The sequence below is a fragment of the Pseudomonas sp. JAI115 genome, assembly GCF_014200835.1.
Lineage (GTDB): Bacteria > Pseudomonadota > Gammaproteobacteria > Pseudomonadales > Pseudomonadaceae > Aquipseudomonas > Aquipseudomonas putida_A.
In genome coordinates this window covers 391,730-449,400 of sequence record NZ_JACHCY010000002.1, presented here as the reverse complement: position 1 = coordinate 449,400, position 57,671 = coordinate 391,730, and the positions used below count along the sequence as shown (strand labels likewise).

Below are 57,671 nucleotides of genomic sequence, written 5' to 3'. Positions count from 1 at the left end.
CATGCTGATGCGGGTGTAACGGGCAAAACGCTCGTTGATCATCTCCAGAGTCGGCATGCGTCCACGGACGATGCGATCCTGGCTGGTCAGGTCGTAGCTTTTGACACTGCCGGGTTCGGCAGCGTTATCGGTCTGTACCAGACCATCGTCGACGCCATGCAACAGCGCGTCGATTTCATCCTGGGACAGCAGATCCTGCACGGCCATGTCGTGTTCCTACTGCAGTACGAAATTAGTGAAAAGCAACTGTTCGATCACCACTTTGCCCAGCTCTTTCTGCGCCACTTCCTGGACGCTGGCGGTAGCCTTCTGGCGCAACATCTCCTGCCCGACCGGGGTCGCCAGCGTGGCGAAATCCTGACCGGAGAAGAGCATCACCAGGTTGTTGCGGATCACCGGCATGTGCACTTTGAGCGCTTCCAGATCGGCCTGGTTACGCGCCAGCATGGTGATGCTCACCTGCATGTAGCGCTGACGGCCGTTCTGGTTGTAGTTGGCGACAAACGCCGGCGCCATCGGCTCGAAGATCGCCGGTTGCTTGCCGACCGGCGCAGCCTCGGCCGCTGCGGCAGGCTTGCTCTGAGCGCTGTGCATGAAGTACCAGGTCGCGCCCACGGACACACCGATCGCCAGCAGCAGAGCCACTACGATCAGGATGATCATCTTGAGTTTGCCTTTGGTCGCGGGGTCTTTTACAGCTGCTGCTTCGCTCTTCGCCATGCCAATAATCCGTCACTAATCGGGTTTTCACAGTCGCACGGCAAGGCAAGAGCAAGTGTTATGCCAGAAGTGTCGGAGGTAACGCTAAAGTCAAAAGCCACCCTCACCCCAGCCCTCTCCCGGAGGGAGAGGGGGCTGACCGAGGTGTCAGGCGTCAAACATCGACCTGAAAGACCGAGTCGATTATGGATTCACAGCGCAAGTATCCGGTCGGCGTACTTCGCGAGCATCCCCCAATCGGTCCCCTCTCCCTGTGGGAGAGGGCTAGGGTGAGGGGCTCTTGATTTTGCTCAGGCGTAATAGTCGACGGCGCTGCTGCCGATCACGCTGGTGGTTTGCGCAACGGCTTCAGCCACCGCTGCCGGCGCCAATTCTTCTTCCGCCGAATCCAGTCGACCACCCGCAGCGCTGGTGCGACCGCTCTGGCCTTGCTGCGCCTGTTCCTGACCCTGACCCTGCCAGCCACGGCTCTGATCGGAGACATTGACGTCGACCTGGCCCATGCCCTGCTGGGTGAACATGTCACGCAAGCGATGCATCTGACCGTCGAGCGCTTCGCGCACGCTTGGGTGCGCGCTCATGAAGGTCACCTGGGTCTGCTGATCCGGCACCATGTTGACCCGGATATCCAGACGCCCGAGTTCCGCCGGCTGCAATTGAATATCCGCCGCCTTCAGGTTGGCGCTGGACAGGTACATGACGCGGTTGACGATTTCTTCGGTCCAGCCGCTCTGATGCATGGCGATCGGTTGATTCACCGGCACCGCGTTCGCGGTTTTCGGAGTGGCCGCCTGAGTCAGCGCCGCCAGACGGTTGGCGAAATCATCGACACGGGTGTCGCTGGTAGCAGCCTTCAGATCTTTCAGGCCATCGTCGATCAGGCCGCTGAAGGCCTTTTCACCATTCTGACTGGTGCTGTCCTTGTCGGCCTGCACGTCGAGCATGCTCGCCATGCCGGCAGCGAAGTTCTGCGCCGCAGTCAATTCACCGTCGGCCTGAGCCTGGGCCGGCGTAGCTTTGGGTTGGGCCTGGCTGCTGGCGGAAATGTGCCCGCCCTGCTCCATCGCCATACGCAGCGCCGGCAACGAGTCGAGTGGATCGGCCGCCGGGTCGAACGCGCTATCGGTTGATGCCGCCGGATCTTTGACCACGGCTGGCGCCAAGGTGGCGGCCACGACCGGAGTTTCGGTTTTGGCCGGTTCCGGTGTTGCAGCGACTGGCGCTGCCACCACCGGCGCGGTCACCAGCGGCTGCACGGTTTGCGCCAGTGCCGGATCCAGCGCCGGATCCACCGGGGTGGTGTCGGCCACTGGCGTCTGCGCGCTGTCGGCAGCAGCATCGGCGGCGGCCTTGTCAGCGGCGGCCTGATCATCGGTGGTGGTCGACGCGGTCTTGTCGGCAGGCAAGGCATTGCCGCTATCGGCAACGGTCTGTTGCGTGGCGGCAGACTTATCCTTGGCGAAATCTTTCTTGTCGCTGTTGTCGGCAACCTTGTCGCGCGCCGGTTTCAACGAACTGTCAGCGTTCGCAAGAGTCTTTTTCGGGCCTTGATCGGCGAACACCTGAGCGAAGCTTGAGGCCTTGTCCCCGGTGTCTGCGGCCATGAACGGCGTTTTCGCGGCGGCGGCTTGCGCCTTGGCCTGGGCGGCAGATTGAAGAAGAACATTGGGGGTCGCAGGCATGACACGGTCTCCGCTGCACTGGGATCGTAGGTACAGTTGACGGGGATTATTGCAAGTGTCGGGCCAGTTTTGTCCGGCGCTTGCGAAAAGCGCCGGACGGCAGGGTTCAATGGGTCAGGGCGTGCTGGCGTTCGTCTTCGTAGACAGGACGGACTTCCGCGAATTCGCAACTGATGTCGGCCACCAGTTTGACGATTTCCGCAGGGCTTTTGCCTTTGGCATCCGCCTCCAGCTCCTGACAGAGCGTCGCCAACCGGACAGCCCCCATGTTGCTGGCGCTGCCCTTGAAACTATGGGCGACCTCGGCCAACACCTTGGCGTCGGCGGTCTTTTGCAATTGATGCAAGCGACTTTCAGAATCGGTCAGGAAGGTATCCAGCAAATCCGGATAGCTGTCTTCCATCACTTCGCGCAACGCATCGAGTACTTCGCGATCCACATGTTGGTCAGTCACTTGTTCACTCCTTGATCAAGAATCGGCGAATTATGCCTCAACCCTCCCAGAAAAACTCCACGCAAGCACTGCGACCTTCGTCCGACCAACTGGCGTTATGCCCTAACTGGCGGATCAGACTGACCCCGCGCCCCGACAGACGGACACCATCCAGCGGCCGCTCCATCACCCGCGCCACGTCAAAACCCTTGCCGCTGTCCTCGACGCGGATCACCAGACAACCCCCGGCACCTTGCGGCTTCACCTGCAGATGCACGCGCACATAACCGTCCTGCAGGGCTTCGAGCCGCTCGTTGCGCTGCTCATAGTAACGAGCGAAGCCACTGGCATCACGCTTCAGGCTGGAATCCAGGCCAAGAACACCGTGCTCCAGCGCGTTGGAGTACAGCTCGGCGAGCACGCTGTAGATCGCCCCGCCCTGGGTGCGCAAACCGTGCACTTCCTGCAACAACTGCAGCAGATACGGCAAAGGATTGAAGCGTTTGAGCGTCGCCCCGCGAAACTCGAAACCTACCGACCAATCCAGCGGACAGGATTGACCACTGTCGGAATACACCGGTGCCGACGGCATCACTTGCGCCGCCTCCAGCAAGCTGATCTCGACCATGCTCACATCGTCGCGGGGCTCGCCGCGAAAGGCGTGCAAAGCCTGCTCGATCTCGGCGAACAGGTTGTCCGGCTCGCGATTGGCGGCGAACAGTTGTTGCAAACGCTCGACACCGAACAAGCGATCGTCGGCGTCAGTGGTATCGATCACCCCGTCCGACAGCAGAAACACCCGGTCACCCACGGCCATGGCCTGTACTTCGGTGCGATCATCAAACGCTTGCGGACTGAGCACCCCCAGCGGCAAATGGCGCGCCGCCAACGGCACACGTTCGCCGGTGGCAATCCGATGCAGATAACCGTCAGGCATGCCGCCGTTCCACACCTCTACCGAACGCCGCTGAAAACTCAGACAAAGCATGGTCGCGCAGCAGAACATGTCCACCGGCAGAATGCGCTTGAGCTTGGCGTTCATCTCGCGCAGGGTTTCAGCCAGGCCGTAGCCCTTGGCGGTCATGCCGTAGAACACTTCGGCCAGCGGCATCGCTCCCACTGCTGCTGGCAGACCATGGCCGGTAAAATCACCGAGCAGCACATGCATGTCGCCGGCCGGGGTATAGGCCGCCAGCAGCAGGTCGCCGTTGAACAACGCATAGGGCGATTGCAGATAACGAATATTCGGTGCACTCAGGCAACCCGAATGCGCGACCTTGTCGAAAACGGCTTTGGCCACGCGCTGTTCGTTGAGCAGGTAATCGTGATGTCTGGCGATCAGGTCGCGCTGTTGCAGCACCGTGGCCTGCAAGCGGCGCAAGCGATCCATCGCCTTGATTTTGGCGGCGAGGATCACCTGGTTGTAGGGCTTCGCCAGAAAGTCGTCGCCCCCCGCCTCCAGACAACGGGCCAGCGCTTCACTTTCGGTCAGCGAAGTCAGAAAGATGATCGGCACCAGGGTTTCCCCCGCCAGCGCCTTGATCTGCCGCGCCGCTTCGAAGCCGTCCATCACCGGCATCATCGCGTCCATCAGCACCAGATGCGGTGGCTGACGCTTGAATACCTCGAGCGCTTCGGCGCCATTGGCGGCGGTCAGCACTTCATGGCCCTGACGGCGGACGATGGTCGACAACAGCAGCCGGTCGGCGGCACTGTCTTCGGCGATCAGGATCGTCAGCGGCTCTTGCGCCTGCATGGCCGTCAACTGATGTCGAACAGTTTGTCGAAGTTGGAGATGGCGAGGATCTTGCGCACGTCGGAGTTGCTGTTGATCACGCGTACATCCGAGTCGTCGCCGCCGGCGTGATCGCGCAACAGGAGCAGCATGCCCAGCGCGGAGCTGTCGAGGTAGGTGGCATCTTTCAGATCAACCACGATGGAGTCAGGTTTTCGGTTAAGCCGCTCATAGGACTCGCGAAATTCCTGATGGCGCCCAAAATCGAACCGCCCCCTGACCGAAATCGTCAGTTTTTGACCATCCGGAGAGACTTCTGTAACGACTGACATTGACTGGCTTCCTTGTCATTGACGAACGTGTACAAGGTTTAGCACCTGGACAGGGTTGGGGCAAGGCTCAGCGCAGAAGCAAATGTGGGAGCGGGCTTGCTCGCGAAAGCGGTGTGTCAGTCAACATTGCTGTCTATGACACACCGCCTTCGCGAGCAAGCCCGCTCCCACAGGGAGTTTTTGGGCAATTTGAAAAGGGTTGTGCCGCGGCAGGCGCTGCGACAACTCGTCCAGCAACTTCTGCTCGCACTTGTCTTCGAGGCCTTGCGCCTCTTCGCCGTAGCGCTGCACCCGTTTGCGAAGGAGAAGCTATGCCCTGCAGCCACTCCGCGACTGCCGCTCGTCGCCACTGTCAGATCTGACAGTAGACCGAGAAAATATGAATAGCCCTTAATCAAGCGGCAGCAATTTCGCTGCGCTCAGGTCAAAAGGACTGCATCATGGACTCGCCTAGTGCAATTTTCGAAAAACCGTCCCTGATTAGAACCCTGTCACCAACCATCATTACTCATGATGAACTCCTAGGGGGTGATTCCGGCGTGAAGGCGACCTACCCAGGTAAAACAGGCGACAAACTTTCGTTTTACCTGGTTGCCGACGACACCTATACCATTACAAAGGAGCAAATAAACCTTAGTGATCGGCCGGATTACGCTAAAACCTTCGATTACGCCTTGGATTGGGAGTTCATGGGCAAACAAATATGTGTGTTTTTCGAAGTGATCCGTGACTCCAAGCTCCTGGGTCGTTCCAAAGGCTTCAGCTTCACAATATTGGACAAATGACTCAGACCATCCTCTAGCACCACTGCTGCGGCACGTTAATACGGATCGCGCCGCGGCAAACGCTGCGACAATTCGTCCAGCAGCTTCTGCTCGCGCTTGTCTTCGAGGCGTTGCGCCTCTTCGCGGTAGCGCTGCACCAGTTTGCGCAAGCCTTCGACCTTGGCAAATGCCTGCTGCCAGGCATCGCGCGCCTTGATCAGGTTGTTCTGGTGCCAGACCAGACTCTGGCGCTGCTGGTCGATCGCGGTGTCCAGTTGCGCGAGGAAGCCGTGATAACCCAGCAGCCATTGCCCGGAAACTCCGTCGCTGCCGCGCACGATCCACTGTTCCTGATAATCCAGACGAAAGGCGTCGAGGTCGGCGAGTTTGCTTTCAGCGACTTTGACCTGGCCTTGAAAGTAACCCAGGCGTTGCACGGCGGTTTTCTCGGCCTGTTCGGCCATTTCCACCACCGGTGCCAGACGCGCAGCTCGGCTCACGGCCATGGCCGGTTACCCGCCCGCCGCAGGCGCGAACAGGGTTTCGAGGTAAGCCTGGCTCTCGCCCATGTTGATCTTGTCGTTCAGGCCCTGTCGCTGGTAGCGGGTCAGTTGCGGTTGCAGCGAGATCGCCAGATCGGTCTCGCGGTCGCCACCGGCGACGTAAGCGCCGACGCTGATCAGGTCGCGGCTCTGTTGATAGCGCGACCACAGCTGCTTGAAGTACTGCGCGCGCTGCATGTGCTCCGCCGAGACCACGGCCGGCATCACCCGGCTGATCGACGCTTCGATGTCGATGGCCGGGTAGTGCCCTTCCTCGGCCAGACGCCGGGACAACACGATGTGGCCGTCGAGCACGCCCCGCGCCGAGTCGGCAATCGGGTCCTGCTGGTCATCGCCTTCGGACAATACGGTGTAGAACGCGGTGATCGAACCACCGCCCTTCTCCGCGTTACCGGCGCGCTCCACCAGTTTCGGCAGTTTGGCGAACACCGAGGGCGGATAACCCTTGGTCGCTGGCGGCTCACCGATGGCCAAAGCGATTTCCCGCTGGGCCTGGGCGAAACGGGTCAGCGAATCCATCAGCAACAGGACGTTCTTGCCCTTGTCGCGGAAATACTCGGCGATGCGCGTGCAATACATCGCCGCGCGCAGACGCATCAGCGGCGCATCGTCCGCCGGCGAGGCGACGACCACCGAACGCTTGAGGCCTTCTTCACCGAGGATGTGCTCGATGAACTCTTTAACTTCTCGACCCCGCTCACCGATCAGACCAACGACGATGATGTCGGCCTCGGTGAAACGGGTCATCATGCCCAGCAGCACCGATTTACCGACACCGGTACCGGCGAACAGACCCAGACGCTGACCACGCCCGACCGTCAGCAGACCGTTGATACAACGGATGCCGACGTCCAGCGGTTCGTGAATCGGGTCACGGTTGAGCGGGTTGATTGTCGGGCCGTCCATCGGCACCCAGTCTTCGGCCTTCATCCCGCCCTTGCCGTCCAGCGCACGTCCGGCGCCGTCGAGTACGCGACCGAGCATGCTCATGCCCATCGGCAGGCGCCCGGTTTCGGCCAGCGGCACCACACGGGCGCCCGGGGCAATGCCGGCGACGCTGCCGACCGGCATCAGAAAGACTTTGCTGCCAGAGAAGCCCATGACTTCCGCTTCCACCTGGGACGGGTGATAGCTGTCGTCATTGATCACCAGGCAGCGCGTGCCCATGGCAGCGCGCAGGCCTTCGGCTTCGAGTGTGAGGCCGACCATACGCAGCAGGCGGCCTTCGAGAATCGGCGCGCCGGCGATTTCAGTGGCGTCGGCATAGGTGCTGAGGCGCTTGGCGAAACTGGTGCGTTCAAGGCGCATCGGGGGTGTCCGCGAGCGGCTCTTCGGGCGCAGCCGCCAGTTGGCTTTCTTCAGGAATGTCCAGGCTCAGGTCCGGCGCGGCCGGGTGCAGAGCCTGTTCGTGCAACTGGTCGAACAGTTTAGCCATGACCTGAGTCACGCGGGTCTCGATGCTGGCGTCGATGCGGCTGTGCTCGGTTTCAACCCGGCAACCGCCCGGCAGCAACGAGTCGTCTTCGACGATACGCCAGGATTCCTCATGACGCTCGCGCAAGGCCTTGGCCTGCTCGAAGTCCTGCGGATTGACGTACAGACGCACGTTTTCCACGCCCAACGGCAGCAGCTTGAGCGCATCACGCATGACGTGTTCGATCTGACTGGAATCGATGGCCAATTCGCGCTTGATCACCTGTCTGGTGATGTGTTGTACGAGGTCGACCAGCGACTTTTCGATCTGGGTGTCCTGCTCGGCAATCGGCTCGAACAGGTGGGTCATCAGTTGCTCGAGGCTGGCCAGTTTCGCCGCCAGCGCCACTTCGGCTTCCTGACGCACCTTGAGCGTGGCGCTGTGAAAACCTTCCTTCTCGCCGATGCCAAAGCCCTCGTTGTAAGCCTCCTGACGGATGCTTTCGAGTTCTTCCAGGGTCAGTGGCTGGACTTCTTCCAGCGGCACTTCTTCCATTTCCGGCGGTTCGGGCTCCGGTTCCGGTTCGGGTTCCGGTTTCGGCGGATCGAAGCTGGGCAGTGCCCAGGATTCGAAACCACGGACATCGCGGGCGCGGATCAGATCCGTCACTGACTCGTCATGCTTGTCCATGGGCTTAGATCATTTCCTCGCCGCCCTTGCCACCGAGCACGATTTCGCCGGCTTCGGCCATGCGACGGGCAATGGTGAGGATTTCTTTCTGTGCGGTTTCCACGTCGCTGACGCGCACCGGGCCTTTGGCCTCGAGGTCGTCGCGCAACAGTTCGGCCGCACGCTTGGACATGTTCTTGAAGATCTTTTCTTTGACGCCTTCGTCCGAGCCCTTGAGGGCCAGCACCAGCACGTCGGAGGACACTTCGCGCAACAGCGCCTGGATGCCGCGGTCGTCGACGTCGGCGAGGTTGTTGAACACGAACATGAGGTCTTCGATCTGACCGGACAGGTCTTCGTCGACTTCGCGGATCGAGTCCATGAGCTGGCCTTCGATCGAGCTGTCGAGGAAGTTCATGATGTCCGCCGCACGCTTGATGCCACCCAGGGTGGTGCGCGAGGCATTCGAGTTGCCGGAGAATTGCTTCTCGAGAATCTGGTTCAGCTCTTTCAGCGCTGCCGGTTGCACGGTGTTCAACGACGAGACGCGCAGGATGATGTCCAGACGCACCTTGTGGTCGAAGTTGCCCAGTACTTCACCGGCCTGATCCGGGTCGAGGTATGCCACCACGATCGCCTGGATCTGCGGGTGTTCGTAACGGATCACGTCGGCAACCGCGCGCGGCTCCATCCATTTCAGGCTGTCGAGGCCGCTGGTGTTGCCACCGAGCAGGATGCGGTCGATCAGGCCGTTGGCCTTGTCTTCGCCCAGCGCCTGGGTAAGCATCTTGCGCACGTAGTCGTCGGAGCCGACGCCGAGGCTGGTCTGATCGCCGACGATGTCGACGAACTCGCTCATGACCTGCTCGACCTGCTCGCGATGGACGTTGCCCATCTGCGCCATGGCTACACCGACCCGCTGAACCTCTTTCGGGCCCATGTGGCGCAGCACTTGCGCGGCATCGGTCGAACCCAGGGACAGCAGCAGAATCGCGGCTTTGTCGACCTTGTTCAGTTTGACGGTTGCGGCTCGGTTATCACTCATCTGCGTTAATCCACTCTTTCACGACCTGAGCCACGCGACCCGGATCCTCGGCCACCAAGCTCTTGATTGCATTCAGTTGTGCGTCGTAACCCTCACTCGGGCTCGGCAACAGAATGCTCTGCGGACCACCGAGGCTCACGCGGTCGTTGGCCAGGTCGCCGTCCAGGCCGCCCATGCCACCGAGCTCCACGTCGCTGCCCAGACCGGCCAGCTCCTTGCCTTTGCCGCCGCCGGTGATGTTGTTCAACACCGGACGCAGCACACCAAACACCAGCACCAGGATGAACAACACACCCAGCACTTGTTTGACGATGTCCCAGAACCATGGCTGGGAGTAGAACGGAATATCGGCAACCACTTCACCGCGTTCGGCGGAGAACGGCATGTTGATCACGCTGACGCTGTCGCCACGGCTGGCGTCGAAACCGACCGCGTCCTGCACCAGGCGGGTGAAGCGCGCCAGTTCATCGGCGCTCCACGGCGCGCGGGTGGTTTCACCGTTGGCCGCATTGACCTTGACCTGATCGTCGACCACCACCGACACCGACAGACGATTCAGGCGACCCTGCTGCTGTTTGGTGTGGCTGATGGAACGGTCGAGCTCGAAGTTCTTGGTGGATTGTTGACGCTTGTCCGCCGGGTACGGCGCGAGCATTGGCTGGCCGGTGGCCGGGTCCATGATCTGCTGACCGTTGGCATCGACCAGTGGCTGACCTGGCTGAATCATGCCGGTAGAGCCTTGCGCACCACCGGTGGTTTGCGGGGCCGAGGCCGGCGCTGGCGGCTGGTTGCTCAGGGCACCCGGCACACCTTGCGGGCCATTGCTGGCGGTGCGTTGTTCGTTGACCGACTGCTCGCTGCGCAATGCCGGCTGGTCCGGGTTGAACTGCTCGGCAGTTGATTCGACGGCACTGAAATCGATGTCGGCCGACACTTCAGCCTTGTAGCGATCGTTGCCCAGTACCGGCTGCAGAATGTTGTGCACGCGCTGAGTCAGCATGCTTTCCATGCGGCGGCTGTAATCGAACTGCTTGCCGGCCATGGTCATTTCGGAGTTTTCCGCCTGATCGGAGAGCAGGTTGCCCTTCTGATCGACGACGGTGATCTGCGATTTGCTCAATTCAGGCACGGAGGTCGCCACCAGGTTGATGATCGCCACCACCTGACCCGGCTCCAGCGAACGCCCGGAATACAACTCGACCAGTACCGAAGCGCTTGGCTTGCGTTCATCACGCACGAACACCGAACTTTTCGGAATCGCCAGGTGCACGCGGGCGCCCTTGACGTTGTTCAGGCTGGAGATGGTGCGCGCCAGTTCGCCCTCGAGGCCGCGACGGTAGCGAGTTGCTTCCATGAACTGGCTGGTGCCCAGACCCTGTTCCTTGTCGAGGATTTCGAAACCGATGTTGCCGTCGCTGGGAGTGACACCAGCGGCCGCGAGTTTCATCCGCGCACGGGACAGATCGTCAGCCTTGACCAGCAAGGCGCCGGAGTTCGGCTCGACGGTGTAAGGGATGTCGGCGGAGGCCAGGGTGTCCATGACCTGCTTGGCGTCCATGCCGGCAAGGCTGCCGTACAACGGACGGTAATCCGGCTGCTGCGACCACAGCACCACGGCAAAGCCAATCGCCACGCTCGCAGCCAGGCCGACCAACAGGCCCACCTGACGCAGCATGGTCATCTCGGAGAGGTTTTCCAGGAAGGACAGGCCGAACAGCGGCGGTTTGCCGTCTATCGGGGTGGCCTTGGCCGGAACGTTATCGGCGACTGCTTCTGCCATGACTCAATCTCGTCCTTAAACCGGCATCTGCATGATGTCTTGATAAGCCTGAACCAGTTTGTTGCGCACCTGGGTCAGAGCCTGGAACGACACGCTGGCTTTCTGCGAGGCGATCATCACGTCCGTCAGATCGACGCCGCTCTTGCCGATTTCAAATGCGTTGGCCAACTGAGTCGACGCCTGCTGGGTATCGCTGACTTTGTTGATGGCCTGACCGAGCATGTCGGAAAAGCTGCTGCCTGCCAGTTCAGGGACGGCGGCAGTCGATTTCGGCGTGGCCATGGCGTCCATTTTCATGGCCTTCATGTCCATCATCAACCGATTGAATTCAATACCTTGGCTCATGGTCTACTCTCTTGGGCGGCCCGCAATTTTTTGACACTCACTCGGCGGGTACACAGGTGTTAGCAACAAGGGTGCCAGCTCGGCTGGTCTTGTTTCATAAATGCCGCTGTGGTCTGTGCGCTATGTCGGGATCACCGCAAAACGACTGTGGGAGGGGGCTTGCTCCCGAAGGCGGCGTGTCATTCAACAATGATGTGACAGACCTGACCTCTTCGGGAGCAAGCCCCCTCCCACCGTTATTCGCGTCAACTTTCAGGTGGCGAACAGATAACCTTCGACGTCCATCCCGGCATCACGCATCTGCGCCAATTTGTAACGCAGGGTACGCGGGCTGATACCGAGCTTCTCCGCAGCCTCCTTGCGCCGGCCACGCTCGGTGCGCAGGGTATCGATGATCATCTGGAACTCCCGGCGACGCAGGTCGTCGCCCAGCGCCCCGGCGGATTCAGCCTCGACTTCGATTTCGCGCACCAGCGGTTGCACCGGCGCCGCGGTATAGGTCACTGCGCCGGTCAGACAGAAATCCTGTGGCTGGATCAAACCGCCCTGCTGCAGAATCAGCGCGCGTTGGATCGCGTTATCCAGCTCACGCACGTTGCCCGGCCACGGGTAGTGGGTCAGGCAAGCCTGGGCTTCTGGCGAAAGTTTCGCCGCCGCATGCTTCATTTTATTGACGTGTTTGTTCAGCAACCGCTCGGCCAGCGGCAAGATATCGGCAGTGCGCTCGCGAAGTGGACGCCAGGCCAGAGGAAAAACCGACAGACGGTAAAAAAGGTCTTCGCGGAAACGCCCCGCCGCCACTTCGCCGGCCAGATCACGGTTGGTGGTCGCGACTACGCGAATATCCAGGGTGATCGGCTTGCGCGCCCCCACGCGCTCGACCTCGCGCTCCTGCAACACCCGCAGCAACTTGGCTTGCAGGCCCAGGGGCATCTCGGAAATCTCGTCGAGCAGAATGGTGCCGCCATCGGCCTGCTCGAATTTGCCAGCCTGAGTCGCAATGGCGCCGGTGAACGAGCCCTTCTCGTGACCGAACAGCGTGGCTTCGAGCATGTTGTCGGGGATCGCTGCGCAGTTGATCGCGATGAACGGCTGATTGGCACGATGGGAATGCTGGTGGATGTAACGCGCCAACACTTCCTTGCCGGTGCCGGACTCGCCGGAGATCAGCACCGTGGAATCACTGCGTGCCACCCGCGCCGCCAGTTCGAGCAATTGCGCACTGGCCGGCTCGACCGCCACCGGACCTTCGCAATCTGTGGTGCTGATGCTGCCCAAGGCATGGCGCGACACCAGGTCCAGCAGAGCTTTGGGTTCGAACGGCTTGACCAGGTAATCCGCCGCGCCCTGACGCATCGCATCCACCGCACGCTCGACCGCGCCGTGCGCAGTCATCAGCAACACCGGCAATTGCGGCTGCCGGGCACGCAGCAAACCGAGCAGTTGATGGCCATCCATGCCGGGCATGTTGACGTCGCTGACCACCAGACTGAACGCTTCGCGCTCGACCGCCTGCAACGCCTCTTCGGCGCTGCCGACTGCATGGTAGTCGTGGCCCGCCAGCAACAGCGTATCGGCCAGCGCTTCGCGCAACGAGCGGTCATCCTCGACCAGCAAAACCTTGATGCCCATGACGTTTACTCAGCTCCCTGTACAGCGGAAAACAGCGGCAGGATCACCTGCGCGCACGTGCCGCGCCCGACCCGCGAGCGCAGCTGCAATTCTCCCTGATGCGCTCGCGCCACTGCCTTGACCACGGTCAGGCCCAGCCCGGTGCCGGTGACTTTGGTGGTGAAAAACGGTTCGCCGAGACGCTCGAGCACCAGCGGCTCGATGCCGCTGCCACTGTCGCTGACACACAGGCGCAGGCTGTTGTCGCGGGTGTAGCAGTGCACTTTCAGGCGCACGTTGCCATCGCTGGCCTGAATCGCGTTTTCGATCAGATTGAGAATCGCCCCGACCAGGGTGTCGCGGTTGCACAGCAGTTCGCCGGCATGGCTGTCGCACTGCCAACGAATGGGCAAATCCTGCACATGAGTCAGCGCCGCCGCTTGCAGCGCCTGCATCAGAGTATTCGGGGTGATGCGGTCGGTCAGTGGCAGCTCGCCACGGGCGAACACCAGCATGTCGCGCACCTGATGCTCCAGCTCATGCAGGCGCTCTTTGAGACGGCCGGCGAAACGCTGCTGGGTGGCGACAGGCAATTCCTGCTCAGTCAAATGACTGGCGTAGAGCAACGCGGCGGATAACGGCGTGCGGATCTGATGGGCCAGCGAGGCGACCATGCGTCCCAGCGACGACAGACGCTCATGGCGTGCCAGTTGATCTTGAAGGTGGCGGGTTTCTGTCAGGTCGTTGAGCAACACCAACTGGCCCGGCTCGGCATCCAGCGAGCGGGTGGCAATCGACAGGCGTCGACCGTTTTTCAGAGAAATTTCATGACCGTCGTCTTCACGCGGGGCGAAGCAACGGGCGATGACGTGGCGCCACAACTCGCCTTCCAGCGGCAGCCCCAACAAATCGATCGCCGCCGGGTTGGCTTCGCGCACCATGCCGTGGCCGTCGATCACGATCACGCCACCGGGCAACAGATCGAGGAGGTTTTGCAGACGGTTGGCCAAGCGTTCTTTTTCGGCCAGCTCCTGCATGCGCTGGGCACTGACCACCGCCAGCTCGCCCTTGAGCTCGGTAACCCGGGCTTCAAGCATGCTGTAGGAATCGGTCAGTTGACTGGACATCTGATTGAACAGCGCGAACGCGTGCTCAAGACCCTGACGGCTCGCCTGCTCTACGGACGACGGTTGCCCCTCGGCATGGGAGGCAGATGACATCTGGGCGTGGGGCATTGTGTTCTCTCGCTTGGCTGACCGTCAGTTAAACGGAACGTTGCGAGGGATGTAGCAATACCCGTGCCTAAAAAAAACTGCTTATAAATGAAGGCGTTGAAAAACAGGCGTCAATCATCCGCCTGTTCGTCTCCTTCGCGCCGGCTCATGCCGTACTTGCGCATCTTCTCCACCAGCGTGGTGCGACGAATGCGCAGGCGTTCGGCGGCACGCGCCACGATGCCATTGGCGTCGTCCAGCGCCTGCTGGATCAGGCCCTGTTCCAGACCACCGAGGTAGTCCTTGAGGTCCAGGCCTTCCGGCGGCAGCATCGCGTTGGCGGTGAAGTCCGGCGTATGACCGTTGATCGCCACGCGCTCTTCGAGATCGCTGCGCAGGCTGTCGACCATCTGCTCGTCTTCGTCGTCGACGTAGCGGAATTTCTTCGGCAACTCGACCACGCCGATCACCCCGTACGGATGCATGATCGCCATGCGCTCCACCAGGTTGGCCAGCTCACGGACGTTGCCCGGCCAGCCGTGACGGCACAGCGACATGATCGCCGCCGAGTTGAAACGGATCGAACCGCGCTTTTCGTGTTCCATGCGCGAGATCAGTTCGTTCATCAGCAGCGGGATGTCTTCGACGCGCTCACGCAGCGGCGCCATCTCGATCGGGAACACGTTCAGGCGATAGTAGAGGTCTTCGCGGAAGGTGCCGATCTCGATCATGCTTTCGAGATTCTTGTGGGTCGCGGCAATAATGCGCACGTCGACGCTCTGGGTCTTGTTGCTGCCCACGCGTTCGAAGGTGCGTTCCTGCAGCACGCGCAGCAGCTTGACCTGCATCGGCAGCGGCATATCGCCGATTTCGTCGAGGAACAGCGTACCGCCGTTGGCCAGTTCGAAACGCCCGGCACGGCTGGTGATCGCACCGGTGAAGGCGCCCTTCTCGTGGCCAAACAGTTCGCTTTCCAGCAGCTCTGCCGGGATCGCCCCGCAGTTGACTGGCACAAATGGCGCGTCGCGACGCTTGGAGTGGTAATGCAGGTTGCGCGCAACCACTTCCTTGCCGGTGCCGGACTCGCCGAGGATCAGCACGCTGGCGTCGGTATCGGCCACTTGCTGCATCATCTGCCGGACGTGCTGAATCGCCCGGCTGGTGCCGACAAGGCTGCGGAACAGGTTGGGCTCGCGATGACGACCGCGCTCGCGGGCCTGGTCGTACATCTCGCGATAGACCTGGGCACGGTGCAGGGAGTCGAGCAGTTTGCTGTAGCTGGGCGGCATTTCCAGGGTCGAAAGCACCCGGCGGCGCTGGTCTTCCGGCAGGTCGACGGAAGAATTATCGCCCATCAGCAAAACCGGAAGGAACTCATCCCATGTCGAGAGTGTCTTTAACAAGCCCAAAAGTGCACCCGGAGCATTTACCGTCCCGATCAGTACACAGATGACTTCACGACTCGATGACAAAGAGCCGACAGCCTGCTGCCAGTCATGGCTGCCGCAGGGTAAATTTTCTTCGCCGAGAAAATTTAAAATCACCGCCAGGTCGCGGCGGCGGACGCTATCGTCATCGATCAGCAGAATTTTGGTTTCACGCCACATGCAATAGCAACTTCCCTAGTCAACTCAATGCCCGAAAAATGGGGCAAGCGAGACGCTTGCAGGACACCTTGTGCCTGTAGACGCCTGAAATCTGAAAACAGCCACTAGTTAAGTCAAAAAACCGTGCACAGTCAAATTTATGGCGCACATGTCTGGATTAACTGGGGGTTAATTAACCAAACAGATGGTAAACCTTTGCCGCCTTTTGCGCTTGGGTGATCTGCGACATCTCGTTGGCTATCGCCTGCCGCTCACCCATCGCCGCCTCCAGAAGCTCCTTGTAGACGTGGAGCAACTCCTCAAGGTTACTGCGCAAGGCCTCCTCATCCAGCGAGGCCTCGGCCATGACGTCTTCCATGCAGGAACGGCAAGCCAGATCCAGCTCGCCAATGGCTTCCCAGTTGCGATCGGCCAGCGCACTGACCAGCGCTTCACGGGTGTCGGCGATTCGCTGCAATACAAGACTCATGGTGTTCTCCTTTAAAACTGCGGAGCAGGCTCGGGGGCGATGGCATCCCAGCCTTCTTTTACCGTGCTCAGCAAGCCGGCGACCTCATCGAGAATGCGCGGATCGCTGTTGATGTTGGCCTCGGCGAGACGCTTCATCATGTAGATGTACAGCCCGTCCAGATCGGCCAGTTCATCGGCACACTTTTCCAGATCCAGACCTTCGCGCAGCCCGCTGACAATGCCAATGGCCTTGCTGATCGAGGTGCACTTGCCAGGAATATCCTTGCGCTCGATGGCACCCTTGGCCTGAGCGATGCGGGCCAGCCCGCCTTCCATCAGCATTTGCACCAGACGGTGCGGGCTCGCCTCGGAGGTCTGGGCGTGCGCGCCGACTTTCTGATATTGCCGAAGGGCTAACATTGGGTTCATGTTCTACCTCATTGCCACAATGACTCGTATAACCAGTGTATCGCCAACGAATCACAGAACTTTAGATCAAAAGACAAAAACCCGGCGCACGCCGATAAAGCGTAGCCGGGTTTTTGTCGTTCTTGCAGGTTACTTCGCGGACTGCTGAGCGTTCAGCGAGCTGAAGAACGACGTGATGTTGCTGGCCGTCGCTTTCATCTGCCCTACCAGCAAGTCCATGGCGTTGTACTTGGCCGTCAACGTCTTGGTCAGGTTGGCAACACGCAGATCCAGCGCCAGTTGCTGACTGGTCAGGTTCCGGGTGTTGCTGTTCAGGATGGACATGCGCTGATCAAGCAGGCCTACGGCAGTCGGGGCGCTACCGGCAGGCGCCTTCAGATACGGATCCACCGCCTTGTTCATGCGCGCCAGCAGACCGTTGGTATCGTCGGTCCCGGTGAACATCTGCTGCACCTGGCCAGCCTTGCCGGGCTGAGCCATGGTTTTGGTGAACGCAGCAGTATCAAATGTCAGGTTGCCGGTGTTGCGGTCGGTCATCACACCGATCTCCGACAGATAGGACAAAGAACCCTTTGCACCAGCACCAGGAGCAGTCAACTGGCCACGGATGTCGGCGATCAGCGAACGCGGCAACGAGTCACCGGTAAACGCCGCCTGCACTGTCAGTTTGCCGTCTTCATCAGGCGTAGCCTTGGAAAGCGTGTCGATGGTGGTCTTCAGGGTGTTGTAGGCGTCAACAAACGCCTGAACCGACGCCTGCAGCCCGTTGGTGTTGGTATCGACGCTGACAACGGTCGGCGTGGCAACGCCACCAACGAGAGGACTGACAGTGGTCAGATTCAGGGTCAGGCCGCTGATTGCACCACTGACCGTATTGCTCTTGCTGGAAACCTGCAGGCCGTCGATGGTCACCTTGGCATCTTGTGCAGGGCCATTGACGTTGCCAGAGGCGCCTGCCGCCGGATTGGTACCCATCGACTGAGTACCGTCGATCTCCAGACCGGCAATCCCGCTGACAGAGAGGTCGGTACCGGCGCCCGTCTTGTTCGAGCTGATCACCAGGCGCGAAGCACCACTGCTGTCGGTCACGATGTTGGCAGAAATACCATTTGAGCCCTGAGCCGTGTTGATTGCGTCACGGGTGCTCTGCAAGGTCGCATTGGCCGGGATCGTGACATTGTAATCAGTGCCATTCTGACTGATTTTCAGGGTACCACTCGGAATGGCACTGGCAGCACCGCCGGCGAAAGAAGCGCTGGCAACTTTCGAGCCAGTGGCCAATTGATTGACAACAACGTTGTAAGTCCCCGACACCGCGGTGTTATCGGAGGTGGCGCCGAGAATCGCTGTGTTGCTCGAGGTCGCCGTGAAGCCGGCAAATGCCGGGTTGGTCTTGCTGCCCAGGTTGGTCATCGCCGTCTGGTACGCGGTCAGCGCACTCTTCAACGTGCCGACACCGGAAATCTTCAGGGTATTGGTTTTGGTCGCGGAATCGATCTGCGTCTGCTTCGGCGACTTGTCGGCGTTGACCAGCGCGGTCACGATCGCGCCGATGTCCAGGCCGGAACCCAGTCCGGAACCCGGTAGAATTGGACTTGCCATGTGCATCTCCCTTCAGATTGTTGCCAGACTTTTGACCCATCCAGGCGTCATTCAAGAAAGACAAACACTATTCATGCCAGCTATCAGACTTTGGCGTCGAACAACACATGGCTTGCGTTGGCGAGGCTGTCTGCGAGCTTGAGTGCTTCTGCGGAGGGGATCTGGCGTACCACCTCGCCCGTCTCGCTTGCGATCACCTTGACGATGACCTTGCCAGAGTGCTCGTCGATCGAGAACTCCAGGTTACGCTTGATCGATTGAACGAACTTCTCGATCTCTTGCACGGCCAGTTTCAACTTGGCGTCATCCGTTTGCTGACTTTTCCTGTCAGCGACCGGTGCGTCGGCCGGTACAGCCTTTGGCGTCTCCGACGGCTTATCAGCAACAGGCGTCGCTGGCTTGGGAGCCGGATAAGACACGTTAAGCTTTACGCTCATGTCCATGCTCATCACCTCCTAACGTAAAAAAGCGAGAGAGCGCGACCAGCGCACCCTCCCGCCCAAACTCATTCCGAAATTACTGAAGCAGCTTCAGTACAGCGGAAGGCAGTTGGTTGGCTTGAGCCAGAACAGAGGTCGAAGCCTGTTGCAGGGTTTGCTGCTTGGTCAGGTTAGCAGTCTCTGCGGCGAAGTCGGTATCTTGTACGCGACCTTGTGCAGCAGTGGTGTTCTCGGTGATGTTCTGCAAGTTCTGGATGGTGCTGGTCAGACGGTTTTGCGAAGCACCCAGGCTGGCACGAGTTGCACCGATTGCAGCGATAGCGGCGTCGATTGCAGTGATCGCGTTGTCGATGTTCTGCGAAGCAGAACCAGCGCCAGTACCGGTGGTACCAGTCAGAACTACAGTACCGCTACCTACGGACAGGCTGACGGCGTCGAACTTGGAGCTCAGTACCAGGTCGATGTGGTTAGCCGAACCGGTGTTTGCGCCAACTTGCAGGGTCACAGTACCAGCCGAACCGTCCAGCAGGTTTTTGCCGTTCAGGTTGGTAGCAGCCGAGATACGGGTGATTTCGTCAGACATCTGAGCGAATTCAGCGTTGGTTGCGGTCTGGTCAGCAGTGCCGTTGGTGCCGTTACGTGCTTTAACAGCCAGTTCACGCATACGCTGCAGGATGTCGGTCGAAGCTTGCAGAGCGCCTTCAGCGGTCTGAGCAACGGAGATACCGTCGTTGGCGTTCTGGATGGCTTGGGTGTTACCACGGATCTGCGAAGACATACGGTTCGAGATCTGCAGGCCAGCAGCGTCGTCTTTTGCGCTGTTGATTTTCAGGCCGGAAGACAGGCGCTGCATCGAAGTCGACAGAGCGTCGGAAGCGCGGTTCAGGTTCTTTTGAACGTTCAGCGACGTGGTGTTGGTGTTTACTGTTAAAGCCATGACGAATTCCTCGTTGGTTGGGTACTGCGGCTTCCGGCCCTGGCAACCGCCTGGAATGGCCTAGAGAACCTTCGTAATAGTTATCGTCGGGTTGGCAAGTTGCTTGAGGGCTTTTTGAAAAAAATTTGCCATCACCCTGCCACCCCCGAGAAAACAAGGGCTTAGCGCCCTCCCACCTGCGAAAAAATGACGTCATAAAACCGACCCGCACGCAAAGCCGCGGGCCAGCGCGGTCGGTCAGTTTGCCGATCGTACTTTTTGCAACACTTCGATCAACTCGTACTCCATCCAGTCAGCCAACCCCAGCCAGTCCTGACGCTCCTGACAATCGAGCATGTGCGTGAGCACAAAGGACCAGTCCTGCTGAATCGGCGCAGGCGCAGAGATCAGCAACTGCTGCGCACCCTCGAACACCTCGACCATATCCAGCGCCGCCTCGACATCACGCCCCAGACGAAACAGTCCGGCGCACTGACGGCACTCGTCGACGCACTGGTCAATCGTCGTCATTGCACAAACTCCTGATTGAACTGCGTCCCGGCGATCAGTGCGCCCGCGCGACTGCTGTTGAAAAACTGCACCTGCGGATGCGCGGCGATATAACGCTCCAGCACACACAGATAGCCGCGAAAGTTCAGTTGGGTGCTGACCCGCTGGCCATGGCCGTCCTGCACCCAATGCCGCGCCTGATCGACCCCCGGCCCCAGATCACCGTCATTCCAGCCCGCATGGGTCTTGTTCATCGGGAAGGCGAAGTCGGCGCCGAACAGGGTAATGCGCGCGGCCCCCATCTTCACCGCCAGGTCCACCGCCGGATGAATCACGCTGCCACCGACATGCAGTTGCCCGCGCGGATATTGCTCGCGCAACGCGGCGTACACCGGGCTGGCCGAGTAACCGCCGTAGCGTTTACCCTGCCAGGCGGTCAACACTGCAGGATCGCTCATGGGCAGATACACCAGCGGAATGCCTGCGGAGTCCTCGAACGGCAAATGCCGAAAGCTGATGCGCTGATCGATGGTGACCACCAGATCCGGGACGATGCCGTGTTCGCGTAGTGGCCGGTAAGCGGTATCGACGCACATCAACAATGGACGTTCAGCCTGCGCATGCACCGCCGCCAGACGCTGGAAATGCCCTTCCAGCGTCGGCCCGGTGCCAATCACATAGATTTCCCGGCCACTGGCCGTGCCGAACAACTGCGCCACATCATCATCGCCCAGCAACACCGGCAAACAGTCCTGCAGACGCTGCTGAATGAACGGCAAGTTTGGATCGAACTCGCGATTGTTGAAGCTCAGGTGCACTTCGCTGACCAGCCGATCGCGGATTTTCGCGTTGAAATCATCAGCCAGCAGCATCTCGGCCGGCAGGGCGAAAAACGGTGTGCAGATGTCTGACAGATCACCGGCATAGAACAGCTGCACACGCGGATCTTCCAGCCACGGGCGCTGATCGAGCAGTTGCAGCACCAGCGCAAACACCGCGCCATTGAGGATATGCACGTACAACCGCTCAAGGCCAGCGCGCTCCAGCAGCACCGTTGGCAAATCGCCGAGGCCAGTGCCGTAGACATGCAACTGCGATTTTTCCGCCAGGCTGGCCGCCTGGATGCGGGCTTCATGGATGCGGTCGTGGCGACTGGTCAGTTGAATGCCATTGACACTGAGCGTCGAGCCCAAGCCCTGCACCAGTTCGGCTTGAACGACTGAGGTGTCTTCCGCCATCAGCCGCTCGAACAACGCCGGCCAGCGTCGCTGGATGACCTGGGCGTTGGGTTGGAAAAACTCGCTCATGCCGCCTAGCGCTCCATTCAGGCAAAAAAATAGCGCTCAAGGGTAACCTTGAACGCTATTTTTGTATCCGCCGTTTTTGACCGACTCAAGGACGATAGATGATCGCCGAGCCCCACGACAGACCGACACCGAAACCGCTCAGGGCAATGCGCTGCCAGTCGGAATCGAGTACGTGTTTTTCCAGCAGCAACGGAATGCTCGACGACACGGTATTGCCGGTCTCGACCATGTCCTTGATGAACTTCTCCGGCTCGCCTTCGAAACGCCGCGCCACCGCATCGACAATCGCCGCGCTGCCCTGGTGAATGCAGAAGGCGTCGATGTCGTCAGCCTTGAGGCCAGAGTCGTCGAGCAATTCGTGCAAGTGCGCCGGGACTTTGAGCAGCGCGAAGTTGAACACCTGACGCCCGTTCATGAAGAACACGCCATCGGTGACTTTCAGGTGCGGTGCGCCCGAACCGTCGGTGCCGAATTTGGCCTTGCCCAGCGCCCAGGCCGGGTCTTCACCCATCCAGGTCGCCGTGGCGGCATCGCCGAAGAGCATGGTGGTGTTGCGATCTTCCGGGTCGACGATTTTCGAATACGGGTCAGCGGTGATCAGCAGGCCATTCTTCAGGCCGGCGGCTTCCATGAAGCCCTTGATCGCGTAGATGCCGTAGACGTAACCGGAGCAGCCCAGGGAAATATCGAACGCCGCGACATTAGTCGGCAGACCGAGCTTGTCCTGGACGATGGCAGCGGTGTGCGGCAGACCTTCTTCGTCACCGTTCTGGGTGACGACGATCAGTGCGTCGATCGATTCACGCTTAAGTTCAGGGTTGCTGGCAAACAGCGCATTGGCCGCTTCCACGCACAAATCGGAGGTTTCCTGTTCAGCATCTTTGCGCGGCAGGAAGGCCGAACCGATTTTGCCAAGGATGAATTCTTCATCCTTCTCGAATTTTGCACCTTGTGCGTAATTGTCCACGCCGGCTACAGGAACGTAGCTCGCAATGCTTTTTATGCCAATCATTACGGCTTCCCAATAAAAAACAGCCCAAAACCACCGCTCGCAAGGATTCGAGGGGCGCCGACAAACAGAAAACGGCCGCCACAAAGGGCAGCCACGGGGAGCGCAAAGGGCTATCACTGGAACCGATTACACGGCCAGGCGCCATCTCCCCGGTCAATACAATACAGTGAAGATGCGCGTTATGACTCGCAGGTCACGCTATTTTGCCGAATCGGTTGCAGATCGGGTTATTCGACCAACGACCAGTCCAGCGGCGTGCCACGTTTGATCGCCTGACGAGCGCGGCGACCGAGGACGGCATCGGTGTGCTTGGGCGGCAGACCGAGACCTGGGCGAATGGCGCGCAGATTGTCCCCGGAAAAGGCTTCACCGGCCGCCATGTCGGCAGTGACGTACAGCGAGCGGCGATAGACCAGCGACTTGCGCTCGGCCTCGGTGACGCCGTAATGCACTTGGCCCATGGCCTGCCAGGCGCGTTCGGTTTCCACCACCAGGCTGGCCAGTTCCGCCGGCTCCAGCGAGAAACTGGCGTCGACCCCGCCCGCCGAACGGTCGAGGGTGAAGTGTTTCTCCACCACCGTCGCCCCGAGCGCCACAGCGGCCACAGACACGCCAACGCCCATGGAGTGATCGGAAAGACCTACCTCGCAACCGAACAGCTCACGCAGATGCGGGATCGTGCGCACATTGCTGTTGAGCGGGGTCGCGGGGTAAGTGCTGGTGCATTTGAGCAGCACCAGATCCTTGCACCCTGCCTCGCGGGCGGCGCGCACGGTTTCGTCGAGCTCGGCGATGCTGGCCATGCCGGTGGAGATGATCAGCGGTTTGCCGGTCGCGGCCACACGGCGGATCAACGGCAGGTCGGTGTTTTCGAAACTGGCGATCTTGTACGCCGGCACATCGAGGCTTTCGAGAAAGTCCACCGCCGTGTCATCGAACGGCGTCGAGAACGCGAGCATGCCCAGCTCTTTGGCCCGGGCGAAAATCGGTGCGTGCCACTCCCACGGCGTGTGGGCCTTCTCGTACAGGTCGTAGAGCGAAGTACCGGCCCACAGGCTGTTCGGGTCCTTGATGAAAAACTCGCCCTCGGCCAGATCCAGGGTCATGGTCTGCGCGGTGTAGGTCTGCAGCTTCAAGGCATGCGCGCCAGCCTTGGCGGCGGCCTCGACAATCTGCAGAGCCATCTCCAGCGACTGGTTATGGTTGCCGCTCATCTCGGCAATGATGAACGGCGGCGCATCGGCACCGATCAGACGCTCGCCAATCTTGAAACTACTCATCGCGGTGATCCTTCAAAACCTTGGTGAACGCGCAGGCACTCTGGGTGAATCCGGCGTCACGAAACACATTCAAAGAGGGGCGATTGCCCGGCAGCACCTGAGCGGTGATGGCGGTCATCTGCGGCCAGTGCTCGCGGACGAACGCCTCGCCTCGCGCCAGCAGCGCCCTGCCCCAACCCAGACCGAAACGCCCGTGCAGCAGATACAGCGACACTTCAGCCTCGAATCCACGCAAGTCATAACGCAAGACGCCGACCGCGCCGTCATCGGCCTCGGCAATCAACAGCAGACGTTGCGGGTTGCACAGGCTCGCATTGAGCCAGTTCAGGTGCTGCGGCCATTCGACTGCGCCAGTGTCCAGTGACCAACGGCGTACAGCCTCGGCATTGCGCCCGTCGAACAGCAATTGCGCGTCATCCAGAGTCGCCAGGCGCAGCTTGAGCACCGCACCGGCCAGCGCCGCCGCCACGCGCAACGCACCGCGCCCATCGACCAGTTGCCGTGAACGCTCGGCCAGACTCTGGCGCAGATAGACATTGTCGACGACAAAACCGATGGCGTCGCGCAGTTGTTCGACGCTGACCTGCTCGCGGGCGCCCATGAACACATGCGCCCCCGCCGCTGCCATGACTTCGCCGTTGGCTTTCTGGTTGTTCGATACCGCGATGCAGATCGTCGGCAGGCCGAGGGCTGCACGCTCCCAACTGGTGCCGCCACCCGCGCCGATAAACAGATCGGCCGCGGTCATGCGCTGCTGGAAATCGCTGACGAAACTGTGCAGGCGCCAATGCGGCCGTGTTGCGGCCAGTGTCTGCATTTGCGCCCACGCAGGATTGTCTGCACCGGCGACGAAATCCACTTCCAGCTCTGCGAAATCCTGCAGCGCCAACATCGCGTGATGGGTCTGCATCGCCGCATCGAAACCACCGAAATTCACCAGCACCCGGCGCGCCTTGGGCTTGATCGCAATGGCCGGACAGACGAACTCCTCGCGCAGCATGGCGTAGCGCGGACCGAGCAAGGTGCGGCAGTCTTCGGGCAGCAGCGGCGCGTAGTTCTCGGTGAGGCCAGACAAGTTCTGATTGAGCAGCAGATCGACGCTGTAATGCCGGGTGGCGAGATCGTCCACCGCCGCGATCCGAGGCGCCCAGCGACGGGCCGCGGTTTGCCAGTGATGATCGAGGCCGTAGTGGTCGGCGATGATCCAGTCGAACCCTTCACGCCCTTCCAGCAGCGAAGCCAGCGCATCGATATCAGCCTGCCACGGCAGCATCGATTCGATGGCTTGCTGCGGGTCTTCTTCGGGGTAGAAGTCCGGCAAGGCGAAGGTCTCGAAACCTTCGGCAGCCAAGGCATCGAGCCGATGCCCGGGCAACCGCCGACAGGCAAACGCGACATGACTGCCCTGTTTGCGCAGCACTCGCGCCAGCGTCAGACAACGGGCAATGTGGCCACTGCCGATGGTCGGCGAAGCGTCAGCGCGGATCAGCACTCTCATTGCAGTTCTCCGCCGGCCTTGAGCGCGGCGTAGAGGTATTCGGCGCGTTTCCAGTCTTGCGGCGTATCGATGTCCTGCACCAGATGCCGCGGCAGAAGCACCGGTAGGCTGGCGCTTGAATACAACACTTCACCGCGCAACCACGCTTCGCTACGGCCCCAGTAGAACTGGCCGGCGTCCTGAAAAGCTTCAGGCAGATCTTGCGAGCGGGTGTTGCGGAACTCCGGGTACAACGCCGTCAATGCGCCCTGCCCGTCCAGCGTCAACGCCCGCTGCACGGGGAAACCAAAGTTGCACACGGAGAAAGCAAACGACTTCTGCGGATGCTGTTGCAGCAGCTCGAATCCCTCACTCAGAAAGCGCGCCTGCAACAACGGCGCCGTGGCGTACACGCAGCAGGCGTAATCGAAGGCTGGCAGTTGCTGCAAGGCATGCACGATCACCGCAGCGGTGCCGGTGAAATCATCCGCCAGTTCAACCGGGCGCAGGAACGGCACTTGCGCACCGTGGGCCAGCGCCAACTCAGCAATTTCCGCGTCATCGGTACTGACCACGACCTGTTCGAACAGGCCACTGTCGAGCGCCGTTCGGATCGAGCGGACAATCATCGGCACACCGTCGAACGGCAACAGATTCTTGCGCGGGATGCGCTTGCTGCCGCCACGGGCCGGGATGATTGCGACGCTGTTCAAGGACGTTTTTCCAGCAGAAACCAGGTGATATCGTCCACCGCGAATTGCCGGTCACGGTGATAACCAAAGCCGTAATCGAGCAATTGCAGATCGGCATAACGATCAAGCATTTCCCCGGCGAAATCGCGCTTGAACAGCTTGCCGCTGTTGCCGCGATAGGACACTTCCACCGGTGCCGGATTGTAGTATTCGGCGATCAGGATGTAGCGCTGGCTCAGCTCATACAGCTGCGCATAGGCAGTCGGCAGCAGCTCCGGCGCCAGATGGATCAGCACGCCTTTGCTCAGAGTCAGGTCGTAACTGCGCTCGCGCGGAAAGTCGAACAGCGAGCCGTGCCAGATCTGCGCGATGCCCAGTGCCCGCGCCTGAGCACAGGCGCTTTCATTGATCTCAACGCCGAACAACTCACTTTGCGGCAGCAGTTGATGCAACGCCTGCAGGTTGTTGCCGGCATTGGTGCCCAGCTCAACCACACTGTCAATGCGCCCGGCGCGGCTCAGGGCCTTGGCGAACAACGCCAGATTGGCCGCCACCAGGGGCTGACCGACATTGCGATCGACGTACTGGTTGCCGAAATCGCCCTGCCAGAATTTTTCCTGCTCACTCAGATCACGCATTGCACAGTCTCATTCGCCGCCGCAGCGGGGTTTATTCGGTCAGCCGGCGCAATTGCTCAACCACATGATCCTGCTGCTCGTCACTGAGCAGCGGATACAGCGGCAGGCTGATCGCCTCGGCGTAATAACGCTCGGCTTCGGGGAAGTCACCTTCGGCAAAACCCAGGTCGCGATAGTACGGCTGCAAATGCACCGGAATATAGTGCAGGTTCACGCCGATACCGGCGGCACGCAAGCCTTCGAACACCTGACGGTGGGTCAGGCCGATGCGCTCGGTCTGCAGGCGCACCACGTACAGGTGCCACGCCGATTCTGCCTCCGGCTGCGCGCTGGGCAAGGTCAGCGGCAGATAGGCCAACAAACGGTCGTAACGCGCCGCCAGTTCGCGGCGACGGGCGATAAACCCGTCCAGTTTGGCCAGTTGCGACAGACCCAGCGCCGCCTGCAACTCGGTGATCCGGTAATTGAAGCCCAGCTCGATCTGCTGGTAATACCACGGGCCGTGGCTGGGTTCGTTCATGTGCTGCGGATCGCGGGTCATGCCATGGCTGCGCAGGCGTTGCAGACGCTCGGCCAGTTGCGGGCGATTGGTCAGGACCATGCCGCCTTCGGCACTGGTGATGATCTTCACCGGGTGAAAACTGAACACGGTCATCGCCGCAAACTCCCCGCAACCCACCGGACGCCCGGCGTAGCTGGCGCCCACGGCGTGCGAGGCGTCTTCGATCACCGTGAAGTTGTAGCGCTCGGCCAGTTCGGCAATCTTGCGCAGGTCGCAGCTCTGCCCGGAGAACGCCACCGCCACCAACACTTTCGGCAGCGTGCCGTCCTGCTCGGCGTGATCGAGCTTCGCGGCGAGGGCGAAGGCATCGAGATTCCAGGTCAGCGGATCGATGTCGACGAAATCCACCTCGGCGCCGCAATAGCGCCCGCAGTTGGCCGAGGCCAGAAAAGTGTTCGGCGTGGTCCACAAGCGATCGCCCGGGCCAAGGCCGGCCGCGAGGCAGGCAATGTGCAGCGCCGCCGTGGCGTTGCACACCGCCACGGCGAAGTCGGCCTGGCATCGCTCGGCCACCGCCTGCTCGAAACGCTCGATAGTCGGCCCTTGAGTCAGCCAGTCCGATTGCAGCACCTCGACCACTGCATCGATGTCCGCCTGATCAACGCTCTGCCGACCGTAGGGAATCATGCCGACAACTTCGCGTGCAGCTCGGCGATCTGCCCGACCGAGAGGTAGTGCGGATTGGTATCGGAGCGGTATTCGAAATCTTCACTCACCGGCCGCCCATGTTCGCCGAGCTTGTCGATGGAGAAATCGACATCGACGCTGGTGAAGCGGATCGACGGCTGAATGGTGTAGTGGTCTGCGAACTCCAGGGTCATCCGCGCATCGTCCAGCGGCACCATCAGTTCATGCAGTTTTTCCCCGGGACGAATACCGACGTTCTTGTGCGGCAGATGCTCGGCCATGCCCCGCGCCAGATCGACGATGCGAATCGACGGGATCTTCGGCACGAACACTTCGCCGCCGTGCATCCGCGCAAAGCTGTCGAGAACAAACTGCACGCCATGATCCAGAGTGATCCAGAAACGGGTCATGCGCTCGTCGGTGATCGGCAACTCCTGCGCACCGTCGGCAATCAGCTTGCTGAAAAACGGTACGACCGAGCCACGGGATCCGGCCACGTTGCCGTAGCGCACCACGGCAAAACGGGTCTGCTGCTCGCCGGCAATGTTGTTGGCGGCAACGAACAACTTGTCCGAGAGCAGCTTGGTTGCGCCATACAGGTTGATCGGGCTGGCAGCCTTGTCGGTGGACAGCGCGACGACTTTCTTCACGCCGTTGTCGATGGCCGCGGCGATGATGTTCTCCGCGCCATTGACGTTGGTGCGAATACATTCGGTCGGGTTGTACTCCGCCGCCGGCACCTGCTTGAGCGCCGCCGCGTGCACCACGTAGTCGATGCCGCGCATGGCCTGCCGCAGACGATCGGCGTCGCGTACGTCACCGAGAAAGTAGCGCATGCACGGCGCGTTGAACGTCTGCTGCATTTCGTACTGCTTGAGCTCATCGCGGGAGAACACCACCACGCGCTTGGGCTGGTATTGCTCAAGCAGACGGGCGATGAATTTGCGCCCGAACGAGCCGGTGCCGCCAGAGATGAAGATCGATTTACCGTTGAACATGTGCTGATTCCTGTTCCTTGTCCGACGGACTCAAGCGAGTAACTGCGACCAGTCCAGCGACGCACTGTCGTTCAGACCATACCCTTTGCCGCTCAGGCTCAGGTTGGCGTTGTACGCCTGATCCTGAGCGAACGCGGCGGCCCATTTTTCCTGTAGCGCTGCCAGTGCCTGGGGTGCCTGGGCAATCGCGCCCTGATGCAGGACCTGCACCGACGGCGTCCATACCGTGAGGTAACCGGCCTGAGCGGCTTTCAGACACAGATCGACATCGTTGAAAGCGTCGCCGAATGTGCTGTCGTCCAGACCACCCAATGCTTCAAACAGTTCTTTGCGCACCATCAGGCACACGCTCGATACCGCCGAGCAGTTCTGCTCCACCGACAACCGGTACAGATAGCCGTCGGCATCATGTTTCTCACCGACGAACGCCGAACCCACCCCGCCATGCATACCAAGGATCAGCCCGGCCTGGCTGACTTTGCCGTCGCGATCGACCAGCTTCGGCCCAACCACGCCGATTTCCGGACGCAGGGCATGGTTGAGCAGCGAGTCCAGCCAGTTCGGGTTGACCACTTCCGCGTCGGCCGCAAGCAATACCAGGTATTCGCCCTGCGCCTGGCGGCTGGCGGCGTTGAGCAATGCCGGTACGCTCAGTGATTGATCGGCACGCAGCACCTGGACTTTCGGATGCTGGTACGTACCCAGCCAGTCATTGACCTGGGCCGATTGCGTGGCCGTGGTGGCGATCAGGATCTCGTAATGGTGATAACGGGTGCGCAGTTGCACCCCTTCGAGACAGCGTTGCAGGGCGGGCAGGTCATCGCCGGCCGGAATCACGATCGATACCAGAGGACGATCACTGTGGTGGTAATCGATCTGATAAATGCCCGGCACCGCCGAGGTGACCTTGGCCTTGTAGCCGCGATTGCCCAGGTGGCGCAACAGCGCCAGACGCTCATGCGCGTTTTCTTCCAGCGACGCGGCTTCGGTGATCAGCAGCGGCTCGTCGAGGTGGGCCAGGCTGTTCAAACCGTGCTCTTCGATGATGCGCAGCAGCACGTCAAATTCCAGCGCCTTGTTGAAATCGGCGCGGTAGCCGCCTACCTCGATCAAAGCGTCACGCCGCACCAGCCAGTGTCGCGCCATCAGGCCCGGCAGGCTCAAGAGCAGGTCGAGGTTGAAGCCGGGACGGAACACATCCATCAGCGCGCCCTTCTCCCCGCGCTGAATCTCGTCGGTGGAAACAGCACGGCAATCGCCTGCGGACATCAACTCCAGGCTGGCGCGCAACAAACCACTGGCGGTGAACTCGTCGCCCGCCTCGGCCAGCAGCACCCAGTCGCACGGCGACTGACGGGCACTCTGATTGAGTTTATCGACCAGGTTGGCCGGCGTAACCCGGACAAAGTGCAAAGTGTTCTGCGCCGTGGTGGCCGCCGGCGCTTCGCCGGTGGTGAACACGACAATTCTGAACGCCTTGCATTGGCCTTCGAGCAGGCTGTCGAGGCTGACCTGCAACTTGTCGATGTCATCGTCCAGATCCAGCAGGAAGATGCCGAATTGCGGGCCACCGCCGTTGACCGACAGGTGCTCGGCAATCGATGCCAACTGAGCACCATCGGCCTGACGCGAATCCAGCCACTTGAGCAGTCGGCCGGACTGCGTCTGGTCGAACACCTGATGATGGTCTTCCACCGTCAACGCTTCGAGACGAGCATTCCAGTCGCGCATTGTCTGCGCCTCTTTGTCCTCGCCGGCCAGCTCCAGCTGTTGCGCCAGACGCTTGACCACGGTGCGGTTGAACGCATTGAGGTCGTGCGCCTGCCACAAGCGATCCAGAACACTTTCCGGGGTATCGTTGTTGCGCGCCTGCAGCAAGTGCGCCTGACGGGTCCACACACCCTCCAGGTCGCGCAGTTGAATGCGCCCGGCGGGCATGGCGTGCAGCATGAATTCGAACTGTTCCAGACGATCGAAAAATGGCTGGTTGTAAAACGGCATCTCGACGTATTGCAAAGGCCCGAACCGCCGATCAGGCCTCTTGAGCGACTGATTCCAGGTGGACTGAATAATCAGCTCCGCCGTCAGTGCCCGGCCGCTTTGCAGGCTGTCGACCATCGCCTCGAAGCTCTGCAGGGCAAACGCCTTGCCCTGTTGCGCATCAAGATCCTTGATACCGGTCGGCAGCGACGCGAGGAATTCAGCGAACGCTTCTCGCTCGGCGACCGATTTGGCGTCGACGTAAGTCAACGAGTGATACACCTCGGTGCTGTGCTCGGAATTGCCGTAGTTGATCTCGCGCACCACATAGGGCATCGGCAGAATCCGCGCCTTGGCACTCGCCAGCAGGAAGTACACGTGGCCGATTTCCTGCCACTGGAAATTGGTCCCCGCCGGCAATGCCGAGTGCCAGGTTTTCATCAGGTCAGTACGGGTCACCGCATAAAACGGCGGGATGTACTGACTCATGTAGTCGATAACCCGATCCTGAGCCCGCTCGGACGCATAATCTTCCTGGACTTTCTTGTCGCGACGGTAATAGCTCACACCACCGGACAGCGTCAGGTACATCAGGCAATAGCCATGGCACATGCCATAGTCCGGATTCGCCTGCAGGAAACCGACGGAGTCGGCCAGCGAATCGTGCAGGATGAAATCGTCGTCAGCCGCCAGCACCATGTACGGCGTGGTCAGTCGCTCTACACCGTACGCCAGTTTGGCCTGCATGCCCCAGTAGGCGAACTGCGGCACATGGTGATAATCGACGGCGGAAAAATCCCCTTCAGGCCGCTCGACCGTCGAGTCGAGCACCATGATCCGGCAGGGCAAGCTGCTGTAATACTTCACCGCCCGACGCAGGAACGCCGGCCGATTGTGAGTAATCAGCACCACGGTCAACAGCTCGTTGAGCGGTAGCGCCAGTTCAGAACTGTACTTGCCTTGCATAACTTCTCTCCACAACCGGCGACTCGCCGAGATAACGCTTTGGTGATGTTGCGAATTAACGAACGCGACGCAGATAGCCGTCCGGCGCCACGGTGATCAGCAGCTTGTTCTGCAACTGCTGGTCGATCTCGAAGTCCTGGTTCTCTTCCAGGTACTTCCACACCGCGGTTTTCGGATTGTCGCCCGGGCCCCATGGACGATCCGGGAAGAAATCGGCCGGCATGTCTTCGACCACGGTGTCCATCACCACGCAGTAGCTGTCGACCGAGACCAGCAGCGCATACAGGCGCAGCTCTTCGAGTACGTGGTCGTGGGTGTGGTTGGAGTCGAGCACCAGGATGACCTTCTTGCCTTTGGCCGCAGCCTGCACCTGAGCGGCGATGGCCGGGTCGATGCTCGAACCTTCGATCATCTTGATGCGCTTGGCCATCGGGTGGCTTTCGATCGCTTCACGGTTGTGCGGGCGGATGTCGAGGTCGATGCCCAGCACTTCGCCGTGACCTTGCAGCTCCAGCAGGGAGGCGTAGTAGATGATCGAACCGCCGTGGGCGATGCCGCACTCGATGACCAGATCCGGCTTGACCTGCCAGATGATCTCCTGCATCGCCATCATGTCCTGCGGCAGCTGGATGATCGGGCGGCCCATCCACGAGAAGTGGTAGCTGTACTTGTGTTTGGCCGATTCGTTGAAGAAATCACGGGCCAGGCCAGTCAGTTTCTGGTCGTCGCCCTGCTGGGCGATCTGCTCGCGGCACTCGGCTTCGAAAGCTTGGTTGATGCTGTTATCGGTCATGTTCAAAGTCTCAATGGTCACTGGAACGAAGCGCTATCGACGGCGTGATAGACGTAGCGTCCACCGGTCATCCGCTTGATTTCTTCGAGGTAATTGGAATTCATCACAAACAGGTGGGCGCCTTCGGGCAGCGCATCCATCGCCTCTTGCGGCGAGGACACTCGCGCGCCGCTCAGCGGCAGATAACGCCCCTGTTTGGCCGGGTTGATATCCACCACACGATCCACCGCGACACCCGCGCGTTGCAGGAACAGCGAATAGATCACGCCTTTGGACGATGCGCCCCAGATCGCCGAACCCTGCTCGGGTGCGGACTGAATGATCTGCACCGCGCGCTCAAGGCTGGCGGTGAAACCGTCCGGTAGCGTCAGGCGTGGCACCGGTTGCTGCGGGGTCAGGCGCAACGTCGACAGATCGGCGACGATGTACAGGTACTGGCCACCGAACAGATGACCGGCCTCGTGCACGGTGCCGAACATCCGGCGCAGGTCATCGAGGCGGAAATAATTGACGTGCTCGTAGAACAGGTCGAACCAGGCCTTGTGTTCGAGGATCCAGTCGAAGCAAGGCACCTCGATGTAGATCTGCCCGCCCTGATTGGCTTCGGCGATCACCGCCAGAAAGCTCACCGGGTCTTCGATGTGTTCCAGCACATGGCGCAGGACGATGGCGTCAGCTGCCAGGCCAAGACCACGGGTGAACGGCGCCTTGATCACGTCGGCGTTTTCGCCTTCGTAGGCCGGATCGATCCCGGTGATCGAATAACCGAGGCCCTTGAGCAACTCAAGGAAGTAACCCTTGCCGCAGCCGACTTCGATCAGCTCCTGGCCCTTGAAGTGTTTGGCGATGATGCCTTCGACGTCGCTCAGGTGCTTCTGGAACTGGCCCGAATGGGCCTGCTCGTTCTGATAGTCGGCGTCATAGCTGAGCTTGTCGGCATCGAACGCGGCGTTGAAGATCAGGCCGCTGCGCTCATCCTGCACCAGCAGCATGTCGGCGCTGGCCGAAGCCTTGGCCGACTCCGGGTCGGCAAAGGTGCGGTTCTGCAACACCGGCAGGTCGGTGACCCGATACAACTCGTGCCTCATTGCGGCTCTCCCAGTAGCTGTTGCAAACGCTCGGTCACGGCCCAGAACGCCATCGGTTCATGGGTCGGATAAGGGTAATGGCCGAGATTCAGATTCAGTGCCGCACCGCGCTCGCGCAGCCGTTGTTCAACCAGTGCGCGCACCGATACCGGTTGGCCACTGGCGCAATTGATCACGCCGTTGAAATCGCGCTGATGGACGATCGTGGCGAGGTAATCGGCGGCGCTGGCGATCGGCAAAAAATCGCGCAGCTGCTCGCCGCCAGACATGTTGAACGACGCCTCGCCGGCATCGATCGCCCGGTCCAGCGCTGCCAGCAGACTGTTGGGGTTCTGCCCTTCGCCATGCAGATAGAACAGACGCGCCCACTGCAAGGTGAACGGTTTTTCCTGCTGCAGATTTTGCAAGAACAGGTGCAGCGTGTGTTTGGCCAGACCGTAAGGGTTGCTCGGCTGCGGCTCGACACTTTCGCCGAGCGGGCCGCTTTGCATGCCGTACTCGAAGCAGGTGCCGGTCACCAATACTTGCGCCACACCCGCCTCGACCGCGCCTTTGATAAAGCGGTAGTCGGCCATCAGGTTGTGCTCGAAATGAAACAGCGCCCGATAGTTCGGCAACCCCGGCCAGGCCAGGTGCGCCAGCACGTCGATACCGTCGGTGAGCGCCGCAATGTCCAGATCCGACGCGTGAATATCCGCCGCAACGAATTCGACGTCATTGATCCATGGCATGCTCGCAGCCGTATCTGTTTTGCGCGCCACCGCGCGCACGGCGCAGCCACGCGCCAGCAACGCCGCGACCAGATGCCGGCCGACGAAGCCCGTGGCCCCGGTGACCAGAACGCTCACAGGATTTTCATCTCAGGCACGGCGATCACGAAGCGCCCGTCCCACTGACGCACTTGCGCCAGTTGCTGACTGACTTCGTGCAGCAGGTTCCACGGCAGCACTAGCACGTAGTCCGGTTTTTCGATGTCGATCTGCGCCGGCGCGACAATCGGGATCCGACTGCCCGGCAAAAACTTGCCCTGCTTGTGCGGGTTGGCATCGGCCACCCACGCCAGCAGATCCGGTTTGACCCCGGCGTAGTTGAGCAAGGTGTTGCCCTTGGCCGCCGCGCCGTAACCGACCACCCGCTTGCCGTCGGCCTTGGCCTGCAACAGAAAGCGCAGCAGTTCATGCTTGATGTGTTCGGCAGCCGGCGCGAGGGTCGCGTAGTACTCCGGCGTTTTCACCCCGGCATCCAGTTCGGCCTGCAGTTGATGCTGCACCGCCGGCTGCACCGCACGACGCTCACCGTCCTGGCGCTGCACGAACACCCGCAGCGAACCGCCGTGAGTGCTCAACTGACTGACGTCGAACACTTCCAGACCATTGCGCTCGCACAAGGTCTGCACGGCGGTCAGCGACAGGTAGGAATAGTGCTCGTGGTACAGCGTGTCGAACTGCGCGCCAGCCATCAGCGTCAGCAGTTGCGGAAATTCGAAAGTGGCGACGCCGGTCGGCTTGAGCAGCGTGGCGAAACCACCGAGGAAATCATTGATGTCCGGCACATGCGCGAGCACGTTGTTGGCGGCCATCAGGTCGGCGCCCCAGCCTTCGCTGTGCAGCTGCGCAGCGCTGTCGCGACCGAAGAACACTTCACGAATCTGCAGACCCTTTTCCCGCGCCGCTTGCGCGGTGCTGCGGGTCGGCTCGACACCCAGACACGGAATGCCGCGAGCGGCGACGTACTGCAGCAGATAGCCGTCATTGGCGGCAATTTCGACCACACGGCTGTCGGCATTCAGACCAAAGCGCTCGACCATCTCGGCGACATAACGCTCGGCGTGGGCCAGCCAGGTGCTGGAGAACGAACTGAAATAGGCGTACTCGGCATCGAACAGGCTGTCGGCGCGGGTGTAATCCTCGGTCTGCACCAGCCAGCATTGCTGGCACACCGCAACCTTGAGCGGCACCCATTGCTCGGCCTGTTCCAGGCGCTCGGCGTGCACGTAGGCGTTGGACGGTGGCGAGGTGCCGAGGTCGATCAGCGGCAGGCTCAGCGGTGCGGCGCACCCACGGCAGTTCATAGACGCACTCCGGCAAAGTGTTGATCGAGCGCAGGATGGCTGGAATCACGCGCTGACAAATTATTGACAGGCAACGGCCAGGCAATCGCCAGCCGTGGATCGTTCACCGACAAGCCGCCCTCATGCTCCGGCGCGTAATCGGCGCTGTGCAGGTAAAGCAGTTCGGCGTCTTCCTTCAGAGTCTGGAAGCCGTGAGCAAACCCGGCCGGAATCAACAGGCTGCGACCATCGCCAGCCTTGAGGTGCTCGGCGTGCCAGTGCAGAAAGGTCTCGGAATCCGGACGCAGATCCACCGCCACGTCCCACACTTCACCGCGCAGGCAGGTGATCAGCTTGGCTTCCGGCGCATTGGCATTCTGGTAATGCAGACCGCGCACGCTGCCCTTTTTACGGGTGCAGGAATGGTTGATCTGGCGGATGTGAAATTCGCTGCCGAACGCACTCAGGCTGCCTTCGCAGAACAGCCGGGCGAAATGCCCGCGCTGATCTTCGAAGCGTCTGTGCTGGACGCTGAACAGCCCGGCCAGCGGCAACGGTTTCAAGGAAAACTCGCTCACAGCGCGCCTCGGTACAGGTTCAGTTGGCCGAGAGTGACGTTGCGCATGTCATCGCCGTTCTGCCACGCCAGATGCCAGTCGAGGGTCTGGGTCAGGCATTGCTGCAAGGTCCAGCGTGGCTGCCAGCCGAGTACCTGACGGGCGCGACTGCTGTCCAGACGCAACAGACCGGCCTCGTGCAATTCGCTTTTCTCAATGCGCAAACCACGTGCCTGTGGCCAGCGACTGGCGAGCAGTTCGACCACTTCGCCGACGCTGCACATGTCCGCCTCGCCCGGGCCGAAGTTCCACGCCCCGGCGTATTCCGGGCCTTGTTCGTAGAGGCCGGCAGCCAGTTGCAGGTAACCGGCCAGCGGTTCCAGCGCGTGCTGCCACGGGCGCACGGCTTGCGGGTAACGCAGGGTCACCGGCTCGTCGGCAGTCCAGGCTTTGAGCACGTCGGGAATCAGCCGCTCAGGGGCGAAGTCACCGCCACCCAAGACGTTGCCGGCGCGCGCGGTGGCCAAGGCCAGACCGTGTTCAGCGTACTTGTCGGCCGGGAAAAACGACGCGGCGTAAGACTGCGCCAACAGTTCACAGCAAGCCTTGCTGCTGCTGTAGGGATCGTGGCCGCCGAGGGCTTCGTCTTCGCGGTACGGCCACAGCCATTCCTTGTTGGCGTAAACCTTGTCGGTCGTCACCAGCACGCAGGCGCGCACGCAACCGACCTGACGGATCGCTTCGAGCAGGTTCAGCGTGCCCATGACGTTGCTGGAGTAAGTGCCCAGCGGGTCGCGATAGCCTTCACGCACCAGTGGCTGCGCGGCCAGGTGCAGAACGATCTCCGGCTCGGTGTCGGCAATGATCTCCAGCAACGCGCCGAGATCGCGCAGATCGCCACGTTGATCGTTGATCCCTTCGTGAACCCGCGCCAGTTCATACAGGCTCGGTTCAGTCGAAGGATCCAGCGAAAAACCGCTGACTTGCGCGCCGAGGCTTTGCAGCCACAGGGTCAGCCAGCTGCCTTTGAAACCGGTGTGACCGGTGACCAGTACGCGTTTGCCGCGCCAGAAATCCGCACTCAGGCCCATTGCTTCCATGGGGCCTCCCCGCTCTGCCATAACGCTTCGAGGTGGTTCTTGTCGCGCAGGGTATCCATCGGATGCCAGAAGCCTTCGTGCTCGAAGGCGTTCAGCTGTTCATCCTCTGCCAGACGCGCCAGCGGCTCGGCCTCCCAGGTGGTTTCATCGCCAGCGATGTAGGACAGGACTTTGGGCGACAGCACGAAAAAGCCACCGTTGATCCAGCCACCGTCGCCACGCGGTTTTTCGGTGAAACCGAGCACCTGATCGCCCTGGCGCTCAAGGGCACCGTAACGTCCCGGCGGCTGCACCGCGGTGACGGTGGCCAGGCGACCGTGGGCTTTGTGGTAATCGACGAGTTGAGCAATGTTGATGTCGGAAACGCCGTCGCCGTAGGTGAAGCAGAACGCCTCTTCATCTTTGAGGTAACGGCCGGCACGCAGCAGACGGCCACCGGTCATGGTTTCCTCGCCGGTGTCGATCAGGGTGACGCTCCACGGCTCGCTGTAGTTCTGGTGCACGTCCATGCGGTTGTTGCGCATGTCGAACGTGACGTCGGAGGTGTGCAGGAAGTAGTTGGCGAAGAAGTCTTTGATCGCATAGCCCTTGTAGCCCAGGCAAATCACGAAGTCGTGGATTCCGTGAGCGGAATACTGCTTCATGATGTGCCAGAGAATTGGCTTGCCGCCGATCTCGATCATGGGTTTGGGCTTGAGGTGCGACTCTTCACTGATGCGCGTGCCGAGGCCACCCGCCAAAATAACTGCCTTCATCGTCTCCCCTCTCGTTCGTCACCGGGCTGCGCATGGCTTGGTTGAGCGATGCGGGCCGTCTGGCTAACCCTTTTGCCGCCTGCGGCGCCGCTGCGATGACCGCGAGCGCTCGTTTTATGGCGATTTGAGGGGGACTTGCAGGAAACGCGCCAGCTCCGCGAGCGCTGCGTCGGCGGGAATTCAAGGCATGAAAAAGGGATGAGTCCGTTGCCGGAATCATCCCTTTCATCAAGCTACTTCAATGAATCGGACGGATCAGCCAAACATCGCGAATCCATCGATCGTGGCAGGCAGGTCGTAGGACTGGCCGTCAGCGGTCTGCAGATGTTCGATGTTGTTATACCCACCCACATACCAGTCCACCAGTTTCACGCCATTGGCCGGCACACCGCTGCTGCCGTCATTGGCGCCGTGCAGGTAGGCATCGTCGCCGACGCGCGTGACGCTCAACTGACTGAGGTTGGCAATGGTGTTCATGATCAGGGTGTCGTTGTAGCTGCTCGCCATATCCTGAATGGATACCAGGCCTGGGGCATTCACCACATAGGTGTCATCACCATCGCCACCAATCAGCGTATCGTTCTGTGGCGCCTCGCCATCCAGACCGGATGCCAGGCCTCCATAAAGAATGTCCGCACCTGCGCCACCCTGAATGAAATCGTCGCCCGCACCGCCCTCCAGAATGTTGTCGCCCCAATCACCTTGCAGCACATCATTGAAATGGCTGCCACGCAGGTTTTCGATGTCGATGTACGTGTCGTAAAGAGCGATCCCGCTCTGCGGGCCCCAGCCGAGAGAGACACTCAAACCCTCAGTGCTGACTTCGTAGCTGACGGTGTCGACACCGGCTCCGCCTTCGAAGCGATCGCCACCCGCGCCGCCGAACAGGACGTCGTTGCCGGCGCCCGAAGCGATGACGTTGTCCCCGTCATTGCCGTAGCCCGTGAAGTCTGCGGTGCCGGTATACGTCATTTTTTCAATGAAGGGGTCCATGTGCAGCGACGACAGGCTGGTGTACACATGGTCGATGCCACCAAAGAGGTCTGTCTCGACGATGCTGACACCGGTGCTGTTGATGGTGTACACATCGTCGCCCATTCCACCTTCCAGCGTCACGCCCGCGATGTTGGCCGTGAATTGGTCAGCGAACGATGTGCCGATGACCTTCTCCACGTTCAGCAACGTGACACCCGCAGCACCGGCACGCTGGCCGATGTCGATGCTGACGCCATCCCAGGATTGGCGATAGCTCACGGTGTCATAGCCATCGGCGCCATCCACGGTCATGGCGTTATCGAGCAGGTACACCTCGTCATCGAAATTCGATCCCTGGATTGCCTCGATGCCGGTGAACGTATCGCCATAGGCAATGGTCAAGCCATCGTAGTTGGCAAAGTCCAGAACCCGAACACCTTCAAGGCTGTCGGTGTAGCTGACGGTATCGTAACCATCGCCACCGACGAAGTGGTCGGCACCGGCACCACCCCACAGCCAGTCATTGCCCGCACCGCCGATGATCTCGTTGTCACTGGCGTTGCCGTAACCCTTGAAATTGCCGGTACCGGTAAAGGTCAGCTTCTCGATGAACGGATCCATCTTGATCGTGTTGAGGCTGGTGCGCAGTTCGTCGTAGCCACCGTAGTTTTCTTCAACGAGGGTCACGCCTTCGGCGTCGACGATGTACAGATCATCACCGCCGCTGCCGTCCAGCGTCACCCCACCCACCGAAACGGTAAACGTGTCCTTGTGGTAACTGCCGGCCACCTTCTCCACCGACACCAGCGTATCGACCTTGCCGTCAGACCCTGCGACCGTTGCCGCACCGGTGCCAAACTCGACGCTGACTCCCGACCCCATTGCGTAATAGTTCGCCGTGTCAAAACCTTCACCACCGTCGAGCAGGTCGGATCCTGCACTGGCCAGCAGTTGATCGTCGGACTCCAGTCCATGGAGTTCGTCATTGCCCTCGGTGCCCGACAGGACATCCGCTTCACTCGTTCCATTTACTACTGCCATTTGCTTCTTCCTTGCGTTGTTGTCGAATCCGGAAATCGGTCACCTCAGACGCTGGCCGGACAGGTCTTCGCTGACCGTGCCAATTGAGCGCATGGAAAGGTATCGACAGAAAAATCCCGCTGCTTGAGCCCGCCGCCAAAAAAAGTATCGGGCTTGATACAAAAACTTTTCGCCACGCAAAAAAAAACAGGCAACTCGAAAGTCGCCTGTTTCTCAGAGGTCCGTACGCGATTCAATCAATCCGCCAGCCAGCCATTCTCCCAGTAACGCAAGTTGTCGCCACGCAACACGTAGTCACGCAACACCACCTCACGCAACTGATCCCCCATGCGGTAGCTGGCATCCGGGTCGGCCAGGTGCATGCGGATCGCCTGCAGCCATTCATCGGTGCTGTTGGTCTTGACCCGGGTGCACGGCAGGTAGCCGCGATAGGCCTCGGTATCGGTGCAGATCACCGGGTAACCGCAGGCGCCGTACTCCAGCAGACGCAGGTTGCTCTTGCAGTCGTTGAAGATGTGGAATTCCAGTGGCGCCAGCGCCAGATCGAGATTCAGGCTTGCCAGTTTGGCCGGGTACACTTCCAACGGGATTACCCCGTGGAATTCATGCATGTACGGACGCAGATCATCCGGGCACATGCCGAAGAATACCCAGTCGACTTCGTTGGCCAGCTCACGCACGACATCGGCGATCACCGCCAGGTCGCCGTGGTGACTGGTCCCACCGCCCCAGCCGACCCGTGGTTTTTTCGAAGTGCGGCGCTGGCTGCGCAAGTCAGTCCACAAGTTGCGCGCGAGCATGTTGGGGACGACGCGAATGTCGTGGTGCATGTCCGACAATGCATTGGCCAGTGGCTGGGTCGATACCACCACCCGATCACACAGGCTGATCGCACTGCGCACCATCCGCTCCATTTCCTGTTTATTGGGCATGTTGCGAATATGCGCATTGCGATGAGGAACGTCGATCACATAGTCATCAAGCTCAAAGATGCGCCGGGCATGACTGAATTTCTTCAGTGGCGGAATCTCATCAATGGCACCCTGCGAATAACGCCCCTGCAGCACAATCACGTCCGGGGACTGACGCTCGATATCAATGATCGACGGCAGTCCATAGCAAATCCGCCCTTCAGCGCGGTTGGCCGCTTCCAGTTCGATCAGCGGCTGGCTCATGCGGTAGTGACCGATGGCCGAGGCGTTGATCGGCACGGCAAGCACGTTCGGCAACTGCGCCCGGGAAAATGCACTCCAGCCGGTACGCAGGCCCGGTTCCAGGCTGAAGCTCGTCGCACCGACACCCTGCAACGACAAATTGACGTTGAAGGCCGGATCACGGGCAATGCGCGGCAACCAGCGCTGGTAGAAGGTTTCCTGCTCCTGAAGCTGCAATTGCTCCTCTTCTGCCGTCGCCTGGACACTGGGGCGTGCGCCCAGTGCCAGCAAGGCATAAGGGGTCCACACCACCAGGTATCCTTCCTGACCGATTCGCAGGCACAGATCCACGACATTCAGCGCCTGTTTCAGCGCTTGCTCATCGAGACCGGCGACAGCTTCATAAACCGCCTTGCGCACCATCAGGCAATCGCCACTGACGGCACTCAGGTCATGGACCGCTTGCAGCCGGAACATGTAACCATCCGACTGCAACGACTGACCATAGAACGGCAAACCCACTGCACCTTGCAGACCAAGAATCAGACCCGCGTGCAGCACGCACCCATCAGGATTGAACAGCTTGGCGCCGACCACGCCGACTTCCGGACGCTGCGCATGATTGAGCAATTCGTCGAGCCAGTCGGCCTGGGTGATTACCGCAAACGAATTGAGCAGCAGCACGTATTCACCACGCGCCTGCCCTACCGCAAAATTATGCAGCGCCGCTGCGTTGCCCTGCTGCGGGTAGTTCAGGACACGAATCCGCTCGCCGCCCAGCTCTGCCATACCGTCCAGCCAGGCCCGCGCTTCGGTGCTTTCGCTGCCGTTGTCGACCAGCAACAACTCGTACTCGGAGTAAGCGGTCTTCTCCAACAGCGTCTCGACGCAGCGCTGCAAGGCAACCGTCTGGTCCTTGGTCACAATAATGATCGACACCAGCGGACGCCGGGCATGGCGATAGTCGACACGATTGAGCAACCCGGAACTGCCACGGCGGATGTCGTGGGCAATCCCCAGGCGCTGCAGATGGGCCTCGAGTACACGCGGATTCTGCTCGATGACCGCCGGAGCGGCGAGCCAGGCGGACAGATCGAAGGGCGATTGCAGCAGAACTTCGGCGACATGCCCGACCACCTGCGTACCATCACTCTCGACCATGCGCCACAGCACGTCGTGGGGGGCCAGTTCGGCGAACGTCGCCGCGAATCCGCCCAGCGCCAGAAAGCGTTCGCGCTTGAACGCCAGCGCGCGCCCGACGTACGGGTAACTGCGCAGCAGGTCGAGGTTGAAATCCGGTTTGAACGCAGGCTCCGCCGATTCGCCGTTGCGCAGGCTGCCTTCATCGCTGTACAGACACGTCAGCGCCGGAGAATGGGCGATGCGCTCGGCCATGATCAACAACGCCGGCACCACCGGACGATCGCCGGCCTGCAACAGGTAGAACCAGTCGGCCCCTTCCAGTTGCGGTAACAATGCATTGATCTGCTCCAGTCCGTCGTCCTGCAACGGCATGCGGAACACCCGACCATCGAGCTCGGCCTCGGAACAGGCAGCGGACAGCACCAGAATCAACTCCGGCAGATAATCCTGTGCGGCAAGCGCCTCCAGCGTGCGCTCGACACCGTCGCGACTGCCGTCGCGATCGATGACGATCGGGACGATGCGCGGCTGATGCGACCAGCCAGCCAGGGTCTCCGGCAGCAACTTGCGCTGCCCCTCGGTGAGCACCCGGCACTCCAGCCATTGCGCATAAAGCTCGGCAAAACTCCAGCTGTCGATGCCGACACACCACTCCTGGCGACTTTGTTTGGTACCCAGGGTGCGGCTCAGAGGCAGCTCTTCCCAGACCCGGGGTGTCTCATCAGCCTTGGTCAGCGGGATGTAGCGAACCCAACCCGGCGCAGGCGCAGATTCGCCGCTGCGCGCCTTGAGCATTTGCAGAATCCACTCGCGCTCGACTTCAACCGCATCTTTCATCGACTGCTGGGCGCACAGGCGCTCCGGGTACAGTCGCTCGGCACTCAGCACATTGTTGGACACCGCCACATTGCCGCGCCGCATCAGACAGACGAACAGCGCGAAATCCAGGGTTGCCACAAAGCAGTGGCCTTCCTGGGTCAACGCCGGCAGCAACTCGACAAGATCTTCCCGGCGAAACAGCGCATTGGTGAACCCACCCAGCACATTGACTGGAAACTTCTCAAAGATGCCCAGCAGGTCGTCGCCCTTGAACAAGCCACTGAGCGGAGACAGCGAAGTGTTTTCCAGACGCGCTGGAAGAATGATGTCGTCAGCGTCCCAGAACAGACGCTGAGCCAGCACCAGCCGGACTTCCTCACGCACCATTTCCTGCGCTTGCTGTTCAACACAGGCGGCGTAGAGATGGTCGTCGTCGCACAGAAATTTGACCAATTGGCCCTGCGCCTGTTCCAGGCAGGCCTTGAGATTGCCGACCATGCCCAGGGTGCGCGGATTGCGCACGTAACGCACGGCGACGCCGGACTGCTCGACTACCGCCGCAACGATGGCTTCAATCTCGCTGCCGCGGCTGTCGTCGCAAACGATGATTTCGAGTTGGCCATAAGTCTGGCTCACCGCACTGTTCAAGGTCCGCTCGAAGAAGCGCGGATTGAAGGCGGGAATGACCAGACTGACGAGAGGAAGTGGATTCACGGCGGGCTCACAGGCGGTACGAGCCCGCTCGGTAAAGCGAGCCCATGAAACCGCAAAAAAACATTAACTGAAGGACGAGACAAACGGGCGCCTGCGCGCCCGTCCAATGTCAGATCTTGTTGAACAGACCCAACTGACTGATCTTGCTGAACGCCAGTTGCGAGGCTTGCAGCATGGTCTGCTGCAACGTCAGGCGGGTCATCACCTCGGCCGGATCCGAATCACGGATCGAACCCTGGGTCGTGGTGTTGGCCTGGATCAGGCTCTGGTTGGTGGTGTCCTGGTCATCCAGCGACTGACCGCGCGCACCGATCGAGGTCACCGCAGCGCCAATCTGGTTGGAGGCGCTGTCGATGTTGCCCAGCGCCGACTCCATGGCCCCCTGGAATTTCTGCTTGGCTACCGGATCACCATCGACCGGCATGTTCAGCGCCGTGACCATCTGCCCCAGGGTGTCGAGCACGTTCTGGGTCTGGTGGTTGTTGGACTGAATCGAGAACTGATCGCCCGCACCCGGCGTACCGCCAATCGCGAAGGTCACACCGGCGGCCGTGGCGTTGCTGCCGACCATGGTGCCCGATGACACCGGTTTGCTGTCAGCGGTCACAGGGGCCGCGTACAGGTCGAAATCGGTGGCGCTGGTGAACTTCAGCACCGCGCCGCCGCCCGACGGGAAGGCCGCGCTGTACGCCGCCTGGTTGGTCACGCTGGAGCCGGTGATGACCGCCGTCGACGGGTTGCCCGGGCTGCGCGCGGTGGTGAACGAGTCAGGTGTGGCCGACAGCTGGAAGCTGTGACCGGCGATGACCGCATCCGGGTTGGTGTCGCCGGCCTTGAGGTTGATGTTCAACTTCATGTCGACGCCACGGAAGCTGACGGTCTGGTTGGCACCATTGCTGTTGCTGATCAGGCCGTTCTGGCTGGCCTCGGACGTCACGTCGTTGCCCAGGGCATCGGTGATTTTCAACTGCGTGCTGCTGATGAAATCCACGGTGTATGGCTGGCCCGCCGTGAACTTGGCGTTGTAGGTCGCTGCGGTGCCGACCGTACCGTTGGACAGCACCACACGACCGTCATCCAGCGCCGGAGCGGTCATGCTGGTCTGGGTGCGGCTGGTGTTGATGGTCTGCTGGAAGGCGTCCCAACCGGTGGTATTGGTCGCGACCGACATACCGTCGCCAATGCCCAGGTTGATCTGGGTCTGGTCACCGTTATAGGTGTAGGTGCCGTCGACGTTTTGCGAGTACGGCGCGGTATCGGTCTTGGAACCGGAGAACAGGTAGTTGCCGTTGGCATCCTTGGAGTTCATCAGGCCCAGCACTTGTTGCTGGATCTGGCTCAGTTCCGCCGCGTACGCCTTGCGGTTGTCGTCGGTAGCGATACCGTTGTTGGCGGCCAGGCCGATTTCCTTGGCGCGCTGCAGAGCCGTGGTGATGGAGTTCAACGTCGACTCCTGCACGGTCAGCGAGCTCTTGGTGGTGTCGATGTTGCCCTGATACTGGTCGAGCATCGCACTTTGCTGACCCAGCTTGAGCAGGCGACCGGCGCCGATCGGATCGTCGGCAGCGGTGTTGATGCGCTGCAGGCTGCTCGCTTCGTTGGCGGTCGCGACCGTCTTGCTGTAGTTGCGCTGATATTGAGCAGCTTGCGTCGCGTAATACTGGGCGGTGGAAATGCGCATGAATTACGACTCCTTAAAGACTGTTGATCAGCGTGGCGAAAGTTTCCTGCGCAGCTTTGATGATCTGCGAAGACGCTGTGTAGTACTGCTGATACTTGACCAGGTTGCCGGTCTCTTCATCGAGGTTGACCTGGGACAGCGAATCACGCGCGCCCTTGGCCTGATCGAGGATCACCGAGGTGGCTTCATTGTCGGACTTACTCTGCGCAGCCTTGGTACCGACGTTGGTCACCAGTTTGTTGTAGGCGTCGGTCAGGCTGATGCCCTTGCTGCCGCTGCCGGTGTCCACGGTCTGCTTGGTCTGCAGGCCAACCAGTGTCTGTGCGTTGCGGTTGTCCGAAGACGCCGCGCCGGTCAGGTTGATGGTGAAGGTTTCGCCGGACTTCGGCGTCGCGCCCACGGTGGTCTGTACGGTGAAGGTCTTCTGCACGTTCGGCGTGACCGTGGTGTCCATCACCGGAGCACCGGTGGAGTCGACCATGCCGACCTTGAGGTTCAAGGTGTTGGCCTGCCCCGGCACGATGGTGCCCGAACCGATGGTGTTGCCCTTGGCGTCGACCATGTTGTACGACTGGCTGCCGCTGGCGACCGCACCGAACACCAGTTTGACCGGCGTCGAATACTTGAGCGCATTCTGCAACTCGGTCTGCGACGCCGGGTTGTAGATGTCGAACGAATCAGTCAGCGTCGGCTGGGTGTAGGTACCCGAATTGTTCGCACTGGCCACGCCGGTCAACGGCGCTGCCGCAGCGATTTTCTTCGGATCGGTCAGCACGGTCTGAATAGTGCTTGCCGCGTTACGGGTCGGCGTCACCTTGAACGTGTCGCCCGCGCTCAGCGCCCCGCCGTTGAGGGCCAGGGTGAAGCCGTCGATCACTGGCGGTGGCGTGGTCGTGGTGCTGAACGAGCCCATGTCGGTGCCATCGGAGCGCTTGACCGAATAGTTGGTGGCGCTGGTGAAGGTCACCTGATAATCGCTGGTGGTCAGCTTGCCGGTGTCCTTGATGGTGACATCGAGGTTGCCCGAGCCGGCGCTATTGGTCGACTGCGCAATGCTGCGCTGACTGACCAGTGCGGCACTGTTGATGTTGTTGAAGATCGCGGCGCCGAAGTCACCGTTCTTGTCGATACCCTGGGCTTGTTGGCTGTTGACCTGATCGGCCACTACCAGCGCGACACGCCCCAACTCATTGAGCGAAGGGTCGAGCACTTCTTTGCGATAGGTCAGCAGGCCACCGATTTCGCCACCGCTCATGGCCGACGTGATGTCGATCACGCTTGAGCCGCGGTCCAGCTGAATGGCCATGCGCGTCGGATCGTCCTTGCTCGGCACGGTGCTCAGGGTGTTGGTGGTGTTGCCGATCACCAGCGGCTGGCCGGTGCCGATGTACACGTCAAAACTGGTGCCACGTTCGACAACCTGCGCCCCGGTCAGCTCGGAGAGCTGGCGCACCGCTTCGTTACGACTGTCGAGCAAATCGTTCGGCTGGCCGCCGCTGGTGGAAATCTCGCCGATCTTCTGGTTCAGGTTGGCAATCGAAGTCGCCAGCTTGTTGACCTGGGACGTCATGTCGCCCAGGTTGCCATTGATCGTGGTGTTCTGATCGTTCAGCTGTTTGGCCAGCGCATTGAAACGGCTGGTCAGGGCCTGCGCACCGGTCAGCACCGACTGACGGGAGGTGTCATCAGTGGCCGAGGTCGCCACGCCCTGCATCGAGGTAAAGAACTTTTGCAGCACACCGGTCAGGCCGGTGTTGGTATCGGACATCGAGGCATCCAGCGCAGTGGCCTGGGCACCGTACGCAGCCGCTTCGCTATCGAGCGAGGTGGCGGTATGCAGCTGGTTTTCGAGGTAAGAGTTGTAGACCCGGCGCACATCGGCCAGGGTCGTCCCCGTACCGATGAAGACGTTGCCGAACTGCTGCGATGACTTGGTGCTCTGCACGGTTTGCTGGCGTGAATACCCGGCGGTGTCGACGTTGGCAATGTTGTTACCTGTGGTCGCGAGAGAGGAAGAACTCGCGGACAACCCCGACATCCCGATATTGAGCAAACTCATGATTCAAACCTTACCGTGTGTTTATAGAGGCGTTGTTGAAACGCCGGCCGCAGCGTAGTTTTCGAAACTGTTCATCTGCTTGGCTATCTGCGAAATCTTCGTCGCGTAGTTCGGGTCGGTCGCGTAACCGGCCTTTTGCAACTCGCGTACAAACTGTTCTGGGTTATCGGCCGACTTCACCACATCTTGATAGCGATTGTTGGTCTGCAGCAAAGTCACCAGATCGTGGAAACTGTCCTTGTACGAGGCATAGGAACGGAACTGCGCCGTCTCCTTGACCATCTGCCCGTTGCGGAACTCGCTGGTGATTGCCCGGGCCGAATCGCCGGTCCAGTTGCTGCTGGCCTTGATGCCGAACAGGTTGTGACTGCTGCTGCCATCCTGGGCACGCATGACCGATTTGCCCCAGCCGGTTTCCAGTGCGGCTTGCGCCACCAGATAACGCGGATCGACGCCAATACGCGCGGCGGCTTCTTTGGCCATTGGCAACATGGTGTTGACGAATTCGTCGGCGGAGCTGAAAGCGCGCTTGGCCGGCGCCAGCGGAATCTGCGCCATCGCCCGACCGTAAATCTGCATCTGCCCGCCGGACGCCTTGGCGTCTTCGGCACGGCTCAGCCAGTCGCCGTTGTACAGCGGGCCGGCGCCGGTGGCGGCCGTGGTCACGGCACGTTGTGGCAAGGCATTGGTGGCGGTCGGCGTGGCGGACGGCACCAGACCGGCGAGCAAACGATCGGCCAGTTTCGGCGGCAATGCCAGACGACGCTTGTTGATCATTGCCATGTCATTGCTGTGCGAGGCTTCGGTAGTAGCCACACGCCCGGAACGCGAGGCCCACAACGGACGCTCGCCATTGAGCCGCGATAACGGCCCATTGGTGGCGGTGGTGCCGGCGGCAATCGGGGTCTGCACCGCAGCGGCTTTCGCCGCTTCCTGCTTGGCAGCGGACGCGGCCGCAGCCTCACCCGGTGCCAGCGGTTTGTTCCTCGACATCTGCTTCATCAGCACGTCGGCCAGACCGATACCACCGCCCTCGCGGGACAGCGACACCGCCAGTTGCTGGTCGTACATTTCCTGATATTGCTTGGCCGCCGGGGTGTTCATCGGGTTGTCTTTACCCAATGCCTCAGTGGCCGAACGCATCGACTTGAGCATTTCGCCAAGGAACAGCGATTCGAATTCCTGCGCCACTTTGCGCATGTTCGCATCGCTGTTTTTGTCGCCGACCTTGAGCTGGTTCAGACGATTGAGGTCGGAGTACGAACCCGAATCGCCCGTGCCCACCAGACTGCCTTTGCGCATATCCATGGTCGGCGTCCTCAGATCACGATCAGGTCGGCTTGCAACGCGCCGGCCTGCTTCAGTGCTTCGAGAATGGCCATCAGGTCACCCGGTGCCGCGCCAACCTGGTTCACCGCCCGCACGATTTCGTCGAGGGTGGTGCCCGGGCCGAACTTGAACATCGGCTTGGCTTCCTGCTGGGCGTTGACCCGCGAACGTGGCACGACGGCCGTCTGCCCATTGGACAGCGGGCCCGGCTGGCTGACGATCGGGTCTTCGGTGATGGTCACGGTCAGACTGCCGTGGGTCACGGCGGCCGGCGAGACTTTCACGTTCTGGCCGATGACGATGGTGCCGGTGCGCGAGTTGATGATGACTTTCGCCACCGCCTGACCCGGATCGACTTCAAGGTTTTCGAGGATCGACAGGTAGTCGACGCGCTGGCTCGGATCGAGCGGCGCGGTCACACGAATCGAACCGCCGTCGATGGCTTGCGCCACGCCAGGGCCGAGCATGTCGTTGATCTTGTCGACGATGCGCTTGGCGGTGGTGAAGTCGGAACGGTTGAGGTTCAGCGTCAGGCTGTTGCCCTGGTTGAAACCGCTCGGTACCGAACGTTCAACCGACGCACCGCCCGGGATGCGACCGGCCGACGGAACGTTGACGGTGATCTTCGAACCGTCACGACCTTCGGCATCGAAACCACCGACCACCAGGTTGCCCTGGGCGATGGCGTAGACGTTGCCGTCGATACCCTTGAGCGGGGTCAGCAACAGGGTACCGCCGCGCAGGCTCTTGGAGTTACCGATCGAAGAAACGGTGATGTCGACCTGCTGCCCCGGTTTGGCGAACGCCGGCAGATCGGCACTCACCGACACCGCTGCGACGTTTTTCAACTGCACGTTGCCCGATCCCGGCGGCACCTTGATGCCGAACTGCGACAGCATGTTGTTGAAGGTCTGTAGAGTGAACGGTGTCTGCGTCGTCTGGTCACCGGTGCCGTTAAGCCCGACCACCAGGCCGTAACCGATCAACTGGTTGGAACGCACGCCGGAAATGCTGGCGATATCTTTCAGCCGCTCGGCGTGGGCACCAAAGGCTGCGGACAACAGGGCCGCAGCCAGCATGAGGCTCTTGAAATTCAAAGTCGCCACCTAGAAAGGGAACAGCGGGCTGAGGAAGAAACGGTCGAACCAGCCTGGCTGACTCGCATCGGCAAACGAACCGGTGCCCGAGTAGGTGATGCGCGCATCGGCGACACGGGTCGACGACACGGTGTTGTCGGTGGCGATGTCATCGGCACGCACGAGACCGGCGATGCGCACCAGCTCGTCGCCGGTGTTGAGGGTCATCCACTTCTCGCCGCGCACGGCGATGATGCCATTGGGAAGCACATCGGCCACGGTCACGGTGATCGAGCCGGTCAGGGTGTTGCCCTGCGCCGCCTTGCTGTCGCCCTTGGTCGCACGGTCGCCGCTGTAGCCGACGTCGAGGCTCAGGTCATTGCCACCCAACGGGTTGTTGGTGGTGCCACTGCCGCCGAACAGCGAAGTCAGGCCGATGCCGGTCTTGCTGTTCTTGGCCACTTGCGAGTTGGCGTTTTTGCTGGCCTGAGTCTTCTCGTTCAGGGTGATGGTGATGATGTCACCGACCCGGAATGCCTTGCGGTCGCTGTACAGGTTCTGCTCGAAGCCGGCCTGATAGATCGAGCCGTTGTTGGCCGCAGACGGCAATGGCGTGCGTGGCAACACCGGAGCGTAATAAGGGTCATTGGGCTTGGGCGTCGGTGCGACGCAGCCCGCGAGCGAGACGACCCCACCCAATGCCAGAACAGATACGAAGCGTTTCATGACCCTACCTCACGGTGTTGCTGGCGACCTCATGGCCGCCCCATAGACTTGATTACAGATTCTGCGTTACGAACGAGAGCATCTGGTCGGCGGTGGAAATCACCTTGGAGTTCATCTCGTAAGCGCGCTGAGTGGTGATCATGTTGACCATCTCTTCAACGGTGCTGACGTTGGAACCTTCCAGGGTGTTCTGCAGCGTGGTACCGAAACCGTTCAGGCCCGGGGTGCCGATTTGCGGCGCGCCGGAAGCAGCGGTTTCCAGGAACAGGTTGTTGCCCACTGCCTGCAGACCGGCCGGGTTGATGAAGTCGGCGGTTTGCAGGTTGCCGATCACCTGAGCGGCCGGGTTGCCTGGCACTGTGATCGACACGGTGCCGTCGGTGCCGACAGTGAAGCTCTGCGCGTTGTTCGGGATGACGATGGCCGGTTCCAGGGCGAAACCGCTGGCGTTGACGATCTGACCGTTGGAGTCGAGGTGGAAAGTACCGTCACGGGTGTAGGACGTGGTGCCGTCCGGCTGCAGGATCTGGAAGAAACCGCGACCGTCGATGGCCATGTCCAGCGGCTGCTCGGTGGTTTGCAGGCTGCCGGCGGTGAAGTTTTTCTGGGTGCCGACGATGCGCACACCGGTACCCAGTTGCAGACCCGACGGCAGTTCGCTGTCCTGGGTCGACTGGGCGCCTGGCTGACGCTTGATCTGATACAGCAGGTCCTGGAACTCGGCACGGTCACGTTTGAAACCCGTGGTCGAGACGTTCGCCAGGTTGTTGGAAATGGTGGTCAGGTTGGTGTCCTGGGCGGACAGACCGGTTTTGGCAACCCATAGAGCCGGAAGCATTCGATTCTCCTCGTGCGCCTGTTTTACGGCGCGACGTTCTGATAATTAGCTGATCTGCAAGACCCGAGCCATGGCCTGGTCGTCGTCTTTGGCGGTGTTCATCATCTTGACGTGCAACTCGAACTGCTTGGCCAGGGCCAGCACCGAGGTCATTTCTTCCACGGCATTGACGTTGCTCGACTCAAGGAAACCCGACACCAGTTTGACGTTGGCATCGGCCGGCGCCGGCTGGCCGTCCTTGGTGTAGATCGAGCCGTCGAGGCCTTTGTTGAGGTTCTTGATGTCCGGGTTGACCAGTTTGATCCGGTCGACTTCCGCCATGACGCGCGGGCCTTCGCCCATCGCACGAATACTGATGGTGCCGTCTTCACCAACTTCGACCTGCTGCTCCGGCGGCACGGCGATCGGACCGCCGTTGCCGAGTACCGGCATGCCGTTGCCGGCGCGCAATACGCCGAGGGCGTCGATGTTCAGGCTGCCGGTGCGCACGTAGCTTTCGCCACCGTTAGGGTTCTGCACGGCAATAAAACCGTTGCCGGTCACGGCGACGTCGAGGTCACGCCCGGTCTGCACCAGCGAACCGGCGGTGAAGTCGGTGGCGGGCCGTTCGCTCATGGCAAACGCACGCGCCGGAAAGCTGTCACCGAACACCGGCATCGAACGCGCCTGCTCCAGGTCGCGCTGAAAACCATTGGTGGAGATGTTCGCCAGGTTGTTGGCATGGGCCTTTTGCGCCAGTGCGTTCTGACTGGCGCCGGTCATTGCCACATAAAGGTACTTGTCCACACTCTTTCCTCTGCATGCCGGACGTTTGCCGCCCACCGCTGTACTGCTGAGCCATAAGCAATTTGCAGACCAACTTTTTTCTGGCGGCTTGCGGCCCGGTAAACAAAGGACTTGCGGGGTTTTGCGGGGAAATTGGAAATGTATCGAAGTCGAAAAACCGGCGGTGTTATGCCGCTGGGCGGCAATCCCGATTGTTGCAGATGGAAAAAGAACCTGTGGTGAGGGGATTTATCCCCGATGGGCTGCGCAGCAGCCCAATCCATCCATTGATGGTGTATCGGATGGACCGCATTTGCCGGGTTTGGGGCTGCTTCGCCACCCTTCGGGGATAAATCCCCTCACCACAAAAGCTCTTTTCACCACAGTGTTGCTGTTAACTCTCGGGACCCTTACCAACTTCGTATTGGCGGAGCTTATTAGCGATGGTGGTATGCGAAACCCCCAACCGCTTACCCAGTTGCCGACTGCTCGGGTGTTCGGAGTACAGCCGCTCCAGTACGGCTTTCTCAAAACGCCCGACGATCTCGTCCAGCCCACCCTCCAGCGAGAAATCGCCAAGCGGCTGACGCACGCCGTAATCCGGCAGGCGGATGTGTTCGACCTTCACCGTGCCGCCCTCGCACAGTGAAACCGCCTGGAACAGCACGTTCTCCAGCTGCCGCACGTTGCCCGGCCAGTGGTAATGACTGAGGCGATCCATCGCTGCCGGCGCCAGTTTCGGCAGCGAACAACCGATCTGGCGGCTGGCCTGATCGAGGAAGTGTTCCACCAGCGGAGTCAAGCCGTCGAGGCATTCGCGCAGCGGCGGGATGTGCAGCGACAGCACGTTCAAGCGGTGATACAGATCCTGACGAAACTCGCCGCGCGCGCACAGCTCGGACAAGTCAACCTGAGTCGCGCAGATCACCCGCACGTCCAGATACACCTCTTCGTCGCTGCCGACCCGGCGGAAGCAGCCGTCCTGCAGAAAGCGCAGCAACTTCACTTGCAAGCGCGGGCTCATTTCACCGACGCCATCGAGGAACAGCGTGCCGCCCGCCGTCAGCTCCAGCAGACCGAGTTTGCCTTCAGCACGCGCCCCTTCGAACGCGCCGGGGCCGTAGCCAAACAGTTCGGTCTCGGCCATCGACTCCGGCAGCCCTGCGCAATTAAGCGCCATCAGCGGCGACTGCCCGCGCGGACTGGCGAGGTGACAGGCACGGGCCAGCAACTCTTTACCGGTGCCGGTTTCGCCTTCGATCAATAGCGGCGCATCCAGCGGCGCCATGCGCCGCGCTTCACGCACGACAGCGGCCATCACTTTCGAGCTCTGGAAGATACTGTCGAAGCCACGCAATTCCTGTTTGCGCACGTTATAGATGCGCTCACCGACGCGGTCGGCGCGGTGCAAGGTCAGTACCGCACCGGCCATGGCTTCGCTGTCGTCGTGCTCCGATTGCAGCGGCGCGATGTCGGCGAGAAAGATGTCGCCCTTGACCTTGACGCGCATGCCGTTGATTCGCGATTTGTTGGCGCGCACCAGTTCCGGCAGGTCGAAATCCTCGGCATAGCGCGACAGCGGAATCCCCGGCACTTCATCCACGCGCACTCCGAGCAACTGCGCCGCCGCGCGGTTGGCCGCAACGATCGAGCCGCCCATGTCGATCGACAGCACCGGGAATTCCAGCGCGCCGAGCAACGCGTTCAACTCCATGTGCCGACGCTCGCTGGGCATCAGCCCGACGCGTTTGACCCCAAACACCCCGGCAATCGCCTCGAACTTCGGCCGCAGCGCCTGGAACTGGATGTTGATCAGGTTCGGGCAGTGCAGATAGATCGCGTTGCCGTGCTCGCCGCCGACCTCGCCGCGTGCAACGTTGATCCCGTACTCCACCAGCAGGTTGAGGATGTCGCGCAGGATGCCGATGCGGTTTTGGCAGTGGACTTTGATACGCATATGAATGACCCGACAAACCAGCAATAAGGTTGAACACAGACCTGTGGGAGCGAGCCTGCTCGCGAAGGCGGCTGCAAACTCAGCATAGATGTGTCAGACAGACCGCATTCGCGAGCAGGCTCGCTCCCACAGGTGTTAGCGCCAGACTTTTCTGTCGAGGCGCGCAGATAGTTGTCAAGATTATGTGACAGCCACAGCCCTTTTCAAACCTGCAAATCACCGCAAATGCGCGATATCAGCCAAAGCGTAACGATTTTTTTACGAAATGCGGTGGTTGTTCCTACTAGGAACGCACTCAACCTGCTGCATCACGCCGCACTCTCGGGTAATTCTCAGTCCATCGCTGGACATAACAAGAACGAATTCCCCTAGCAGGAGAGCAGTATGAAGCAGACGCAATACGTGGCCCGCGAGCCCGATGCGCAAGGTTTTATCGACTACCCCGCCGAAGAGCATGCGGTGTGGAACACGCTGATCACCCGCCAGTTGAAAGTGATCGAGGGTCGGGCGTGCCAGGAGTACCTGGACGGTATCGAAAAACTCGGTCTGCCCCACGACCGCATTCCGCAGCTGGGCGAGATCAACAAGGTGCTCGGTGAGACCACCGGTTGGCAGGTTGCCCGCGTCCCGGCACTGATCCCCTTCCAGACCTTCTTCGAATTGCTCGCCAGCAAACAGTTTCCGGTGGCCACGTTCATTCGTACCCGTGAAGAACTGGACTACCTGCAAGAGCCGGACATTTTTCACGAGATCTTCGGCCACTGCCCGCTGCTGACCAACCCATGGTTCGCCGAATTCACCCACACCTACGGCAAGCTCGGCCTGCAGGCCACCAAGGAAGAGCGCGTGTATCTGGCGCGCCTGTACTGGATGACCATCGAGTTCGGCCTGGTCGACACCCCGCAAGGCAAACGCATCTACGGCGGCGGCATCCTGTCCTCGCCGAAGGAAACCGTTTACTCGCTGTCGGACGAACCCGAGCATCAGGCCTTCGATCCGCTGGAAGCCATGCGCACACCGTATCGCATCGACATTCTGCAGCCGCTGTACTTTGTCCTGCCGAACCTCAAGCGCCTGTTCGATGTCGCCCATGAAGACATCATGGCCATGGTTCGCCAAGGCATGCAGCTGGGGTTGCACGCACCGAAGTTTCCGCCAAAACCGAAAGCCGCGTGATCCGCGACTTTTGCTGAGAATTGAGTCTGTCAGTCGCCGTCACTTTGGTTTAGCGTGACGGCATTGACGGGCCGATAGCTTCTATAAAAAAAACACACTCGATTTCAGGAATCACACCATGTCCACTTTGAACCAAGCCCACTGCGAAGCCTGCCGTGCCGATGCGCCACAAGTCAGCGACGAAGAACTGCCGATCCTGATCAAGCAGATCCCTGACTGGAACATCGAAGTACGCGACAGCATCATGCAGTTGGAGAAAGTTTTCCTGTTCAAGAACTTCAAGCATGCTCTGGCGTTCACCAACGCCGTCGGCGAGATCTCCGAGGCCGAAGGGCACCACCCGGGTCTGCTGACCGAGTGGGGCAAAGTCACCGTGACCTGGTGGAGCCACTCGATCAAAGGCCTGCACCGCAACGACTTCATCATGGCCGCGCGCACTGACGAAGTAGCCAAGACCGCAGAAGGACGCAAGTAATGCACTTTGACGCCATCGGCCGGGTACCCGGCGACCCGATCCTCGGTTTGATGGAGGCCTATGCGCAGGACACTAACCCGCGCAAATTCGACCTCGGCGTTGGCGTCTACAAGGATGCCCAGGGCCTGACGCCGATCCCCGAAGCGGTGAAAATCGCCGAGGCGCGACTGGTCGAAAGCCAGGACACCAAGACCTACATCGGTGGTCACGGCAATCCGCTGTTCGGCAAAGTCATCAATGAACTGGTGCTTGGCGCCGACTCGAAGCTGATCGCCGAACAGCGCGCCGGCGCCACCCAGACTCCTGGCGGCACCGGTGCCCTGCGTCTGGCGGCCGACTTCATCGCCCAGTGCCTGCCGGGCAAAGGCGTGTGGCTGAGCAACCCGACCTGGCCGATCCACGAAACGATTTTCGCCGCGGCCGGGGTCAAGGTCAGTCACTACCCGTACGTGGGCAGCGACAACCGCCTCGACGTCGATGCGATGCTCGCCGCACTCAACGAAGTGCCGCAAGGCGACGTGGTGCTGCTGCATGCCTGCTGCCACAACCCGACCGGTTTCGACCTGAACCATGACGACTGGCAGCGTGTGCTCGACGTGATGCGCCGCCGTGACCTGCTGCCGCTGATCGACTTTGCCTACCAGGGCTTTGGCGACGGACTGGAACAGGACGCGTGGTCGACCCGACTGTTCGCCGCCGAGGTGCCTGAGCTGCTGATCACCAGCTCCTGCTCGAAGAACTTCGGCCTGTACCGCGACCGCACCGGCGCGCTGATTGTCTGCGCGAAAACCGCCGACAAGCTGATCGACATCCGCAGCCAACTGGCCAACATCGCCCGCAACCTGTGGTCGACGCCACCGGATCACGGCGCGGCCGTGGTGGCGACCATCCTCGCCGACCCGGAGCTGAAAGCGCGCTGGGCCGATGAAGTGGAAGCCATGCGCTTGCGCATCGCCCAATTGCGCAGCGGTCTGGTCGAAGCACTGGAACCACACGGTCTGCGCGAGCGCTTTGCGCACATTGGCGTGCAACGCGGAATGTTCTCCTACACCGGGCTGTCACCGGAGCAGGTCAAACAACTGCGTGAGCAGCACAGCGTGTACATGGTCAGCTCGGGCCGGGCCAATGTCGCCGGGATCGACGCCACGCGCCTGGCACTGCTGGCCGAGGCCATCGCCAACGCCTGCAAATAACCCCGCAATCCCCGGTAGGAGTGAGCCCTGTGGTGAGGGGATTTATCCCCGATGGGCAGCGAAGCGGCCCCAACACTGCAATCGCGAAATGTCATGGCGCGTGCAGTTGTTTTACGACTGCTTCGCAGCCGATCGGGGATAAATCCCCTCGCCACAGGTTCATTCACACCCACACTTGGAATACGCCCCCCCCCTGCGGCCATCTGTCGCATTATTTTCAATTAAAAGTCTGATTGTCATTTTTCCTGCTGTATCCTGCGCAGGCTTTCAAGAAGCGCGGATCTACCAGATCTATCAACAGACTTAGCGAGGAGCGCAACCATGCACGAGATTCCTAATCTCCCCTTCCCAAGCCTGCACGTACCTGAGCAGACGACCACGCAACAAGCCGGTGCCCAACAGCCCGA

General features: G+C 60.8%; 52 protein-coding genes and 1 pseudogene (2 of these 53 running past the window's edge). 5 read left to right on the top strand and 48 right to left on the bottom strand.

The genetic code is table 11. From position 1 onward, the window contains the following. From fliM to HDC30_RS29085, 7 genes and pseudogenes are all read right to left on the bottom strand, one after another. On the bottom strand, nucleotides 1-207 hold the start of the coding sequence (gene fliM / locus HDC30_RS07130; RefSeq protein WP_003222890.1) for a flagellar motor switch protein FliM. Its footprint begins 762 nt before the window's first position; the window shows 207 of its 969 coding nt (coding positions 1-207); its start codon is at nucleotides 205-207; its stop codon lies beyond the left edge, outside the window. Nucleotides 208-216: 9 nt separating this feature from the next. Continuing rightward, a complete protein-coding gene (gene fliL / locus HDC30_RS07125) occupies nucleotides 217-720 on the bottom strand; it encodes a flagellar basal body-associated protein FliL (protein WP_047599975.1) in 504 nt (167 codons plus the stop codon). A 290-nt stretch (nucleotides 721-1,010) separates the two neighbouring features. After that, nucleotides 1,011-2,402, bottom strand: coding sequence for a flagellar hook-length control protein FliK (locus tag HDC30_RS07120; RefSeq protein ID WP_183781895.1), 1,392 nt, complete (start codon nucleotides 2,400-2,402; stop codon nucleotides 1,011-1,013). A gap of 106 nt (nucleotides 2,403-2,508) precedes the next feature. Continuing rightward, nucleotides 2,509-2,856: an Hpt domain-containing protein gene (locus HDC30_RS07115; RefSeq protein ID WP_135295222.1), complete on the bottom strand. Its 348-nt coding sequence runs from the start codon at nucleotides 2,854-2,856 to the stop codon at nucleotides 2,509-2,511. Between the two features lie 37 nt (nucleotides 2,857-2,893). Beyond that, nucleotides 2,894-4,591, bottom strand: coding sequence for a fused response regulator/phosphatase (locus tag HDC30_RS07110; RefSeq protein ID WP_183781892.1), 1,698 nt, complete (start codon nucleotides 4,589-4,591; stop codon nucleotides 2,894-2,896). 5 nt (nucleotides 4,592-4,596) lie between these two features. Next, nucleotides 4,597-4,902: an STAS domain-containing protein gene (locus tag HDC30_RS07105; protein ID WP_007966243.1), complete on the bottom strand. Its 306-nt coding sequence runs from the start codon at nucleotides 4,900-4,902 to the stop codon at nucleotides 4,597-4,599. Nucleotides 4,903-5,094: 192 nt separating this feature from the next. After that, nucleotides 5,095-5,205, bottom strand: a pseudogene (locus HDC30_RS29085) (flagella biosynthesis chaperone FliJ); the annotation flags it as partial. 137 nt (nucleotides 5,206-5,342) lie between these two features. On the opposite strand from HDC30_RS29085, the gene HDC30_RS07100 reads away from it, so the two are divergent. Next, nucleotides 5,343-5,687, top strand: coding sequence for a hypothetical protein (locus HDC30_RS07100; protein WP_183781889.1), 345 nt, complete (start codon nucleotides 5,343-5,345; stop codon nucleotides 5,685-5,687). A gap of 35 nt (nucleotides 5,688-5,722) precedes the next feature. Here the strand turns inward: HDC30_RS07100 and fliJ are convergent, their stop codons facing one another. The 41 genes from fliJ to HDC30_RS06895 form a co-directional block, all read right to left on the bottom strand. Then, nucleotides 5,723-6,172, bottom strand: coding sequence for a flagellar export protein FliJ (gene fliJ, locus HDC30_RS07095; protein ID WP_183781886.1), 450 nt, complete (start codon nucleotides 6,170-6,172; stop codon nucleotides 5,723-5,725). 6 nt (nucleotides 6,173-6,178) lie between these two features. Further along, on the bottom strand, nucleotides 6,179-7,537 hold the full coding sequence (fliI, locus tag HDC30_RS07090; protein WP_007966241.1) for a flagellar protein export ATPase FliI: 1,359 nt from the start codon (nucleotides 7,535-7,537) through the stop codon (nucleotides 6,179-6,181). Next, entirely contained in the window at nucleotides 7,527-8,333 is an 807-nt protein-coding gene (gene fliH, locus HDC30_RS07085) for a flagellar assembly protein FliH (RefSeq protein ID WP_183781883.1), read from the bottom strand. Before fliH ends, fliI begins: the two co-directional genes overlap by 11 nt. A 4-nt stretch (nucleotides 8,334-8,337) precedes the next feature. Then, entirely contained in the window at nucleotides 8,338-9,357 is a 1,020-nt protein-coding gene (gene fliG, locus HDC30_RS07080) for a flagellar motor switch protein FliG (protein ID WP_007920042.1), read from the bottom strand. Next, nucleotides 9,350-11,137 (bottom strand): flagellar basal-body MS-ring/collar protein FliF, encoded by a 1,788-nt coding sequence (gene fliF / locus HDC30_RS07075; RefSeq protein WP_027614236.1) that lies wholly within the window; start codon nucleotides 11,135-11,137, stop codon nucleotides 9,350-9,352. Before fliF ends, fliG begins: the two co-directional genes overlap by 8 nt. A gap of 15 nt (nucleotides 11,138-11,152) precedes the next feature. Beyond that, nucleotides 11,153-11,482, bottom strand: coding sequence for a flagellar hook-basal body complex protein FliE (fliE, locus tag HDC30_RS07070; protein WP_003222869.1), 330 nt, complete (start codon nucleotides 11,480-11,482; stop codon nucleotides 11,153-11,155). A 252-nt stretch (nucleotides 11,483-11,734) separates the two neighbouring features. Further along, nucleotides 11,735-13,114: a sigma-54 dependent transcriptional regulator gene (locus tag HDC30_RS07065; protein WP_027614235.1), complete on the bottom strand. Its 1,380-nt coding sequence runs from the start codon at nucleotides 13,112-13,114 to the stop codon at nucleotides 11,735-11,737. 5 nt (nucleotides 13,115-13,119) lie between these two features. Beyond that, a complete protein-coding gene (locus tag HDC30_RS07060; RefSeq protein ID WP_183782145.1) occupies nucleotides 13,120-14,313 on the bottom strand; it encodes a PAS domain-containing sensor histidine kinase in 1,194 nt (397 codons plus the stop codon). A gap of 125 nt (nucleotides 14,314-14,438) precedes the next feature. After that, complete coding sequence (locus HDC30_RS07055) at nucleotides 14,439-15,914, bottom strand: sigma-54 dependent transcriptional regulator (RefSeq protein ID WP_003222863.1); 1,476 nt, start codon at nucleotides 15,912-15,914, stop codon at nucleotides 14,439-14,441. Nucleotides 15,915-16,086: 172 nt separating this feature from the next. Next, nucleotides 16,087-16,383 (bottom strand): flagellar protein FliT, encoded by a 297-nt coding sequence (gene fliT, locus HDC30_RS07050; protein ID WP_183781880.1) that lies wholly within the window; start codon nucleotides 16,381-16,383, stop codon nucleotides 16,087-16,089. An 11-nt stretch (nucleotides 16,384-16,394) separates the two neighbouring features. Next, nucleotides 16,395-16,793 carry a flagellar export chaperone FliS gene (fliS, locus tag HDC30_RS07045; RefSeq protein ID WP_027614233.1) on the bottom strand — a complete coding sequence of 133 codons (399 nt, stop codon included), beginning with the start codon at nucleotides 16,791-16,793 and terminating at the stop codon, nucleotides 16,395-16,397. Nucleotides 16,794-16,922: 129 nt separating this feature from the next. Then, nucleotides 16,923-18,395, bottom strand: a complete 1,473-nt coding sequence (gene fliD, locus HDC30_RS07040; protein WP_183781876.1) for a flagellar filament capping protein FliD — start codon at nucleotides 18,393-18,395, stop codon at nucleotides 16,923-16,925. Between the two features lie 83 nt (nucleotides 18,396-18,478). Further along, nucleotides 18,479-18,838, bottom strand: a complete 360-nt coding sequence (locus HDC30_RS07035) for a flagellar protein FlaG (RefSeq protein WP_150367992.1) — start codon at nucleotides 18,836-18,838, stop codon at nucleotides 18,479-18,481. A gap of 73 nt (nucleotides 18,839-18,911) precedes the next feature. Next, nucleotides 18,912-19,772, bottom strand: coding sequence for a flagellin domain-containing protein (locus HDC30_RS07030; RefSeq protein WP_007958307.1), 861 nt, complete (start codon nucleotides 19,770-19,772; stop codon nucleotides 18,912-18,914). A gap of 237 nt (nucleotides 19,773-20,009) precedes the next feature. Then, nucleotides 20,010-20,282, bottom strand: a complete 273-nt coding sequence (locus HDC30_RS07025; RefSeq protein ID WP_183781874.1) for a hypothetical protein — start codon at nucleotides 20,280-20,282, stop codon at nucleotides 20,010-20,012. After that, entirely contained in the window at nucleotides 20,279-21,568 is a 1,290-nt protein-coding gene (locus HDC30_RS07020; protein ID WP_183781871.1) for a motility associated factor glycosyltransferase family protein, read from the bottom strand. Before HDC30_RS07020 ends, HDC30_RS07025 begins: the two co-directional genes overlap by 4 nt. 85 nt (nucleotides 21,569-21,653) lie before the next feature. Further along, nucleotides 21,654-22,580, bottom strand: a complete 927-nt coding sequence (locus HDC30_RS07015; protein WP_027614228.1) for a ketoacyl-ACP synthase III — start codon at nucleotides 22,578-22,580, stop codon at nucleotides 21,654-21,656. 227 nt (nucleotides 22,581-22,807) lie between these two features. Beyond that, entirely contained in the window at nucleotides 22,808-23,860 is a 1,053-nt protein-coding gene (gene pseI, locus HDC30_RS07010) for a pseudaminic acid synthase (protein WP_183781868.1), read from the bottom strand. Then, nucleotides 23,853-25,358 carry a UDP-2,4-diacetamido-2,4,6-trideoxy-beta-L-altropyranose hydrolase gene (gene pseG, locus HDC30_RS07005; RefSeq protein WP_183781865.1) on the bottom strand — a complete coding sequence of 502 codons (1,506 nt, stop codon included), beginning with the start codon at nucleotides 25,356-25,358 and terminating at the stop codon, nucleotides 23,853-23,855. The genes pseI and pseG overlap by 8 nt, the downstream gene beginning before the upstream one ends. After that, nucleotides 25,355-26,050: a pseudaminic acid cytidylyltransferase gene (gene pseF, locus HDC30_RS07000; protein WP_183781862.1), complete on the bottom strand. Its 696-nt coding sequence runs from the start codon at nucleotides 26,048-26,050 to the stop codon at nucleotides 25,355-25,357. The genes pseG and pseF overlap by 4 nt, the downstream gene beginning before the upstream one ends. Next, nucleotides 26,047-26,667 carry a pseudaminic acid biosynthesis-associated methylase gene (locus HDC30_RS06995; RefSeq protein WP_183781859.1) on the bottom strand — a complete coding sequence of 207 codons (621 nt, stop codon included), beginning with the start codon at nucleotides 26,665-26,667 and terminating at the stop codon, nucleotides 26,047-26,049. The genes pseF and HDC30_RS06995 overlap by 4 nt, the downstream gene beginning before the upstream one ends. A gap of 31 nt (nucleotides 26,668-26,698) precedes the next feature. Then, nucleotides 26,699-27,856: a UDP-4-amino-4,6-dideoxy-N-acetyl-beta-L-altrosamine transaminase gene (gene pseC, locus HDC30_RS06990; RefSeq protein WP_183781856.1), complete on the bottom strand. Its 1,158-nt coding sequence runs from the start codon at nucleotides 27,854-27,856 to the stop codon at nucleotides 26,699-26,701. Further along, nucleotides 27,853-28,854, bottom strand: a complete 1,002-nt coding sequence (gene pseB, locus HDC30_RS06985) for a UDP-N-acetylglucosamine 4,6-dehydratase (inverting) (protein WP_047292505.1) — start codon at nucleotides 28,852-28,854, stop codon at nucleotides 27,853-27,855. The genes pseC and pseB overlap by 4 nt, the downstream gene beginning before the upstream one ends. Nucleotides 28,855-28,884: 30 nt before the next feature. Beyond that, nucleotides 28,885-31,800, bottom strand: coding sequence for a TIGR00180 family glycosyltransferase (locus tag HDC30_RS06980; protein WP_183781852.1), 2,916 nt, complete (start codon nucleotides 31,798-31,800; stop codon nucleotides 28,885-28,887). Between the two features lie 55 nt (nucleotides 31,801-31,855). Further along, nucleotides 31,856-32,593 (bottom strand): cephalosporin hydroxylase family protein, encoded by a 738-nt coding sequence (locus tag HDC30_RS06975; RefSeq protein ID WP_183781849.1) that lies wholly within the window; start codon nucleotides 32,591-32,593, stop codon nucleotides 31,856-31,858. Between the two features lie 17 nt (nucleotides 32,594-32,610). Continuing rightward, complete coding sequence (locus HDC30_RS06970) at nucleotides 32,611-33,681, bottom strand: class I SAM-dependent methyltransferase (RefSeq protein ID WP_134785732.1); 1,071 nt, start codon at nucleotides 33,679-33,681, stop codon at nucleotides 32,611-32,613. Then, nucleotides 33,678-34,529, bottom strand: coding sequence for an NAD(P)-dependent oxidoreductase (locus HDC30_RS06965; RefSeq protein ID WP_183781846.1), 852 nt, complete (start codon nucleotides 34,527-34,529; stop codon nucleotides 33,678-33,680). The genes HDC30_RS06970 and HDC30_RS06965 overlap by 4 nt, the downstream gene beginning before the upstream one ends. After that, nucleotides 34,526-35,752, bottom strand: coding sequence for a class I SAM-dependent methyltransferase (locus tag HDC30_RS06960; RefSeq protein WP_150367982.1), 1,227 nt, complete (start codon nucleotides 35,750-35,752; stop codon nucleotides 34,526-34,528). The genes HDC30_RS06965 and HDC30_RS06960 overlap by 4 nt, the downstream gene beginning before the upstream one ends. After that, entirely contained in the window at nucleotides 35,749-36,309 is a 561-nt protein-coding gene (locus tag HDC30_RS06955) for a dTDP-4-dehydrorhamnose 3,5-epimerase family protein (RefSeq protein ID WP_183781843.1), read from the bottom strand. Before HDC30_RS06955 ends, HDC30_RS06960 begins: the two co-directional genes overlap by 4 nt. Continuing rightward, on the bottom strand, nucleotides 36,306-37,388 hold the full coding sequence (rfbG, locus tag HDC30_RS06950) for a CDP-glucose 4,6-dehydratase (protein ID WP_003222822.1): 1,083 nt from the start codon (nucleotides 37,386-37,388) through the stop codon (nucleotides 36,306-36,308). The genes HDC30_RS06955 and rfbG overlap by 4 nt, the downstream gene beginning before the upstream one ends. Further along, nucleotides 37,370-38,143 carry a glucose-1-phosphate cytidylyltransferase gene (gene rfbF, locus HDC30_RS06945; RefSeq protein WP_095139348.1) on the bottom strand — a complete coding sequence of 258 codons (774 nt, stop codon included), beginning with the start codon at nucleotides 38,141-38,143 and terminating at the stop codon, nucleotides 37,370-37,372. The genes rfbG and rfbF overlap by 19 nt, the downstream gene beginning before the upstream one ends. Before the next feature lie 255 nt (nucleotides 38,144-38,398). Then, nucleotides 38,399-40,159: a calcium-binding protein gene (locus tag HDC30_RS06940; protein WP_183781840.1), complete on the bottom strand. Its 1,761-nt coding sequence runs from the start codon at nucleotides 40,157-40,159 to the stop codon at nucleotides 38,399-38,401. A gap of 236 nt (nucleotides 40,160-40,395) precedes the next feature. Next, nucleotides 40,396-43,989, bottom strand: coding sequence for a glycosyltransferase (locus HDC30_RS06935; protein ID WP_183781837.1), 3,594 nt, complete (start codon nucleotides 43,987-43,989; stop codon nucleotides 40,396-40,398). A 109-nt stretch (nucleotides 43,990-44,098) separates the two neighbouring features. Then, nucleotides 44,099-45,670 (bottom strand): flagellar hook-associated protein 3, encoded by a 1,572-nt coding sequence (locus HDC30_RS06930; RefSeq protein WP_183781834.1) that lies wholly within the window; start codon nucleotides 45,668-45,670, stop codon nucleotides 44,099-44,101. A gap of 13 nt (nucleotides 45,671-45,683) precedes the next feature. After that, nucleotides 45,684-47,729 (bottom strand): flagellar hook-associated protein FlgK, encoded by a 2,046-nt coding sequence (gene flgK, locus HDC30_RS06925; RefSeq protein ID WP_183781831.1) that lies wholly within the window; start codon nucleotides 47,727-47,729, stop codon nucleotides 45,684-45,686. 21 nt (nucleotides 47,730-47,750) lie between these two features. Continuing rightward, complete coding sequence (gene flgJ / locus HDC30_RS06920; protein ID WP_098967804.1) at nucleotides 47,751-49,037, bottom strand: flagellar assembly peptidoglycan hydrolase FlgJ; 1,287 nt, start codon at nucleotides 49,035-49,037, stop codon at nucleotides 47,751-47,753. Between the two features lie 11 nt (nucleotides 49,038-49,048). After that, nucleotides 49,049-50,137 carry a flagellar basal body P-ring protein FlgI gene (locus tag HDC30_RS06915; protein WP_161794916.1) on the bottom strand — a complete coding sequence of 363 codons (1,089 nt, stop codon included), beginning with the start codon at nucleotides 50,135-50,137 and terminating at the stop codon, nucleotides 49,049-49,051. A gap of 27 nt (nucleotides 50,138-50,164) precedes the next feature. After that, the gene (flgH, locus tag HDC30_RS06910) at nucleotides 50,165-50,860 is read right to left on the bottom strand and encodes a flagellar basal body L-ring protein FlgH (RefSeq protein WP_027613958.1); all 696 of its coding nucleotides are present in this window, start codon (nucleotides 50,858-50,860) and stop codon (nucleotides 50,165-50,167) included. A 52-nt stretch (nucleotides 50,861-50,912) separates the two neighbouring features. Beyond that, nucleotides 50,913-51,698: a flagellar basal-body rod protein FlgG gene (gene flgG, locus HDC30_RS06905; RefSeq protein WP_003222804.1), complete on the bottom strand. Its 786-nt coding sequence runs from the start codon at nucleotides 51,696-51,698 to the stop codon at nucleotides 50,913-50,915. A gap of 45 nt (nucleotides 51,699-51,743) precedes the next feature. Next, entirely contained in the window at nucleotides 51,744-52,484 is a 741-nt protein-coding gene (locus tag HDC30_RS06900) for a flagellar basal body rod protein FlgF (protein ID WP_007965507.1), read from the bottom strand. Between the two features lie 373 nt (nucleotides 52,485-52,857). Next, nucleotides 52,858-54,420 (bottom strand): sigma-54-dependent transcriptional regulator, encoded by a 1,563-nt coding sequence (locus tag HDC30_RS06895; RefSeq protein WP_103368131.1) that lies wholly within the window; start codon nucleotides 54,418-54,420, stop codon nucleotides 52,858-52,860. A gap of 384 nt (nucleotides 54,421-54,804) precedes the next feature. On the opposite strand from HDC30_RS06895, the gene phhA reads away from it, so the two are divergent. The 4 genes from phhA to HDC30_RS29080 form a co-directional block, all read left to right on the top strand. Next, complete coding sequence (phhA, locus tag HDC30_RS06890; RefSeq protein ID WP_007965510.1) at nucleotides 54,805-55,596, top strand: phenylalanine 4-monooxygenase; 792 nt, start codon at nucleotides 54,805-54,807, stop codon at nucleotides 55,594-55,596. Nucleotides 55,597-55,714: 118 nt separating this feature from the next. Further along, entirely contained in the window at nucleotides 55,715-56,071 is a 357-nt protein-coding gene (locus HDC30_RS06885; protein ID WP_003222798.1) for a 4a-hydroxytetrahydrobiopterin dehydratase, read from the top strand. After that, nucleotides 56,071-57,264: an amino acid aminotransferase gene (locus HDC30_RS06880; RefSeq protein ID WP_183781828.1), complete on the top strand. Its 1,194-nt coding sequence runs from the start codon at nucleotides 56,071-56,073 to the stop codon at nucleotides 57,262-57,264. The genes HDC30_RS06885 and HDC30_RS06880 overlap by 1 nt, the downstream gene beginning before the upstream one ends. Nucleotides 57,265-57,585: 321 nt before the next feature. Next, nucleotides 57,586-57,671, top strand: partial view of a hypothetical protein gene (locus tag HDC30_RS29080; protein WP_256214475.1) — the 5' portion only. Its footprint extends 46 nt past the window's final position; only the first 86 of its 132 coding nucleotides appear in the window; it begins with the start codon at nucleotides 57,586-57,588; the stop codon falls past the right edge of the window.

Excerpts from the sequence above, each read along its gene's own strand:
- fliH (WP_183781883.1), bottom strand. The coding sequence starts at position 8,333 with ATGGACAAGCATGACGAGTCAGTGACGGATCTGATCCGCGCCCGCGAT.
- phhA (WP_007965510.1), top strand. The coding sequence starts at position 54,805 with ATGAAGCAGACGCAATACGTGGCCCGCGAGCCCGATGCGCAAGGTTTT.
- HDC30_RS07025 (WP_183781874.1), bottom strand. The coding sequence starts at position 20,282 with ATGACGACGATTGACCAGTGCGTCGACGAGTGCCGTCAGTGCGCCGGA.
- fliS (WP_027614233.1), bottom strand. The coding sequence starts at position 16,793 with ATGAACCCAATGTTAGCCCTTCGGCAATATCAGAAAGTCGGCGCGCAC.
- HDC30_RS07055 (WP_003222863.1), bottom strand. The coding sequence starts at position 15,914 with ATGTGGCGTGAAACCAAAATTCTGCTGATCGATGACGATAGCGTCCGC.
- flgJ (WP_098967804.1), bottom strand. The coding sequence starts at position 49,037 with ATGGATATGCGCAAAGGCAGTCTGGTGGGCACGGGCGATTCGGGTTCG.
- HDC30_RS06975 (WP_183781849.1), bottom strand. The coding sequence starts at position 32,593 with ATGACCGATAACAGCATCAACCAAGCTTTCGAAGCCGAGTGCCGCGAG.
- HDC30_RS07120 (WP_183781895.1), bottom strand. The coding sequence starts at position 2,402 with ATGCCTGCGACCCCCAATGTTCTTCTTCAATCTGCCGCCCAGGCCAAG.
- HDC30_RS06970 (WP_134785732.1), bottom strand. The coding sequence starts at position 33,681 with ATGAGGCACGAGTTGTATCGGGTCACCGACCTGCCGGTGTTGCAGAAC.
- rfbG (WP_003222822.1), bottom strand. The coding sequence starts at position 37,388 with ATGGAAGCAATGGGCCTGAGTGCGGATTTCTGGCGCGGCAAACGCGTA.
- fliI (WP_007966241.1), bottom strand. The coding sequence starts at position 7,537 with ATGCGCCTTGAACGCACCAGTTTCGCCAAGCGCCTCAGCACCTATGCC.
- HDC30_RS07030 (WP_007958307.1), bottom strand. The coding sequence starts at position 19,772 with ATGGCTTTAACAGTAAACACCAACACCACGTCGCTGAACGTTCAAAAG.
- HDC30_RS06930 (WP_183781834.1), bottom strand. The coding sequence starts at position 45,670 with ATGCGCATTTCCACCGCCCAGTATTACGCGACGCAAGCTGCTCAATAT.
- HDC30_RS06895 (WP_103368131.1), bottom strand. The coding sequence starts at position 54,420 with ATGCGTATCAAAGTCCACTGCCAAAACCGCATCGGCATCCTGCGCGAC.
- fliF (WP_027614236.1), bottom strand. The coding sequence starts at position 11,137 with ATGGCAGAAGCAGTCGCCGATAACGTTCCGGCCAAGGCCACCCCGATA.
- rfbF (WP_095139348.1), bottom strand. The coding sequence starts at position 38,143 with ATGAAGGCAGTTATTTTGGCGGGTGGCCTCGGCACGCGCATCAGTGAA.
- flgK (WP_183781831.1), bottom strand. The coding sequence starts at position 47,729 with ATGAGTTTGCTCAATATCGGGATGTCGGGGTTGTCCGCGAGTTCTTCC.
- fliG (WP_007920042.1), bottom strand. The coding sequence starts at position 9,357 with ATGAGTGATAACCGAGCCGCAACCGTCAAACTGAACAAGGTCGACAAA.
- pseC (WP_183781856.1), bottom strand. The coding sequence starts at position 27,856 with ATGATTCCCTACGGTCGGCAGAGCGTTGATCAGGCGGACATCGATGCA.
- HDC30_RS06940 (WP_183781840.1), bottom strand. The coding sequence starts at position 40,159 with ATGGCAGTAGTAAATGGAACGAGTGAAGCGGATGTCCTGTCGGGCACC.
- fliT (WP_183781880.1), bottom strand. The coding sequence starts at position 16,383 with ATGAGTCTTGTATTGCAGCGAATCGCCGACACCCGTGAAGCGCTGGTC.
- fliJ (WP_183781886.1), bottom strand. The coding sequence starts at position 6,172 with ATGGCCGTGAGCCGAGCTGCGCGTCTGGCACCGGTGGTGGAAATGGCC.
- pseG (WP_183781865.1), bottom strand. The coding sequence starts at position 25,358 with ATGAGAGTGCTGATCCGCGCTGACGCTTCGCCGACCATCGGCAGTGGC.
- HDC30_RS07065 (WP_027614235.1), bottom strand. The coding sequence starts at position 13,114 with ATGGGCATCAAGGTTTTGCTGGTCGAGGATGACCGCTCGTTGCGCGAA.
- pseB (WP_047292505.1), bottom strand. The coding sequence starts at position 28,854 with ATGTTCAACGGTAAATCGATCTTCATCTCTGGCGGCACCGGCTCGTTC.
- fliD (WP_183781876.1), bottom strand. The coding sequence starts at position 18,395 with ATGGCAAGTCCAATTCTACCGGGTTCCGGACTGGGTTCCGGCCTGGAC.
- pseI (WP_183781868.1), bottom strand. The coding sequence starts at position 23,860 with ATGAGTAGTTTCAAGATTGGCGAGCGTCTGATCGGTGCCGATGCGCCG.
- HDC30_RS07015 (WP_027614228.1), bottom strand. The coding sequence starts at position 22,580 with ATGATTGGCATAAAAAGCATTGCGAGCTACGTTCCTGTAGCCGGCGTG.
- fliL (WP_047599975.1), bottom strand. The coding sequence starts at position 720 with ATGGCGAAGAGCGAAGCAGCAGCTGTAAAAGACCCCGCGACCAAAGGC.
- flgH (WP_027613958.1), bottom strand. The coding sequence starts at position 50,860 with ATGAAACGCTTCGTATCTGTTCTGGCATTGGGTGGGGTCGTCTCGCTC.
- HDC30_RS07035 (WP_150367992.1), bottom strand. The coding sequence starts at position 18,838 with ATGGACATGAGCGTAAAGCTTAACGTGTCTTATCCGGCTCCCAAGCCA.
- HDC30_RS06880 (WP_183781828.1), top strand. The coding sequence starts at position 56,071 with ATGCACTTTGACGCCATCGGCCGGGTACCCGGCGACCCGATCCTCGGT.
- HDC30_RS06980 (WP_183781852.1), bottom strand. The coding sequence starts at position 31,800 with ATGCAAGGCAAGTACAGTTCTGAACTGGCGCTACCGCTCAACGAGCTG.
- HDC30_RS07105 (WP_007966243.1), bottom strand. The coding sequence starts at position 4,902 with ATGTCAGTCGTTACAGAAGTCTCTCCGGATGGTCAAAAACTGACGATT.
- HDC30_RS07020 (WP_183781871.1), bottom strand. The coding sequence starts at position 21,568 with ATGAGCGAGTTTTTCCAACCCAACGCCCAGGTCATCCAGCGACGCTGG.
- HDC30_RS06885 (WP_003222798.1), top strand. The coding sequence starts at position 55,715 with ATGTCCACTTTGAACCAAGCCCACTGCGAAGCCTGCCGTGCCGATGCG.
- HDC30_RS06915 (WP_161794916.1), bottom strand. The coding sequence starts at position 50,137 with ATGCTGGCTGCGGCCCTGTTGTCCGCAGCCTTTGGTGCCCACGCCGAG.
- HDC30_RS07060 (WP_183782145.1), bottom strand. The coding sequence starts at position 14,313 with ATGTCATCTGCCTCCCATGCCGAGGGGCAACCGTCGTCCGTAGAGCAG.
- HDC30_RS07100 (WP_183781889.1), top strand. The coding sequence starts at position 5,343 with ATGGACTCGCCTAGTGCAATTTTCGAAAAACCGTCCCTGATTAGAACC.
- fliE (WP_003222869.1), bottom strand. The coding sequence starts at position 11,482 with ATGAGCCAAGGTATTGAATTCAATCGGTTGATGATGGACATGAAGGCC.
- HDC30_RS06995 (WP_183781859.1), bottom strand. The coding sequence starts at position 26,667 with ATGCGTGATCTGAGTGAGCAGGAAAAATTCTGGCAGGGCGATTTCGGC.
- HDC30_RS07110 (WP_183781892.1), bottom strand. The coding sequence starts at position 4,591 with ATGCAGGCGCAAGAGCCGCTGACGATCCTGATCGCCGAAGACAGTGCC.
- flgG (WP_003222804.1), bottom strand. The coding sequence starts at position 51,698 with ATGCTTCCGGCTCTATGGGTTGCCAAAACCGGTCTGTCCGCCCAGGAC.
- HDC30_RS06960 (WP_150367982.1), bottom strand. The coding sequence starts at position 35,752 with ATGAACTGCCGTGGGTGCGCCGCACCGCTGAGCCTGCCGCTGATCGAC.